This window comes from Neochlamydia sp. AcF84, from assembly GCF_011087585.1.
In the GTDB taxonomy this organism is placed as follows: Bacteria; Chlamydiota; Chlamydiia; order Chlamydiales; family Parachlamydiaceae; genus Neochlamydia.
Window position 1 is genome coordinate 1 of record NZ_VJOT01000075.1, and the last position, 52,377, is coordinate 52,377.

Annotated in this window: 33 protein-coding genes and 1 pseudogene; 19 read left to right on the forward strand and 15 right to left on the reverse strand. The window is 38.9% G+C overall.

Translation table 11 applies throughout. The annotated features are described in order from the left end of the window. Window positions 1-97 (forward strand): annotated as a pseudogene (locus NEOC84_RS09980) (transposase); the annotation flags it as partial. 309 nt (window positions 98-406) lie between these two features. Here NEOC84_RS09980 and queA read toward each other — a convergent pair. From queA to NEOC84_RS08795, 4 genes are all read right to left on the reverse strand, one after another. Further along, entirely contained in the window at window positions 407-1,444 is a 1,038-nt protein-coding gene (gene queA, locus NEOC84_RS08780; protein ID WP_166158238.1) for a tRNA preQ1(34) S-adenosylmethionine ribosyltransferase-isomerase QueA, read from the reverse strand. 252 nt (window positions 1,445-1,696) lie between these two features. Next, window positions 1,697-2,539 (reverse strand): SpoIID/LytB domain-containing protein, encoded by an 843-nt coding sequence (locus NEOC84_RS08785; protein ID WP_166158241.1) that lies wholly within the window; start codon window positions 2,537-2,539, stop codon window positions 1,697-1,699. Between the two features lie 10 nt (window positions 2,540-2,549). Then, complete coding sequence (gene ruvB, locus NEOC84_RS08790; RefSeq protein ID WP_166158244.1) at window positions 2,550-3,551, reverse strand: Holliday junction branch migration DNA helicase RuvB; 1,002 nt, start codon at window positions 3,549-3,551, stop codon at window positions 2,550-2,552. 9 nt (window positions 3,552-3,560) lie between these two features. After that, window positions 3,561-4,919, reverse strand: coding sequence for a sodium-dependent transporter (locus NEOC84_RS08795; protein WP_166158247.1), 1,359 nt, complete (start codon window positions 4,917-4,919; stop codon window positions 3,561-3,563). A 483-nt stretch (window positions 4,920-5,402) separates the two neighbouring features. Between NEOC84_RS08795 and NEOC84_RS08800 the strand changes: the two genes are divergently transcribed. The 8 genes from NEOC84_RS08800 to truA all read left to right on the forward strand — a co-directional run bounded on the left by NEOC84_RS08800 (window position 5,403) and on the right by truA (window position 13,870). Then, complete coding sequence (locus NEOC84_RS08800; protein WP_166158250.1) at window positions 5,403-5,954, forward strand: hypothetical protein; 552 nt, start codon at window positions 5,403-5,405, stop codon at window positions 5,952-5,954. A 14-nt stretch (window positions 5,955-5,968) separates the two neighbouring features. After that, a complete protein-coding gene (locus tag NEOC84_RS08805) occupies window positions 5,969-7,129 on the forward strand; it encodes a hypothetical protein (RefSeq protein ID WP_166158253.1) in 1,161 nt (386 codons plus the stop codon). Between the two features lie 26 nt (window positions 7,130-7,155). Continuing rightward, window positions 7,156-8,184, forward strand: coding sequence for a hypothetical protein (locus tag NEOC84_RS08810; RefSeq protein ID WP_166158256.1), 1,029 nt, complete (start codon window positions 7,156-7,158; stop codon window positions 8,182-8,184). 274 nt (window positions 8,185-8,458) lie between these two features. Continuing rightward, entirely contained in the window at window positions 8,459-9,463 is a 1,005-nt protein-coding gene (locus NEOC84_RS08815) for a hypothetical protein (RefSeq protein WP_166158259.1), read from the forward strand. Between the two features lie 373 nt (window positions 9,464-9,836). After that, a complete protein-coding gene (locus tag NEOC84_RS08820) occupies window positions 9,837-11,258 on the forward strand; it encodes a DUF4116 domain-containing protein (RefSeq protein ID WP_166158262.1) in 1,422 nt (473 codons plus the stop codon). A gap of 619 nt (window positions 11,259-11,877) precedes the next feature. Then, on the forward strand, window positions 11,878-12,477 hold the full coding sequence (locus NEOC84_RS08825; protein WP_166158265.1) for a MarC family protein: 600 nt from the start codon (window positions 11,878-11,880) through the stop codon (window positions 12,475-12,477). Between the two features lie 10 nt (window positions 12,478-12,487). Then, window positions 12,488-13,087 (forward strand): MarC family protein, encoded by a 600-nt coding sequence (locus NEOC84_RS08830; RefSeq protein ID WP_166158267.1) that lies wholly within the window; start codon window positions 12,488-12,490, stop codon window positions 13,085-13,087. Between the two features lie 27 nt (window positions 13,088-13,114). Then, window positions 13,115-13,870 carry a tRNA pseudouridine(38-40) synthase TruA gene (gene truA, locus NEOC84_RS08835; RefSeq protein ID WP_166158270.1) on the forward strand — a complete coding sequence of 252 codons (756 nt, stop codon included), beginning with the start codon at window positions 13,115-13,117 and terminating at the stop codon, window positions 13,868-13,870. 313 nt (window positions 13,871-14,183) lie between these two features. Here the strand turns inward: truA and NEOC84_RS08840 are convergent, their stop codons facing one another. Together NEOC84_RS08840 and NEOC84_RS08845 are read right to left on the reverse strand one after the other, a co-directional pair. After that, window positions 14,184-15,449 (reverse strand): DUF368 domain-containing protein, encoded by a 1,266-nt coding sequence (locus NEOC84_RS08840; protein ID WP_166158272.1) that lies wholly within the window; start codon window positions 15,447-15,449, stop codon window positions 14,184-14,186. Between the two features lie 2 nt (window positions 15,450-15,451). After that, complete coding sequence (locus NEOC84_RS08845) at window positions 15,452-15,862, reverse strand: helix-turn-helix domain-containing protein (RefSeq protein WP_207391848.1); 411 nt, start codon at window positions 15,860-15,862, stop codon at window positions 15,452-15,454. A 101-nt stretch (window positions 15,863-15,963) separates the two neighbouring features. Here NEOC84_RS08845 and rnhC point away from each other — a divergent pair, with 101 nt between their 5' ends. From rnhC to NEOC84_RS08865, 4 genes are all read left to right on the forward strand, one after another. After that, a complete protein-coding gene (rnhC, locus tag NEOC84_RS08850; protein WP_166158275.1) occupies window positions 15,964-16,878 on the forward strand; it encodes a ribonuclease HIII in 915 nt (304 codons plus the stop codon). Window positions 16,879-17,326: 448 nt separating this feature from the next. After that, window positions 17,327-18,940 (forward strand): DNA repair protein RecN, encoded by a 1,614-nt coding sequence (gene recN / locus NEOC84_RS08855; protein ID WP_166158278.1) that lies wholly within the window; start codon window positions 17,327-17,329, stop codon window positions 18,938-18,940. 439 nt (window positions 18,941-19,379) lie between these two features. Next, window positions 19,380-19,652, forward strand: a complete 273-nt coding sequence (locus NEOC84_RS08860) for a transposase (RefSeq protein ID WP_347566667.1) — start codon at window positions 19,380-19,382, stop codon at window positions 19,650-19,652. Window positions 19,653-19,677: 25 nt separating this feature from the next. Then, complete coding sequence (locus NEOC84_RS08865) at window positions 19,678-19,824, forward strand: hypothetical protein (protein ID WP_166158281.1); 147 nt, start codon at window positions 19,678-19,680, stop codon at window positions 19,822-19,824. Window positions 19,825-19,901: 77 nt separating this feature from the next. On the opposite strand, the gene NEOC84_RS08870 is transcribed toward NEOC84_RS08865, so the two are convergent. After that, a complete protein-coding gene (locus NEOC84_RS08870; protein WP_166158284.1) occupies window positions 19,902-20,975 on the reverse strand; it encodes a transposase in 1,074 nt (357 codons plus the stop codon). Window positions 20,976-21,188: 213 nt separating this feature from the next. Between NEOC84_RS08870 and NEOC84_RS08875 the strand changes: the two genes are divergently transcribed. Together NEOC84_RS08875 and NEOC84_RS08880 are read left to right on the forward strand one after the other, a co-directional pair. Further along, on the forward strand, window positions 21,189-22,538 hold the full coding sequence (locus tag NEOC84_RS08875) for an ankyrin repeat domain-containing protein (protein ID WP_166158287.1): 1,350 nt from the start codon (window positions 21,189-21,191) through the stop codon (window positions 22,536-22,538). Between the two features lie 47 nt (window positions 22,539-22,585). Then, a complete protein-coding gene (locus NEOC84_RS08880) occupies window positions 22,586-29,005 on the forward strand; it encodes a hypothetical protein (protein ID WP_166158290.1) in 6,420 nt (2,139 codons plus the stop codon). 617 nt (window positions 29,006-29,622) lie between these two features. Here the strand turns inward: NEOC84_RS08880 and NEOC84_RS08885 are convergent. Then, window positions 29,623-30,060 carry a transposase gene (locus NEOC84_RS08885; RefSeq protein ID WP_166158293.1) on the reverse strand — a complete coding sequence of 146 codons (438 nt, stop codon included), beginning with the start codon at window positions 30,058-30,060 and terminating at the stop codon, window positions 29,623-29,625. 138 nt (window positions 30,061-30,198) lie between these two features. Continuing rightward, window positions 30,199-30,444, reverse strand: coding sequence for a transposase (locus NEOC84_RS08890; RefSeq protein WP_166158296.1), 246 nt, complete (start codon window positions 30,442-30,444; stop codon window positions 30,199-30,201). Between the two features lie 194 nt (window positions 30,445-30,638). Here NEOC84_RS08890 and NEOC84_RS08895 point away from each other — a divergent pair, with 194 nt between their 5' ends. Both NEOC84_RS08895 and NEOC84_RS08900 read left to right on the forward strand, forming a co-directional pair. Then, window positions 30,639-31,988, forward strand: coding sequence for an ankyrin repeat domain-containing protein (locus NEOC84_RS08895; protein ID WP_166158299.1), 1,350 nt, complete (start codon window positions 30,639-30,641; stop codon window positions 31,986-31,988). A 45-nt stretch (window positions 31,989-32,033) separates the two neighbouring features. Continuing rightward, on the forward strand, window positions 32,034-38,171 hold the full coding sequence (locus NEOC84_RS08900; protein WP_166158302.1) for a hypothetical protein: 6,138 nt from the start codon (window positions 32,034-32,036) through the stop codon (window positions 38,169-38,171). Between the two features lie 1,307 nt (window positions 38,172-39,478). On the opposite strand, the gene rpsI is transcribed toward NEOC84_RS08900, so the two are convergent. After that, entirely contained in the window at window positions 39,479-39,865 is a 387-nt protein-coding gene (gene rpsI / locus NEOC84_RS08905; RefSeq protein WP_166158305.1) for a 30S ribosomal protein S9, read from the reverse strand. 14 nt (window positions 39,866-39,879) lie between these two features. Beyond that, entirely contained in the window at window positions 39,880-40,326 is a 447-nt protein-coding gene (gene rplM, locus NEOC84_RS08910) for a 50S ribosomal protein L13 (protein ID WP_042238997.1), read from the reverse strand. Window positions 40,327-40,545: 219 nt separating this feature from the next. On the opposite strand from rplM, the gene miaB reads away from it, so the two are divergent. Beyond that, window positions 40,546-41,928 carry a tRNA (N6-isopentenyl adenosine(37)-C2)-methylthiotransferase MiaB gene (gene miaB / locus NEOC84_RS08915; RefSeq protein ID WP_166158308.1) on the forward strand — a complete coding sequence of 461 codons (1,383 nt, stop codon included), beginning with the start codon at window positions 40,546-40,548 and terminating at the stop codon, window positions 41,926-41,928. 199 nt (window positions 41,929-42,127) lie between these two features. Here miaB and ligA read toward each other — a convergent pair whose 3' ends face one another. The 3 genes from ligA to NEOC84_RS08930 form a co-directional block, all read right to left on the reverse strand. Next, window positions 42,128-44,119, reverse strand: a complete 1,992-nt coding sequence (gene ligA, locus NEOC84_RS08920) for an NAD-dependent DNA ligase LigA (protein ID WP_166158311.1) — start codon at window positions 44,117-44,119, stop codon at window positions 42,128-42,130. 7 nt (window positions 44,120-44,126) lie between these two features. Next, on the reverse strand, window positions 44,127-46,253 hold the full coding sequence (gene glgB, locus NEOC84_RS08925; protein WP_242678246.1) for a 1,4-alpha-glucan branching protein GlgB: 2,127 nt from the start codon (window positions 46,251-46,253) through the stop codon (window positions 44,127-44,129). 438 nt (window positions 46,254-46,691) lie between these two features. Beyond that, entirely contained in the window at window positions 46,692-46,877 is a 186-nt protein-coding gene (locus tag NEOC84_RS08930; protein WP_166158317.1) for a hypothetical protein, read from the reverse strand. Between the two features lie 379 nt (window positions 46,878-47,256). Between NEOC84_RS08930 and NEOC84_RS08935 the strand changes: the two genes are divergently transcribed. Beyond that, window positions 47,257-51,756 (forward strand): tetratricopeptide repeat protein, encoded by a 4,500-nt coding sequence (locus NEOC84_RS08935; protein WP_166158320.1) that lies wholly within the window; start codon window positions 47,257-47,259, stop codon window positions 51,754-51,756. 73 nt (window positions 51,757-51,829) lie between these two features. On the opposite strand, the gene NEOC84_RS08940 is transcribed toward NEOC84_RS08935, so the two are convergent. Then, the gene (locus tag NEOC84_RS08940) at window positions 51,830-52,318 is read right to left on the reverse strand and encodes a transposase (protein ID WP_166158323.1); all 489 of its coding nucleotides are present in this window, start codon (window positions 52,316-52,318) and stop codon (window positions 51,830-51,832) included. Window positions 52,319-52,377 lie beyond the last annotated feature (59 nt).

Sequence of the window (52,377 nt, forward strand, 5' to 3'; positions counted from 1 at the left end):
TCACCTGCTCTTTCTACCTCCTTATAGTCCTGAACTTAATCCTGTTGAAAACTTATGGCATTACTTGCGTAGCCATTTTTGGTCTAATCGTATTTATCGGGGTTATAAAGAACTAGAAAAGATGGCAATAGCTTCTTGGAGAAAAGTATGTCTGCAAGAAAAAAGAATGAAAAGTTTATGTGCTGTATCGTATGCCTAATTGTGTAAGGAGTAATTTAAAAGCGTATAAATATTTACCGATATAGGCTATAGCGAAATAGGCAAAGTTAAAAGCTGCCTTACATTCTCTTAATACGCTTTAGAAAAACTTCGCCCGTATACCCCCCTCTGAAAGATGTCTCTCTGTTTAACAAAAGGGATTTTATAAAGTACGTGACTGCATAAAGAGTAGATTAAAAGCGTATTATTATAAAATTAACATGGCATCGCCATATGAAAGAAAACGGTAACGCTCTTTAATAGCCTTATTATAAGCTTCTTTGATTAACTCCGGTGAAGCAAAAGCACTGACTAGCATAAGTAGACTTGAACCTGGCTGATGAAAGTTGGTTAAGAGATGTTGTACATATTTAAATTGATAGCCCGGATGAATAAAGATGTTGGTGTTATATTTCCCTCCCCTTATCATGCCAGAAGGGGAGGATGCTGCCTCTAGAGCACGGCAAGAAGTGGTACCTACGCAGATTTGTCGCTTGTTGATAGGTCTTTTATTAAGGCGCTCGGCTGTCTCTTGACTAATTTCAAAGGATTCATCATGCATTTGATGTTCACGTATATCCTCTACCTTAACGGGCAGAAAAGTCCCTAAACCAATATGCAATGTAAGCTTATCTACCTGAACGCTTTTTTTTTCGAGTTTTTGTAGCAACTTATCCGTAAAGTGCAAGCCTGCGGTAGGTGTAGCTACAGAGCCAGGATGTTGCGCATAGACAGTTTGATAGCGCTCCTTATCTAGTTCAGGAATAGCTGCGCGACGCATATAAGGAGGGAGAGGGATATGACCAAATTTTTCTAAAGCTTGTGTAATATCTCCTTCATAATCGAAATTGACCACACGCTTGCCATCGGCTAAAACGTCTATAATTTTGCAGGAAAAACCTTCTTTAAAGGTCACATAGCTTCCCTTGCCTAGTTTTTTACCCGGTTTTACTAAAGCTTCCCAATCGCCTGTTGGAAGCCTTTTGATCAAAAATATCTCTGCTTTACCTCCCGTAGAACGTGAACCGATAAGGCGAGAGGGAAGAACTTTGGTATTATTGAATACTAGGCTATCTCCTTTGCCTAAAAAGTCAGCCAATTCATGAAAAACCATTTCATACATATTTCCTGAAGAGCGGTCGACTACAAGTAGTCGTGTAGTATCACGAGGCTCGCACGGGTATTGAGCGATCAACTCTTCAGGTAAATCATATAGATAATTATTTAGTGAATGCCAATCTTTCATAAAAGGTTAGAGATATAAAGTTCTTAAAGGTGACAGGGAATCGAGCAAGAAACCATTATAGGGGGCCAGAAAATTTAAAGGTGGTGTTAGGAATGAAAATCTGTTGAGAAAGATCCATCTCATTTAACTCAGCCTTAAAGTGCCTCTTAAGCGCAGGCTTTCTTTATCTTTACTTTTTTTAGTTTGGCTTTCTATCTCTATCTCTGTCTAGCTTCTATAGGCAAGGTTATTGAATTAGCTTTACTATGTTAATTAATTCGCGATTAAATCTACTTGTGCACCAGGGAAAGCTTTCCTAAGAATTTGAGCGGCATGTTCACCTTGATGGGCAAGCATGGCAGCTTGATCTAAAGAAATTTTAGAATGGATAACTTGTGCATCTGCTCCATCTATTGCTTCTATACTATCCCACTTAGCCATCAACGGATTTGAAGAAAAAGTCATCACCATATGGTGAGTGGCTTTAACCGCTTGCTCGATAAGCTTAGAAGGGGGAGAAAGGGCATATCCCTGATAGCCTATTTGTCTGGCTTCAACGTCCCAGTAATGACTAGGAGCTTTTTGCTTTAGATAATAGGCATTTGTGCGTGCCGCAATGGCCACTGCAGCTAAAGCTTCTCCTGGCAGCGGTGCTTGCAGCCTTGCTGCTAGGACTGTTTTGACATATTCATCAAAAGGAATTTCATTAACAATACTAATTGTACCTCCGATGTCATAGATGTAAATACGTCCTTTATATTCAATGCCGTCGACTATTATAGTAGTAGCTTTATCATCAGGCAGAATCATGAGCTGGTAAAGGCCTGGAAACTCTTCCTGCCATTTTAAGCCTTCGCTTAAAGGTTGAATATATTTTTTTTTACCGATAAAGCGTGTGCTTATATGCTTATTGGCATGAGGATCATAAATTTTGTATTTACCTTTGACCTCCAACATAGCCCCTGGTTTATTATGCATAATTAAAATTTTTAAAGTATCATTGGCTGCCGGCAAGGGTTTGTTAAAAAAGGTAGATAAAGAATCTGCTATGCCTGCATACGCTGCATTGGACAGTAGAATGAGACTCAAGAAAGCGATGAACATTTTTTTGATCATAGTCGTTCTCCTAATTATTGATCGTTAATTTTAAATGCTGATAGGCAAGAGGTGTGACTTCACGACCGCGCGGAGTTCTTTTAATAAAACCTTGCATGATAAGGTAGGGCTCGTACACTTCTTCAATCGTATGGGCTTCTTCTCCAATAGCAACAGCAATAGTATTGAGTCCCACCGGGCCACCCTTATAATGGTGAATCATCGTTTCTAAAATCTTAATATCCATTTCATCTAAACCTTTATGATCGATGGAAAGCATTTCTAAAGCTTTTGAAACAACTTCTGGGTTAATTTTATTACCTGCACGGATCTGGGCATAATCACGCACCCAGCGCAAAAGATTATTGGCAATTCGTGGAGTCCCGCGTGCACGGCGGGCAATTTCTAAAGCCGCTTCAGGGGCGATATTTAAATTTAAAATGCGCCCTGTACGCATGATGATTTGCACCAGAATCTCGGGAGGATAAAGTTCCAAGCGACAATTAAGCGCAAAACGAGATCTTAGAGGGCTAGAAAGCAGTCCTGAACGGGTCGTTGCACCTGCTAAGGTGAATTTGCTTAATTTAACTTGAACGCTACGCGCATTGGGGCCACTGTCGATCATAAGATCGAGCACAAAATCCTCCATAGCAGGATAAAGATATTCTTCGATGGTACGGTTGAGGCGATGAATTTCATCGATAAAGAGAATGTCGCCATCTTTGAGGTTAGTGAGCAAGCCAGCAAGATCGCCAGGCTTCTCAATGACTGGGCCTGAGGTTATCACTATATTAGTGCCCATGACCTTAGCAAGAATATTAGCAAGTGTTGTTTTTCCTAAACCTGGGGGGCCAGAAAAGAGGCAATGCCCTAATGCTTCTTTACGTTGCTTGGCAGCTTCTATAAGAACTGTTAGTCGTTCACGTAACTGATCTTGGCCGATAAAATCAGCCAAGGATTGAGGGCGTAAGGGGACTTCAAAAGTAACATCTTCTTGACCTAGAGTAGATTCAATGTAATTTTTTGATTCCATAATTAATCTTTAGGAAAAGAACCCTAAGGCGTTTAGGAAAACAAATATTATTAAGATAGGAGACATTATTTTAAAGCAAAACCTAAAATAATGCAATAGCCAAGGATGATTGTCAAAAAAATGAGAAGAGCCTAGTTTTAAACTATTTAAGCTATGAGTAGTGCCCCATACCCATCCTACGAGGATGATGGCTAAAAAGCCTCCTACCGGAATAAGGATAGCGTTAGCAACAAAATCAGTAAGAGCAAGAAAAGTCATTCCCTGCCAGCGTACATCAGCCAGGATGCTGCTTGAAAGAGCACTCGGAATACCTACAAGGAAAGCACCCAAGCCACAAATTAATACGGCTTGACGACGTTTCCACCCCCATTCGTCCATTAAATATGCGATTGTAGGCTCCATTGCAGATATTTCTGAAGTCGTTGCTGCTAAAACTACGAGTAAAAAGAACATGCTTGCTAGGAAATGCCCACCAGGAAGATGGCTGAATACCCACGGGAGGGTATGGAAAATAAGCCCCGAGCCTTGATCAGGTTTTAAATCTACGGAAAAAACAATCGTGAAGACAGCTACTGCAGAAAGCAAAGAGACGAGTGTATCCATAATCACTACAGGATAGCTGCTTTTTACTAAATTTTCATCAGGCTTTAAATAACTACCGTAGGTTACTATAGTGCCTTGTCCTATGCTAAGGGTAAAAAATGACTGACCTAGCGCGGCTAAGATTGCAGTGGGAGTGAGAAGACTCCAATCGGGTTTAAGTAAAAATTCTAGCCCTAGCTGAGCATTTGGCATCTTTAAACCTGTGCCTACTAAATAGAGTAGAACTAAAAATAGTAAAGGCATCATAATCTTGTTGCCTCGTTCAATGCCGTTACGCACTCCAAGATATAAAATTCCAATACAGATAAGAAGAAAACAAAAATGAAAGCTTAGCCCCCATAGTGGGTTATTCATAAGGCTACGATGATGATCAGCCACTTGAGTAGCCGAGGTAAAATTCGAAAGATTTCCTTGGACTGCCTCAACTAGGTATCCCAGCACCCATCCAGCGATTGCACTATAAAAAGAACTAACAATAAATCCTGTAAGAATGGTTAGCTTTCCTGCCCAAGACCATGCTAATTTGCCTCCTAAAAGGCGGAAAGCTCCGCTAGGACTTGTTTGCGCTGTTCGACCGATTAACATCTCTGCCATAAAGACGGGAAATCCAATCAGAAATAAGCACAATAAGTAAACGATAATAAAAGCAGAGCCTCCATATTGGCCTACAATGTAAGGAAAGCGCCAAATGTTAGCGAGTCCAACCGCTGATCCTGCCACGGCAAAGATAAAGCCTAAGCGCGAACCCCATAAAGGTCTTGTCATTCAGTATTCCTGTTTGTTAACCGGCATTGATCATCTATTCAGCCTGGCAATTTGGCCGCTTATAATCTAAAAGGCGCGGTATATTATTTTAGGGTTGCCAAAAGTGTAGCGAAGTCTTTAAATATTTGCATTATAAAATCTATTCGCTAGCTGATAAGCTCAAAATAGAGGGGATATAATAAACTATTCTAAGAGATTGGCAAGCTAAGGTTAACTTTAGATATTAAAAATTTTTTTCCTTTATAGACACTTTAAGCTTTTTATTGTTTTGTTTGCCATTTTCTAATGATAGAAGGGGTAGTTCTAAAAGCTGCAGTAAAAAGAATCACTGAATAAGTTAAAAAAAATTGCTTTAATTGGACGTTGGATGATACAATCGGAATTTATGACGTTTTTGTTTTTAATTAAAATGTAATACCAAACATCAAACCGGTTAATTTAGGGCAGGTTTTTGTTTTGGCATATTTTTCAAGGAGAAAACTGATGACAAGTTTTAATAGTGAAGTATCGAGGACGAAGGCTTTAAATGCAGTTAAAAGCGAAGATTCCAAAGAGACGACAGAAATGGAACTAGAACAGCTCGTGTTTCTTCTACTCACCGAGCGGCTTAATCAACTCCAGCAAAAAAGCAATGATGAATTCCAAGAATTGAAAAAACGTCAGGAAGAAGTAGTGCAGATGCATAAGGTGTTAAAGCTGATTAACAGCCATACCACTGATCGCAGTGAATTATCTTTTGATACCTCGCATGATTTAACTCAGCATTTGAAAGACGCTAAAGAAAAATTAGGGATTGATATTCAGGAAGGCTCTATTAAAAACGGTAAAATGATCTATACGAAAGATCAACGCGATAGGTTAATTGATAATATTCGTATGACCATTGACGATTATAATACTAAAAATGATATGCAAATGCAGACTGTCAATCGACTAATTAATGAGCGTTATGAGTCTTATCAAATGGCTCGCGCTATTTTAAAACCTATCCATGATGATAAAATGAGCAAAGCTCGTGCTATCTTAGGCCGTTAATTGAGGAGGATCATATGCTGTTAGATAAACTTAACTCAAGTTCAGAAAGGAGTTGGGAATTAAATACAAATGCCGAAACGCATGGCAACAGCTATTGGAAAAAGCAAGGTTCTGCACATGCTGATGTCCAGCCTTCTCTGTATGCAAGTTCGATTACTTCTTTAAAACCTATTGAAGCTACTACTCAAGCTGGGCAAAACGAGCAACTTCAAGGGAAAAAAAATAAAAAAGCCCTCTCCTGGATGGAGAATTTGCGAAATACTTTAATGGGTTATCTAGGAGCTCAGCAAAAAAAGGCTTTTGTGCCTGCCTTAGAAGCCCAACAAAAAATGAAGATTTCACTTGAATCGACTACCCAAGCTTGTGCACTTGAGGAATTTAAAAATAGATCATCTGCTATTCATAAGCAACCTGAAACGATTAAAATAGAAGCTTTAGGAAAACAAAAGAAAGGCTTTTTATACCAGCTAAGTGATTGGATTAAAGAAAAATGGAGCTTTTTTAGCGGAAGCTCAAAAAGCAGTAAGCCTGCTGAAAAAATAATGGAGCGAGAGTATTCTTCACCAGCTAAGCCGCTGGCACGTCCTTCTTCTAAAGAGATCGATGAAGATTTTAAATATGTAGATATCACCGTTATGGATCCTTTAAAAGCTATGCTAGCCATATTAGTTAAGCAAGGGGAGTTACGCCAAGAGCAGGCTACGCTAATCAATCAGCAAATTCTTCACAGGCAGCAAGACTTAAAAGCGCTGCACGCCGAGCGTATGCAAATTCAAGCTGAACTTGCTCTGATAGGTAAACGCTCTGGTGTTTTAGAAAAAGTCAGCGTAGGATTAACGGTCACGCAAGCCCTAGGGGGAATAGCCTCTGCTGCTATGGTAGTGGCAACTGCAGCTACAATAGCTACAGGTGGTGCTGCCGCGCCCCTTATGTTTGTAACGGGAGTTTTCAATGGCATGGCAGGAGCAGGCCAAGCATTTAATACTTGGTTAAAAGGTGACACTAAAGATAAACTAAATAAACTGCAAGGTGAGTTGTTAGCAAGGACATCCCAACGCGATGAATACCAATTTCAACTTAAAGTGGATGTTCAAGAGATTAAAAAAGCGCTAGTTTCTTTGATAAGCCATGCGGAAATGGGAAGTGGACTTCTTTCTGCCCAGTATGGTAAATAAATAATAATTTTTGAGGAGAATTGATTATGCGTGAAGATGCAATAAAAGAAAGCTATTCCTCTTGTGCGCCCCGTGGCCCATTAGGTGGAGAGTATCCGCTAGATTTTAAAGCTAGCGATGCCATTCAGACTACCGAGCGTTATTCTAGCTCAGTCGCATCTTGTAAAGATTTCCCCCTTCCTATTTACGCTGCTAAAGATCTTTTTATTGAATCGGAACAAGAAGCTAATCTAAAAATAGCTGAAATGCAAAAAGCCAAGCAAAAGGAAGCAATTTTAAAAAGAAATAAAAAAAGTTTTTGGCAACTTTTTAATAAAGAAACCTTAGTTAGCTGGAAAGACAAAGCCTTTAACCTTTTTGGAAAAAATAAACTAGCTAGCATTAAAAACGCGTCGATAACTGCCCCCTTGGCAATCGAGCCGACTAGTGAGCTAGCCCCAGTTAAAATTAACAAGAAAGAGGATATCGAAGCTCAACGTATTAAAGAAATTGAGGATACGCTTGTCGCTTATGAACTAGAGCTACAAAATGCTAATGGCGGCAATATGAAAGCCATGATGGAAATGATGTGCAAAATTTCCATTTTGTTAGGATCGCTTGGTCATCGTTATAACAAGAAAGAGATCGATGATTTATTTAAGCATCTAGAAGTAAATGTGAAAAAAAGAGTGAAAACATTTGAAGGCGGGCGTGCTTGGACCTATGTTTCAGTCTTTCTACAAGGAACAGGAGCAGCTCTTTCCTTTGCTCCTTTAGGTGGCCAGATGCTAGGTGACACTTCCATGCTCGGCAAAACTTTAACAAATTTAGGCCAAACTTCGCACGGAATAAGTGGATTTGGACATGCTATTAGCAAAATTGGGGACATTGAATCTGAGAAAAAAATGGCTGCTCGTACCGAGCATGATCATGAAGGGGAGAAGTTAAAACAAACTCGCCATGACCGTGATCGAAGCATAGAAAAAATCCATCAATCTAGTCAGCAATTATTTGCGATTATGAATGAGCTAGCGCGCACTCATACTGAATCAGTTAAGAGAGCTGCAGCTGTTTAATCTTGCTAACGGTGCTGGAAAGGCACCGTTTCTTGCTAATTTCTTTTTTATTCGTTTATCTTTTATTTACATGATGCTTGCACAGGTTAAATTAAGGAAACTCATAAAAAAACCTTTCCCTATTCAAGATAAAACTTAATCTAAGAAAATAAAACTTTTTCCAGCTCGTCAATTTTCTTTTATAGTTTTATTTAGCTACTACTTAAAAAATGTTTGATATAAATCGAGTTTTTTCGTAAAGAAAATTATTTATACCAACTTTTAAGGAGTAGCTATGTCAGTAGGTAACAATATTACATGTTTAGAAAAACGGATAGATTACGAAAGAATATATATTCCTCGCATTTGCGGTGCTGTCGGTAGTGAATTTATAAGGGTTATTCCTCTAGTGGGGGGAGTGTTGCATTACCTTAAATCTAGGCAGCTTCTTAGTAAGATTAAACGCTTAGATAAAAATGAGTTAACCGAAAAGAAAAAAATGAAATCTGCTATTCGGTTTCATAATTTAATGGCAGCCGCCCAGTTTGTGCCAGCCTTAGGTAGTGCTGTAGGTTTTGTAGAAGCAGCAATTTTTGCAGCTAGGGGTAAACCACGCAAAAATAAAAAGAAGCAGCTAGTTATAAATAACTTAGGTCTTAAAATCTCTGGCTCAGAGAATGGCGATTTGCTTGCTCTTGAACAAAAAGAGCTTGTAAGCACTAAACAAGCGAAAAAAAAGAAAAAGATTGATCTTAACAATGGCTCCTCATCTGCCGAGTCCCAAACCTCCTCTATTGAATCTGCAGAGCCATCTAAAGAGGCTAAAATAGAAGAAAAAAATAGCGTAGAGTATACGATCGTTATTATTCGTGAAAAAGCTCTTCACGAAAGGGTAAGAAAAATTGAAAAGGAGATGAAAAAGCAATTAGGCCGGGTAATGATCCATAAAATTACTCCAGATCAGTTAAATACAGATATTCCTGACCATATGCTAGCCTTTCATATTTACTTTAATGCGGGGCAGCCTGATTTTCCTAAGTTAAATAGACGCCAATCAGAGATAGCTGCAAAATGTAAAAATAATTGCGTCTTAGTCTCCTTAAATCGTCGAGATATTGCACAATATGCAAGTAAAATCATTCACTCAGGTTATATCAAAAAGGGAAAATTAAAAAAGAAATCGATTACTCAACTCTGCTTACAAAATCCTCTTCAAGAGAAATTGAAAAAATCTACCGTCAAAGCCCTTGGTAAAGAAATGTCAAAAGTTTTCAAAAAATATGTCAAAGTAAGAAAATAGCTGGCTCTAATGCCTTTAAGTTTTTTCCAAGTCCTTTATCATGCTTACATGGCATGATAAAGGACTTTTTTGTCTGTAAAGAACAACCTTGCTTTGGCTTACGAATGCTTGCTAGGCCTGATTCATCAATCTTCCTCACTTAATTTATTAAATTTTTAGCTAGAGCTAGAAAAAAAATCTTGTTTAGTGAAACTCATTTAAGGAAAGAGTGATTTTGAACTTGCTTTCTCTTTCTCTCATACAGGAGGAAAAAACTTTTCATGCAATTGTACCTTCTATTGAGCAGAATGCTTTTTGCTCAATTAGCTTTTTTTAAAGATTAAAAAATGCATTTATTCTATCGTCTTAAGATAGATTAAACTCTAAGGTTACTATGAAAATAGCTACATGGCCAAACACAGGTGTTTTCATAGATAAGGCAGCAGACTATATACCTTTAATGAGTACTTTAACTAATTTATGGGATATTTTTCAGAAGTGTGTCTGTTTACCTTTTAAAAACAAGGAAAACATATCAAAAAGTCGCTATTATGCCCATCTTAACAAGAAAAGCTTTAGACGTTGCCTTATTTTATTGATCCCTATTTTAGGAAATATTTTCATTGGAATGGAAGACCTTACGCCTCGACCTTTCCATGATAAAAAGTTTATCCTTGCCTCGGTGCGCAAAAAAGGCCGTAAACTTTATTTTGCTAGCGAAGAGCTTAAAAATGATAAAGAGGTGGTCTTTGAAGCTGTTAGGCAGGATGGCTTAGCCCTTAAATATGCCTCTCAAGAGCTTAGAAACAATAGGGAAATCGTCCTTGCTGCTGTCCAACGCAATGGCCTTGCTCTTAAGTATGCTAGCCAGCAGCTAAAAAATGATCAGGAAATCGTTCTTGCTGCTGTTAAGAAAGATGGTTTAGCATTCGCAAGCGCTAGCAAAGAACTAAAGAAAGATCATGAAATTATGGTAGCTGCTGTAGAGCAAAATGGCTGGGCGCTTAAATATGCTAGCAAAGAGCTTAAAAGTAATAAGAGCCTCATACAGGCATTTGTTCGGAAAAATGGCTGGGTGCTAAAGTTTGCAAGCAGAAAACTCCAAAACGACAAGGCAGTGGTAAAGGCGGCAGTTTTGCAAGATGGCTGGGCGCTTGAGCATGCTAGCCATGAGCTTAAGAACGATAAAGAAATAGTTCTTCTTGCTGTTGAGCAAAATGGCTTGGCTCTTGAGTATGCTAGTCAAAAGCTTAAGACCGATAAAGAAGTGGTATTTGTGGCTGCGAAGAATAAGGGCATAGCGCTAAAATTTGCTAGCCAAAAGCTACAAAAAGATAAAGATTTTCTTCTTGCTACTCTTCAACAAAATGGCTTGATGCTAGAGTATCTCAATGAAGATTTTCAGAATGATAAGTGCCTAGTATTGGCAGCTGCTTTGCAGAATGGTATGGCGCTTAAGTATGCAAGCCAAGAACTCCAACACGATAAAGAGCTAGTCCATGCTGTTGTACAAAAAAATGGATTAGCACTTGAGTTTGCCAGCGAAGAGCTGAAAAGCAATAGAGACATTATCTTGGCTGCCGCCATGCAAAATGGATTAGCACTTAAGTATGCTAGTCCAGATCTTCAAAATAATAAAGAATTAGTACTTGCCATCGTTCAAAAATTTGGCTGGGCTCTTCAATATGCTAGCTCAACTCTTAAGAATGATAAGGAAGTTGCCCTTGCTGCCGTTAAGCATTCTAGCCTATCTATTAAGTATGCTAGCCATAGGCTTCAAAAGGATATGGAACTTATCGAATTGTCTAGAAGCTAAATGATCATGAGCAATTAAATTTAAAAAATTTAACTTTTCTCTATTAATAAATGATGAGCCTAGTCAAGCCTAGGATAAGAGGAGCTTTCATTTTGTCGACTAATTTTGCTTGTTTTGAAGCTGTTATGGAGCAGACCTTGAGCTAATAGAGCCGATAGACTATAAAGTGTCCTTTTAAAGCAAGCCTCTATGAACATTTTCAATTTTTTATACCTTTTTTTCCTAGTCGTTATTTATTCTTTATTGGTAAGCATAGCAAGACTATCTCGCTTGAGTAGAGAGGCAGGTATTGGAGATTTAAGCCTTATTAAAAAAATATGGAGAGATAAGAAGGTTTTTGCTTTACTTGCAGTCTTTCAGCAGATTATAAAGCGGGGAAACAATAGGCTATAAATTTCTGGGTAAAGTAGAGCTGAAGAAAGGAAATTTAAAGATTAACCTAACATAACATTGAAATTTAGTTTAAAAAGAAAGTAATTAACTTGCACGTAGGCCTCTCTGGATCTAATTATTTAAACTCACTTAGATAAGAACTAAAAAGCTGAACGAAAATGAGCAAGTTGTATTTAATTTCCTAAAACACTATGATAGTACGTCTGTTAAATGATAGGTTCATTCTGTGTCTTTATTTCAAATAGCTTTAACTTTTTTTTTAGTTACTAATCCTATTGGAAATTCGCCAACTATTCTAGCGCTAGTTAAGGATTTTGAATTCGAGCATCAAAAAAAAATATTAATGCGTGAAGGCCTCATAGCTTTTTTTATTGCTCTATTCTTTCAGTATTTGGGTGAAATTTTTTTAGGTGTCCTTTTTGTACATGATTTTGCAGTTAGCATAACAGGAGGCATTTTGCTATTTTTGGTTGCATTACGGATGATCTTTTCCCCAGCGCCTTCCACTCAATCTGCAAATCAACAAAAGCAAGAGCCTTTTATTGTGCCTATCGCTACCCCTATATTGTCGGGACCTGGATTGATGGCGATCATCATGCTATTTTCCCGGCAAGAAGGGAATAATATAAAGATTACCCTAGCGCTTCTTTTAGCTTGGATCTTTGTAATCCTTATTATTGCAGTAGCTCCTTATTTACACAAGCTTTTAGGTAAAAGAGGATTGGTGGCTTTAGAGCAGCTAATGGGTATGCTCTTAGCTATGATGTCGGCAGGTATGGTACTTACGGGACTTAAATTATTTATAGAACACTATAAACATTCATAAGAAGTGAAAGATGATAGAAATTCCTTTGTTCACTATGACAATGATTCTTTTTTTGATCATGGATCCTATCGGCAATATTTCCACATTTTTACAGATGGTAGATGAGCTGCCATCTAAAAGAGTAAGATGGCTAGTGGCTAGAGAAATGCTGATTGCTCTCGCATTTATGCTCGTGTTTAATTTTTTAGGAGAATTTATACTTCACATTCTACAGTTGGATAATCCCACTGTTCAAATGGCCTCATCCATCATTTTATTTTTAACAGCGATTAAAATTTTATTTCCTGCTTCCAATAGTTTGCGGGCAAATTGGCCCAGAGGTGAACCCTTTGTCATACCTTTAGCTGTTCCTCTAATTGCTGGACCTTCATTGCTAGCTACAATCCTTATGCTAGCTCATCTAGAGTCTAGTCAGCTCAAGATGCTAATTGCAATATTAATAGCCTGGATAATTTCCACTTTTGTTCTGCTATTCGCTCGTCAATTGCAGCGCGCTTTAGGATATAATGGATTAATGGCAGCAGAAAGGTTGACTGGAATGCTGCTCGTTATGTTAGCAGTGCAAAGATGCTTAGAAGGAATCCAAGAATTTATAGCTCTTTTTTCTTAGAAGCACCGCGATAAGCCGAGAGGTTTAATGAAAAATATTAAGCTACAAATTGCTTATGATGGCACAAGCTATTTAGGATGGCAAAAGACCTCTTTAGGTCCCACTATTGAAGCTTCTTTAGAAAAAGTACTAGAAAGAATTCTTCAGCACCCAGTCACTTTACAAGCTGCTAGCCGTACGGATGCAGGCGTCCATGCTCATGGGCAAGTCATCAATTTTTTTACCACCCGAGAGCTTTTAAATTACGAAAGCTTTAAGATTAGCTTAAACCAGCTCTTACCCCCCTCGATTGCGGTCCTAGAGGCCCAAGAAGCGTCTCAAAATTTTCATCCTACTTTAGATTGTATTCAGAAAGAATACCATTATTTTATCTGCAAGGGGGCAGTGCAAATGCCTCATAATAGGCTTTACTCCTGGCACTGTCCTCGTTTGTCTAAGCTTGCTGAAATGAAAGCAGCTGCAAAATTATTGGTAGGAAAAAAAGATTTTTCCGCGTTTTGTAACTTTAAAAAGCATGTGCATTATGCTAGCTTTGTGCGCCAAGTGGATGGGATAGAGATCCAGGAAGTATTTCCAGATCGACTGCTATTTAAGGTAGTAGGCCAAAGCTTCTTGTATAAGATGGTCCGCAACATAGTAGGCACCCTTGCCTATATAGGCATGGGCAAAATGCTAGGATCACAGATACCTGCTATATTAGCAAATCATGATCGAAGGCTAGCTGGTATTACTGCCCCTGCCCATGGTCTTTGCCTCTACCAAGTTAAATATTTGCCTGCATAGATACAAAGATAATCCTATACTTTTCAAGCCGTGTCTCATGTTATACGCTTTCAAACTACTTCTTATGTGGCCCTATACTTTGTAAAATTGCTCCTATTCAACAGAGAGGCAATTTTTAAAAGGTTAGGTATGCAGACCTAATTTTTTCAAAGCGTGTTATTATATTTAAAAAAATGAGTTTTTAGAGAGGGCTAAGTTGCTGAAGAGATAATCTCCTTTTGGAGTACAGTCTTATACTTGCATAAGTGCTGAATAAAAAAGGGGAAGGCTATTTATCTACTTAGAACTGCTTATCTATTTAAAATTATCTATTCTACTCTGTGCAAGCTTTATAGCTCAGCTTACCTAAGCAGGCTTTTTCTTGCAGACGTTTGGCTGCAATATGCAGGCTAAAAACTAAGAGGGCTCCACAGGCAGCAAGCCCTACGGCGAGCCACGTTTCATAAGCAATCCATGAAGGTAGGATTGGCTCAAGGGTCTCTAATTGAGCACCTTTTTCAAGATGGAGAGGTAAAAGAGCATAGCGATAGCTCCAAAAAGGCCAGACTGCTTTTATGGCGCCAATCATAGAGCCTGTTAAGGAAGCGATAGCTAAATCATGGTGCTTATCTAAAATCCAGCTAATAAAGCGTGAGAAAAAAAGAGCACCTAAAAAAATACCTAATAATAAATTGGCTAAAATAAGAAAGGAGGGATAATCAAAATGCCCATTTTTTAAGCTACTAGAAAAATCTGCTAAAGCTCCTACCGCGCGGGTATACATGCCTAGAATAGATAAAAGATAGCTTCCTGATATTCCTGGGAGAAGCATCGCACACACAGCAAGGGCCCCGCAGAAGATAATCCAGGGGTCTAGGCTTTTACTCTTACTGTTGAAGAGAAAAGCTTCTAAGGGGCCCCAAGTGGCAAGCTTATAATTGTAGGCAAGCGTTGTAGGTGGAATCGCCCCTTTAGCTAGCATAGCGGAGAGCATTGAGGCAGGAACTGCTTTTAATGTGTGGGTAGAAAAATCATAATTGCGTAAAGGTTTATCAGAAACGATATTATCAATCTTGATATCATAAAGATTATCAGCAGTGGGTGAGGATGCCATGGAAGATGATTGAGTTAAACAAAAGGCTAAGCTAGCAGCGCTTGTAAATAAGAAGATTGATAACAGGGTCCAACGCTTGATTTGACTCATACATAGTAGGGTGGCAGCGATAATTAATCCAAAAAAAGTGGCATAGAGTAAGGAACGATAGGTTTCATGATTTAAAAGGTAGGAGACTAGGTGGGCTAAGCAAAGCATAGCTACGATAATGCCTATCAACAGCCCTGATAAAAATTTCCAAGCAATAAGTTTAAAAAATTCTCGAAAATGACCTTTTAGTAAAGTTTTAAATGCTAAGCGATTAAAAGTTTTTAAACTAGAAAGGAAATCTTCGTAGAAACCCATGATGAAAGCTATGGTACCTCCTGAAATGCCAGGAATAATGTCTGCTGTTCCCATGCATAGACCTAAGCAAATTAAACATAGCCAACCTCTTGTTGCTGCTAAAGGCAGCTTATGAGAAGGCTTAGGCAGCAATAAGGACATGATTAGATGACTCCGAAGTACCGTGCCGTAAACCAAGCCGTAATGATGAGCAAAATAAAAGCACTTATCCAGATGGCATTAGGAAACCATTTGACTCCCGCTCCAGGATTGCCACGGACTTCAAGCGTTCCTATTCCATAAGCAAATTCTTGTGCTTCTGGACGTGAAAAGATGGCTGGATTCTCTCGAACAATTTTTTCCCCATCGATGCCTAGAAAAGTTGCATACTGACGAATGAATCCTTGAGCATAAACAGGAGAGTTAAGTTTATCAATTTCTCCCTCTTCAATAGCTTGAAGATGGGAGATGCGAATAGAGGTCGCATTCTCAATTTCTTTGAGAGATAGGTTAAGCTCCTTGCGGCGCTGCTTAAAAATTTCTCCCATTTGGATAGATTCTTCTCGGATTTTCATAAGTTAGGTAACGATCTCTACAAGATCAACCTTCTCCTTGTGTTGACAGTTATCAAAACTACCTCTTATACTATAAAATTAATAATAACTCAAGTTAATGCATGATCGATTCATCTCCCGCTGGTAAACCCACTAACTTTGTCACCACCTTAGACATAAAGATAGCTGATAAGCTAATGCAAGATCTCATCAATCAAGGGTTCGAGATAACGAAACCTCTTTATACTCTATTTTCTGCCAAAAAGAAAGGGATCAGCTGCACCCTTTACCAATCAGGCAAATTGATGGTTCAAGGGAAAGAAATGGCTTCCTTTATGGAATTTTATTTAGAACCCCATATTCTAGGAAATTTTAAGTTTAGTTATGCGCATCTAGAGATCGATATAACGGCTCGCATAGGAATTGATGAATCAGGTAAGGGAGATTTTTTTGGGCCTTTATGTATTGCTGGAGTACAAGCGGAAGGCCAGGCTATCCATCATTTAAAAACATTAGGGGTTAAAGATTCTAAGTCTTTAAGCGATCAGTCCATTATAAAAATTGGCAATAAGATTCGCACCGAATATGCGCACCACATAGTGAAGATAAACCCGGCTAAATATAATGAACTAATGATCCAGTTTAAAAATCTCAATCATCTCTTAGCTTGGGGGCACGCTACCTCTATTGAGCAGCTTGCAAATAGAACGGGTTGCCAAAATGTAATTATCGATCAGTTTGCAGATGAACGAGTGGTAATTAGGGCCCTCCAGCGAAAAAAAATGGAGATTAACCTCACCCAAAGGTACCGAGGAGAAGAAGATTTAGTCGTGGCTGCTGCTTCCATACTTGCCCGCCAAACATTTGTGGAAGCTCTTGATCAATTATCCGAAAAATATAAGATAGAATTTCCTAAGGGAGCTTCTATGAAAACAATTCAGATAGGAAAAAAGCTTGTACAAACTTACGGTAGCGAAGTGTTAGAGCATGTGGCTAAATTACACTTTAAAACGCTAGATGCTATTATGAAAAATTAAGTAAGCCATAGAGAGGCTAAAAAAAATAAAAGTTAGGAAAGAGGGGCTGTAGCTTTCTTTACCACAAGAATAAATATATTTATTAATCTTCTAACTTTTATTTGCAAATTTTTTTGCTCAAAAAATTAAAGGGCAAAAAGGGACAGCTTCTAAGCTTTAAAGAATATATAAAAGGTTTTGAATCTAAAGATTAGATAATTCTTTATAGAAAACGGCTCTAAATAAAGAGAATAAGCCCTGCTTTTTTTATTATGAGTATCTCTTCCTCTAAATGAGGAAAGTAAGCTTTTTTCGAGATGAAAAAATAAGCTCGCATAAAAAGGGCGATGTTGAGAGCTAATTTTAATTAAGTCTAATGAAAATTAAAAAATTGGGGAGCGTTTAAAAAAGAAATGATATGCAGTTTAGACGTATGTAGATTTACTTTTTTATCCGCAGGATATCACCTATGCTAAAGCAATTGCGTATTAAAAATATCATACTTATTGAATCTGCAGAAATAGATTTTGCAGAAGGTTTTAATGTTTTATCGGGTGAAACGGGGTCAGGAAAGTCTGCGATCATGAACGCTATTCGCTTAACTGCGGGAGAGCGAGCAGAAACAGGGATAATTCGTAAAGGCGCTGAAAAGGGCATTGTGGAGGCTGTTTTTGATATAAAAGGCTTGGTGGAAGTAGAGAGCTTACTAGAATTAAGCGGGATTGATAGAGAAGAGGGTACCGAGCTGTATGTGCGTCGCGAGATTTTTGCTACCGGTAAAAGTCGTGCTTTCATTAACCACCAGCTAGCGCAGTTAAGCTTGCTACGTGCTCTATCTGCCCATTTGATTCATCTAGTTGGACAACATGCTAATCAAGATTTACTTTCTTTAGATCGTCATCGGGAATTACTCGACCTTTTCGGCAATATTAAAGAGGAAGTGGCAGCCTTTTCAACTAGCTGGGAAGAAGAAAATGCCTTGCAAAATGAATTGGAGCAATTAATAAATAACGAAGCTCAAAGATTGCGCGAAATGGAAGTTTGCCACCGGGTACTTGAAGAATTAGAAGAAGCTCATTTGAAAGTAGGAGAAGAGGAGGAACTTTTTAACGAATATACCCTTTTAACGCATACAGAAGAATTGGGTACAAAAGTGCAGGATGTCTGCCAAATATTGGATGGTGAGGAAGTTGCTTTATTACCTCATTTGAATCGCCAACATCATGTTCTAGGTTATTTAGCAAGCCTTGATCCTGCCCTAAAAGAACTTTCGGAAACTTTCCGTAATGCCGTTTTAGAGCTGCAAGAAGTAGCAAGCGCATTAACTCTTTACCAATCGCGCTTAGAATATAACCCTGTGCGTACCTCCGAGATAAATGAACGCTTAAAATTGATTACTCGTTTAAAGAAGAAATACGGGCCTACAATAGAAGACATACAAGGCTTTGCGGAGGAAAGTAAGAAAAAATTGCAAGTTTTAGAAAATGCCGATAATAGAATTGAAGAGCTAAAAGATAATCTTGAACGTGTTAAAATGAAAAATAATCAGAGAGCTTCACAATTATCGGATAGCCGTCGAAAAGCTGCATTAAGGTTGGCGGCTGCTTTGAAAAAGGAGTTATGTTCTTTGAACATGCCTAAAGTAGATTTTCAAATAGATATTAATCTTTCTAGGAGGAATCGTTATGGAGATGATAAAGTAGAATTTTTCCTGCTACCGAATGTTGGAGAACGTCGTATTTCTATCAAAGACTGTGCAAGCGGCGGAGAGCTATCGCGGGTCGTGCTTTCTTTGCAAACTGTTCTAAGTGACAAACAACGTATACCTACGCTGATATTTGATGAAGTGGACTCAAACATTGGAGGCGAGACAGCAGCAATCGTGGGAGAAAAGCTTAAAGCCATTGGCAAAGATCTGCAGGTATTGTGTATTACTCATTTTCCACAGGTCGCTCACCATGCTGATTATCATCTACAAATTTCTAAAAAGGTGGTAGGAGATCGGACAGTAACCTTCGTTAATCTATTAGATGCTTCCACCCGCAAACAAGAGCTTGCGCGAATGACAGGTAAAACCAGCTAAAGCTGTCAAGGGATTAGACTCTAAAGTTAACGACAGCGAGCTGCAAGCCCTGCAGAATAAAGTTTTTTTAAGCTTCGTTAAGATAAGTTTCTAAAAAGAAGGAATTTAATCTCCTTGAATATACTCTGCAAGAAGCTAGGCGCCTACTAAGCTAATGTAGTTCGATATGATTTAAAGGATTTTTTATGCTTAAACAATATTTTGAGAGAGTTTTTTCTCCCCAATTGCTATGATTTCTTTACGCATAAAACATTATAAAGCTCTTAATTTCTTGCAAAGTTGACTCTGAAACCAATCAAGCTAGATAACAAGCAAGGCCGCCTTTTTAAACCCCGCTTTAGCGATGAACTTAATCTAGATCCATCCTCTCATCTAGCTATCTAAGCTGATTGAGTGGAAGCAGCTGGAAGAAGAGTTTGATAGGCTGTTTGTAGAAAAGATAGGTCAGCCAGCTAAGCCTTTAAAGCTAGTTGTACGGCTCTTTATCTTGCAGCATATGTATGGGCTTTCGGATGCAAAGGGGGTGCATCGATGGGTAGAAAATCCTTATTGGCAATACTTTTGTGGGTATGAGTTTTGGCATCATGCGCTGCCTATCTATCCTACTTCTTTAATTAGATGGGGATCTAGATTAAGCGAAGCTGGATTCAGCGAGATTTTACGAGGGACAATTGTAGCAGCTGTTTTGACAGGCGCAGTAAAAAAGTCTTAAAAAAGTCATTGCTGATACAACCGTAATGCCTAAAGCTATCGCTTTTCCTACCGATGTCAAGCTCTACTTTAAGTCTATTCAAGTGATTGCAAAAATGGCTGATAGTAGCCAAATCACTTTGCGCCAAATCTACAAAAAGCTAGCTAAAACAGCATTGTGCCTGCGTGCTTAGCTTAAAAGCCTATGCCCGTTAGCTGAAAAGAGCTAAACGGCAAGAAAAAAGGCTGCATAATTATTTAGGAACTCACCTTACGCAGGCATAGAACTCCTTTGTAAATTTTGCAGTTCTTGATAGGCCATCTGATTGGCTTTAAGGATTAACTTATATTTTAAAGCAAAGTGATTAAGTAAGGTTTTAATTTTAAGAAATTCAAGCTTGCAATAAGCGATAAGGGATGAAAAAATATGATTTTTTTGAGAGCGAGCAATTTTGGTGGGTGACTTCTCAAGGCTAGCATTTTGCTTTATTGATTTGTGATATTCCTCTATGCGCCATCGTTTGTGATAGATTTCATAGATTCGGCCAGCCTCATGATTTAGATCGTTAGTCACGATGTAGAGAATGCCTGTAGAGCCGTCTTCGTTCTTGAAGATCTTTGTAATCAAAGCTACAGGGAAAGCTAGCTCTTTAAGCCAAACTATCCTTTTATCTCCGTCTTTGAAATTAAACGTATTTAAATTCTGATACTGGCCTTTTTTTCTTCCTTCCTCGGAAAAAGCAATTAATCGATTAGACTTTATGCCAAATATAAACATTTTTTTGAGTTTATAGTGGATAAATTCCATATTATCTTTAGCACCAAACCAATTATCCGCTAGCACATACTCAAACTTTACTTGATTGACAACTGCCTGTTGGATAAGCGCTCTGAAATGTTGGTTTTTAGTGATGGATGACTGCTTTTTTTCTTTCTTTGTTTTCACATCACAAAAATGCATGTCTTTTTTGATTACTTCAAAGCCGATGGGAAAAGTGTAATCTCCATAGCTAATAAGACAGGAAAGTAGATTAATCCCTTTTACACACCTTCCTTGAGTATGAGAAAAGTGCCAACAGACGATTTCGTTTTCATCTGTATAGGGCTTTTCCTCTATCGTATCGTCAATAATCAATACACCTCCTTTATCTTGTTCTAAATGGCGCACTTGCTTTTTAACATACTGCCATAGTTCTTTCGATCCCCCTGGATTGCTGTTAAGAAAACGGGTGATTTTATCATGGCTAACCTGACCATCTAAAAGATTAGATAGCCCTGTGGCTGTGGCTTGTTGGTTTTGGCTGATAAGATAATCTGTATAAATATCAAGAAGATCAAGTTTCATTTTTTTCTCCTCTTTTCAAAGAAAAAAATATACCTCTAGAATAATTTTTTCAACTCATCTGTGCGTAAGGTGAGTTAGGTATATTTAAAGCCAAAAAACATTTTTGCAACAAATATTTCCTTGACCAAATAAAGAAGCCTCATTTAAAAGCTTAGATTGCTTTTTAAATAAAACTATAGATATTTAACCCTTCCCCCTTAAGGAATAAAAATTATGCAGTTTTCTTCTTCCCTAGACTACGATCCTTCCCGTCCAATCATCCACTGTGATGCTTCTTTAAATCAAATCAGTAGTGAGATGGCCAGAATTGAAAAAGAAGTTTATCGTTTAAGAGGAATTATAGGAGCTTTTGATGAAACTATGCAGGAAAATGCTGCTTTGACAACAGACATCATGGATGCTTATTTAAAAGAGCTTATGCCACCTCTTGATCGAAGAGAAATCTCAGTCATTCAACAGCAAATCGATACAAGGATAGAAAGCATTAAAGAAAGCTGCTTAGAAAACTACCGAGGACTGTTAGATGCAAGAGAGCTAATTGTGATAGAAGGCCAAACAATCCAGCTTAATGCTCAAACCAAAGCTACCTTAGAGCAAGCCTACCAGCAAAGGCTAGAGGAAAATATCTATCAGCTTAAAGAAGAATTTCCTCTAGGAGAAACAACCGATTTAGACCAAATGCAAGCTCAGCTTAAAGAGAAATTTGAAAGGTATCAAGATCTCTTTGAAAAACTTTTTGAGCGCAAGCAACAACTGACAGATCAAGGCTATGAGCTGCAAGAAGCCATGGAGCCAGAGCTAGCGAAACTAAGAGCCCAAAAGCAAGAGCTACAAAAGGATCTAAAAGTCACCGATCTTTTTATAGCCAGCCAGTTAGGAGCTGTCGAGTATCTTAAGCAAGAAATTAGCAAAAAATGGAGATGGGGTCGTAAAGATTTCGTTAATACACCTTCTCAGGCAGGCTTTGCTCCTTTACATTACGCCGCTTATCATAATCAAAGAGAAGCGCTGCAGCTTCTAATTGATAAGGGTGCTGACCTAACTTTAAAGGATAGTGAAGGCTATTTACCTCTTCATTGGGCGTCTGAAAAAGGTCATGCTGAGATCGTTCAGTTACTTATTCGACACAAGCCCTCTACCATTAATGCCAAAGGCCGATTGGATCGCACGCCCTTACATCGTGCTGTTTTTTGTGGCAAAGTAGAAAACGCCCATCTTTTGCTTAAAAATGGTGCTCATATCAATGCACGAACACATGAGAAAAATCATTGCCAAACACCCCTTCATTTTGCTGTCTTACAAGGAAATATGAGTATGGTATTAGCATTAACTCGCTATCCAGAACTGGATATTCTTCAACAGGATAGCCAAGGCCAGGCACCTTTGCATTATGCTATTGAAGAGGGATTAGTCGATATCCTCAATATCTTGCTTAAGCATCCTAGCTGGCAAAAAGCAACTGTTTCTACCCATGCTAAGCTCTTAGAGAGCCTTTTAACTATAGTCCCTAAGCGGCAGGCTAAAGAAATTAAAGCTCAACTGCTTTTGAATTTTCCTAAGTAAACATTGATAGCTTCGAAAAAATGATCAAAAAAAATTAACGAGCTTACATGCAAATTTTTCCCGACTTAGGTCATTCATCGCGTATCTTTTATCAATCATTACATACAGAAGCAGAAGGCAGCTTTAACGTTGTTTCTGCTAGTTCAGATATTGAAGATAATATAGCAGCTCCTTCTTTAAATCCTTTCCCATCCCCTCTTTCATCTATAAAAAAAACCGCACAAGAAGAAAAGCTTTTAACCCAGCGCCTAATAGGGTATTTAGGTCGCGAAAAGGACCTATTAGGAGAAACCATTGCTCATCTTTATGCTGAAGTCTCTCTTTATACGTCTGAAGAAAAAGATAAACTAGCTAAGCTTTTGCCTACTCTTAAGCTACCTTGTTTGATGCTTAAAGAAGAGATAAGAGAAGAGATAATCAAGCAGGTAATAAGAGAGGCTTCCGATTCGCGCTTACAGCCTTTTCATACAGCTTTAGCTAGTATTAAGAACGCTTTAGATTCTTCTACAACTATTTCATATAAAGAAAAACTAGAAGCTTTGAGGGATTACTATGCCACTTTCCTTAAACAGCTCTTAGAAACTTCTAGTGCAAATGAAAGAGAAGCTTTGCTAGCTTTAAAAGCCCAAGTCTGTGGAGATTCCATAGGTTTTCTTCTTCTTGATATAGACAAAGCACGTGCTATGCTTTCTATCGATGAGTTAGGACTCCCTTGCCGTACCAACACACATGGCAGGCATGCCGTTGCCTCTTTGCAAGGTCTACATTGCAAAGCCAATCCCACCGCTGCTGTAGTCTCGGATTATCTACAGCCTGCCTGGGAATATGCAGCTACCTCTTTAACCCAAGCTTTTTCTACAGAGTCTTTGATTGCTGCCCCCACATCTTTCTTAAAAATTTCCAACATCTTAACCTACAACTGGCAAGCTTCTTTAGATCAAGAAGCTAGAAAAGCTTTTAATCAGCAACTGCAGCAAGGTAAAACTTCTCAGCAAATCTTTAAAGATACCCCAGAGCTTAAAGAAAAGCTATGTGCAGTCACATACTTGGAAGCTCGTACAGTCCAGATAGGCTATACTATCGGCCATTCTCCTAAAGCTACACGCCCTCAAGCTATGCTACTGGCAGATCTTATTAACGTCTTAGAAATGTTTGATCTATTATGCGATGAACATTTATTAACTGCGCAGGATGTTATCGAAAGCTGGCCTTCCCTTTTAGAAGAAGCACATAAGTCCTATCCTTCTAATCCTTCCCAGCTTTTCCACGAATATAAGAGTTGGATGGCACAACTAACTGAAAATCAATGTTTAAGCGAATTTTCTTCTACAGGAGATTTTAATCTAAAATCTGAAGAACAAGGCTTGCGAGCTTTTTGTGAAGATTATTTAAAAATTAAAAATGAAAATAATTTTTGGCAGCTTTTAGCTATATTAAAGGCACATCCTAAGCTAGCTGCAAAATCTTCTTTAGCCTCTCTAATTGATCTGCCTTTAGCTTTACGCTGGATCGCTAAACTTTTTCCAAAAAAATCTATAGGAGAGCTTTTTCGTCTTATTCCTCCTTTACTAAAGAAAATGGATAAAGAGAATTTTAGCAGTTTAGTCATTGCCAGCCTCCTCATCTTACCTAATGATGGCAAAGCTGATAATTACATCGTTGAACTCGAGTGGGAAGATCAAGAATTGAAACGCTTAAAGCTAGCCTGTATTGATAATGATCGGGCGTTTGAACCTGCTATTATTCGGGCAGAAAAAGGACATGGCATCCATTTAAAATGCTTACCATTGTTGCTTAAAGGATGCATGAACCAGTCGATCGCTCCTTCAGTCAAAAACCATATTTCGAATTTAAACCCTCGTGATTTTTTGCTGGAATGGATTAGGCAATTAGACCAAAGAAACCAGCAGTATCAAAGGCTTATTCAGCAACATCAGCTGACTAAAGAAGATTTTATAGATGGAGCAGGGGATAAAAAGCTAGATATGCCCCTCTTGCTGCCTAAAGGTTTATTGGCTGCCCTTCTAAATAAATTACAATCCCTTCAAAAAGAGCTTAAACCAGATCTTGTAAACCACTATGACCTTTTTAAAGCTTTAGAGCCCACTGCTTTTGCCTGCTATCAAGCCCTGATGCAAAAGCATGCCAATCCTTTAGATGCGCTACTAACTCTGCATCGCCAACGCACCAACGTCGAAGCTCTTATAGGATCTTTTAACTTAAAAGCTGCAAGCCTTCAGGTACATTTGGTACCTTTAGAAGAAGAAGTCAGCGATTTTGTAACAAGCCTTAATTGGTCAGCCCCTTTACCTACCTTACTTAAGACCCTAAAAGCAATCAGTAATCTTTCTTTCTGTCTCCCGGTTCCTCTTTCCATAGTACAAAAGCAAAATTTTCTGTTGATGGCTATCCAACTAGGTAAAGCCTCCCTAGTCAAATTGGCACTGGAGTTAGGAGCTAAAGTCAACCAAACGGATGAAGCTGGGCAAACGGCCTTGCATAAGCTGATGCGAACCTATGATTTACCGCACCTAGCAGAAGAGCAAATAATTATGATAGCAGATCTTTTGCTAACTCAAAAAGATATCGATCCTAATGCCGTTGATGAGCAATACTCTCCTCCTCTTTTCTCTCTCATTAATCGAGCTAGCCATGCGCCTAACCTTTTTTCTCTTTTATTAGCTAAGTTGGTCAGCAGAGGAGTAGATTTAGACTACCCTGATAATCATCCTAATTCTTTGCATAAAGGAATGACACCGTTAGAAAAAGCTATGGTGGAAGACAACATCTTCGTGTTTATCGAGCTTGCTAAGAAAGGAGCAGGGGCTAAAACACATCCAGCTAAAATTTTGGAATTTGCCACAAAACATGCGCAAAACCTTGAGCTAGGAAAAACTCTGCAACTGCTAGAAGCTCAATGGCCAGCTTTTGCTTACCTACGCTCTCTTGCGCTCTTTACGTTACCAGCTACTGGCCAAGGCTTTGAATGGGAAGGTGTAGACTCAGGCGTGGTTAAGTTACATCCGTTAGTCATGCAGCAGCTTCCTTTAAATGCAGCCTTAGAATTTATTAAGCTACCTAAGACTTCAGGACGCAGCGCCGCTACCCCAGTAAGCTATTTACATCGCAAACTGCATTTTAAGCCTTATCCTGAGATGGCAGGCAGGGAATATGCGGTAGGAAGCCTACATCGCCTGATTATTGGACATGGTACACCAGAAACCGAGCTATTCAAATGCTACAATGCCCGCCTTAACCCTTATCCTCTATTAGTCTCAGAAACAAGCGAAGGGCAAACTTTAGACAAAGCTTTAAAAACAGGTAATACGCTCACTAAGTTAGATTTACACCGTCTGCATAATATGATGCTTCTATCCATGCTAGTTAATCCTGAGGATGGTAAGCCTGATAACTACATCCTACAATCTTTTATCAACCATCTAGGCGAAGTAAAAGAGCAGCTAGTTTGTGTTGATAACGATCATGCTTTTATTCCTTCTTTTTCAGAAGAAGGAAAGCTGCAAGTTAAATGCATCCTATTTTGCTTAAACCAAATGCACGAGCCCCTTCATCATAAGACAAAAGAACGCTTCTTACAGATCAACCCTTTAGAATTGTTACAAACTTGGCTAAGAAATTTAGATAAGCAACAGCAACGTTATACTAAACTCTTTACCGAAAAAGATCGTGAATTTGTCTACGCTTATAATAAGCAAAATCCTGTCATCTCTATCCTTTTACCCCCTAGAACAGTAGCTAAAATTTATCAAAAGCTTAGTCGTTTGCAACGAGCTTTAAAAAAATTAGAAAACAATGCCAATTTAACTCCTTTAGAGCTTTTAATCCGCTTAGACCCTCCTCTTGGAAGATATTATGAGCATCTATTGCAAAATAAGCAAACCTCAATTTATGAGCGCTTTTTAAAAGGACCTGGCCAATATTATGAAAAAAGTCTTAATGGTCTAGAGACTAGCAGCACTAGCCGCTCGCTTTTAAAATCGAGCAACATGCCGACTCAAGATTTAGTTAAGCATGAACAGCGCTATGTCCCTAAAGAAGCTTTAAAAGAGCTTGAAGTTTTAGTCAGCCAAAGTTATCCTAGGAATCTTCACGCCGTTGCCGCTGCCATGCAAAAAGGAAATATTATTCCTTTTCGTGAGCTTTTGACGGATGACTTAAGAGAAGCTGCTTTAGCATTTATAGATATATCTCAACAAAAGCAAGAACTTGCTTTGCTTAAAGCCATGGCTTCCTCGTCTTTTGAGACTTTAACGTTGAAGAATTGCCAAGCTTTAAATGATACTCTCTTAAAAAGCCTGCTAATAGCTTCTGCAGCCATTACTAAGTTAGATGCCAGCAATTGTTCTTCTTTAACATCATTTTCTTTTCCCGAATTGTCTTGCTTAAACTCTATTGACCTCTCTAATTGTATGCGTCTTTTTAAGCTTAGCTTAAAAGCTCCTAAGCTGCGTTTCCTGGCTTTGAAAGGTAATCGAGCACTAACTTTTCTAGAAGTAGACGCTCCTTTTTTAGAGAAACTTGAGCTTGAAGGCTGCTCACGGCTTTCTGTCCACCAAATTAAAGCTTTAGTTCAAAAATGCCCTCAGCTTAAAAGTTTGACCTTGGCTGGGTGTAATCTCTCTTTTTTGCCTCATGTTGACATTATCCATGAACAACCTTTGCTTATTCGCTATGATTTAGAAACTTTCTCTAAAGAGGTCATACAGTTTCTTAAAGGTTTGCTTGATAATTCTTCTGTTGAATGGATTCCTCCAAGAGGACTATCCAGGATAGAATTCAGAGCTCTAACGGATGGGCTTAAAGCCAATACTTCTTTTTCCTACTTAGATCTTAATAAAGGCAACCTACGTGATCAAGGTGCTAGTGCTTTAGCTAACGCCCTAGAATGCAATACTTCGCTCACTAAGATCAACCTTGAAGATAATAAAATAAGCAATCTTGGTGCTAACGCTTTAGCCCATGCCCTAGAATGTAATTCCTCGCTCAATACTCTGATGCTTTCGCAGAATGAGATAAGCCATGAAGGCGCTAGTGCTTTAGCTAGAAGCCTTAAAAACAATTCCTCGCTTACCAAGCTTAATCTTTTCTACAATCAGATAGGCAATAAAGGCACTAAAGCTTTAGCTCAAGCCCTACAAAGCAATTCCTCGCTTACTACGCTATACCTTAGCAGCAACAAGATAAGCAATGAAGGGGCTAGCGCTTTAGCTCAAGCCCTACAAAGAAACTCCTCGCTTACTACGCTGTACCTTAACAGCAACAAGATAAGCAATGAAGGGACTGGCGATTTAGCTCAAGCCCTACAAAGCAATTCCTCGCTCACTAAATTATATCTTGGAGCCAATCAGGTTGGCCCTGAAGGCGCTGCCGCTTTAGCTCAGGCCTTGAAACGCAATTCCTCGCTAACTGAGCTAGAACTGGAAGGAGCCCGGATAGGTAATAAAGGCGTTACCGCTTTAGCTCAAGCATTAGAGGGGAATTCCTTCCTTACTGCACTAAAAGTTTCTAGCAATCAAATAAGCCAGGAAGGTGTTAGCGCCTTAGCTATAGCTCTCAAAACGAATACCTCGCTATCTTTACTAGACCTTAGCTGGAATGAAGTAGACTCTCAAGGCGCTATCAATCTAAGCGAAAGCCTAAAAACTAATAACTCGTTAGCTGCAATTAATCTTAACGTAAATAAAATAGGCTTTGAAGGCGTTACCGCTGTAGCTCAAGCTTTAGAAGTCAATAACTCTCTCACTCGACTGGTGCTTGGAAATAATCAGATAGGTCCTCAAGGCGCTAACGCTTTAGCTAAGGCTCTAAAATGCAACTCCTCGCTTACTGAATTAAAGCTCCAGAATAATAAGATAGGCAATGAAAGCGCTAGCACTTTGGCTCAAGCCCTACAAAGTAATTTCTCGCTTACTAATCTAGGCCTTTACGAAAATCAGATAGACGATAAGGAAATTATACGATCTATTAATAACCTGTTATTAAGAAATCAAGATGAGCAAAAACAAGGAGAGGGACAAATATCTCTAGCCACTCCTATGATAATAAAAGCAAACTCTTATCGATGTAAGAGAGAACCAAATCGTAAAGCAGCTCACCTAGCTCAAGCTCCGAGCTCTTCTCTCTCTGTTGAGACCTTTCTTCCAAGTGAAAAAATCCCTCATGCTCCTCTGCCTGCCGATCCTATTCGTCGGCTTGCTCTGCAGCTAGGGAATATCCTTAACGACTATTTCCCATCATCCGCTTTTCAACAAGCAGATGAAGAAACTAAGCGTACAACAGCCCATTTTCAAATTCAGCTATTAGATCTGCAGCATTGTGATTATTCGCTGTTTAGCCAACAAAAACTTCAGCAAGCCCAAAATTATTTAACTACTATTTCGGCTTATTTGGCTGATAAAAGAATTATCTCGAAGGCACCCCTTTTTACATTAATGAATGAGGAATGACAATAAAAAGCTTTCTGAGTACAGATGGGGAGCTATAAAATTTAGCCAGCTAACATAAAAACTTTAGACAAGCTACGGACAGGCCTTGAATAAAAAAAAGATGCTTTAAAAAAGTCATTTACATCTTGGGAGGAGATGGTAATGCCAAGCAACTTAAAAAAAAGCTTCGCGGCTATATTATAGAAGATCGCTTACCAAAACGGCGATTTGCCGCTTTAAAAGAAGCTTTGGAAAAAATATTCGCTCTGGAAAAATAGCCTATTGGCAAGCAGAACTACTGGCAAAACCATTGGATGCGAATAGTTTGGCAAAGCTTGGAATACCCAAATCGCAGTGGGTGCTACCTTAGGTGATAAATCTAGTATAACGTTGCTCCTTAAATAAAGAAGCTATTATTCGCTTTTAATTTACTCTGTATGCAGTCACGTACTTTATAAAATCCCTTTTGCTAAGCAGAAAGGCGTCTTTCAGAGGGTTGGGTATGCAGACGAAGTTTTTCTAAAGCGTATTAGATTATTTACGCAACAGGTACCTAGTGCCCGTTAGCCTTTCCATTTCCATCTATGAGTATCGTGTAAAAATTTTTACATCCAAATAAAAGTAAAAATTTAGTGAGCCTATCCCGATAATTTGCCTATCCAAAACAGTATAAGGCTAAAATTTAACAGCCCTTTCCAATACTTCACTTGTCTTTCCCATCGCACAACAATCCTTCTAAACTTTCGTTGTAGCCAAGATATGGCTCTTTCAACTTGCCACCTCCATTTCTTGAGCTGGCAGACAACTACCTCAGCTTTCTTGATAGCCCCTATTCTTCGCCTAGGTATAAATGGATATATTTTCCTTTTTAGCAACTTCTCCCTAAGTTCCTCTGAGTCATATCCTTTATCAGCTTCTAAAACAGGTATGACTTGGCTGAGTTCATAAAGCCTTTGCAGCTTATCCATATGCGGATCAATCAACTTTTCCAACTGTTTCCTTTCATCTCCTTTAGCGCTGGTTACTTCAAAGCTTAATGGACTGCCATTGCCGTCTACCAGAAGATGGGCAGTCATGCCTTTACCCTTGTAACCATAGTCTATTAACTTACCGCCTCACTTTCCCCCTGAAAAAAAAACCATCAATGGCTAGTCTTTCCCAATTAATCATTCCCGCCACATCTGCGCATTCTTTTAATGCCGATAGCAAGCTATCTAAAGTTCCATCTTCTTGCCATTTTTACCTAGCCACCGATGAGCAGCAGATCTTGATCCCCAATTGGGTCCTTTAGGCAGATCACACCAACGCGAGCCGGTAATCAAAATCCAAAATAAACTATTATAAATCTTTCTCCAGGGAGTATGCGGCTTTCCCTTTAAATTTTTTGGAGGATTCTGCGACAAAAGCGGTTGTAAGATTCTCCATTGAGTATCTGTAAATCCTTCAAATCTTCCTGGCATGCCTCTTTCCCTTATTAAAAAAGAAGAGTATACGCCACAAATTTAAATTTTTCAATATTATCTGGATAAGTTCGCAAGCTTAGCAAATATTTGCTTGACTAAATAAAGAAATTCCATTTAAACCTTTAAATTTGAATTTTTAATAAAAACACATCTAGTTTAAATTTATTTTTTTATTTAAAGGATAAAAATTTATGCAGCTTTCTTCTTCACTAAACTACGATCCTTCTCGTCCAGTCATTCACTGTGATGCTTCCTTAAATCAAATCAGTAGTGAGATGACAAGAATTGAAAGAGAAGTTTATCGCTTAAGAGGGCTTATAGGAGCCTTTGATGAAACTATGCAGGAAAATGCTGCTTTGACAACAGACATCATGGATGCTTATTTAAAAGAGCTTAAGCCACCTCTTGAGCAAAGAGAAATATCAGTGATTCGACAGCAAATCGATACAAATATAGAAAGCATTAAAGAAAACTGCTTAGAAAACTACCGAGGACTGTTAGATGCAAGAGAGCTAATTGTAATCGAAGGCCACACAATCCAGCTGAATGCTCAAACAAAAGAGAGCTTAGAGCATGCCTACCAGCAAAGGTTAGAGGAAAATATCCATCAGCTTAAAGAAGAGTTTCCTCTAGGAGAAACAACCGATTTAGAGCAGATGCGGGCTCAGCTTAATGAGAAGTTTGAAAGGTATCAAGATATTTTTGAGAAGCTTTTTGAGCGCAAGCAACAGCTGACAGACCAAGGCTATGAGCTGCAAGAAGCCATGGAGCCAGAGCTAGCCAAACTAAGAGCCAAAAAGCAAGAGCTACAAAAGGATCTAAAAGTCACCAACCTTTTTATAGCCAGCCAGCTAGGAGCGGTCGATTATCTTAAGCAAGAAATTAGCAAAAAATGGAGATGGGGTCGTAAAGATTTTGTTAATACACCTTCTCAGGTAGGCTTTGCTCCTCTGCATTACGCCGCTTATCATAACCGACGAGAAGCCCTGCAGCTTTTAATTGATAAGGGTGCTGACCTAACTTTAAAGGATATTGAAGGCTATTTACCTCTCCATTGGGCGGCTGAAAAAGGCCATCATGAGATCGTTCAATTACTTATTCAATACAAGCCCTCTACCATTAATACCAAAGGCCGATTGGATCGCACTCCTTTGCATCGTTCAGTTTTTTGTGGCAAAGTGGAAACTGCCCATCTTCTTATTAAAAACGGCGCCCATATCAATGCACAAACTCATGAAAAAAATCATTGCCAAACGCCCCTCCATTTTTCTGTCTTACAAGGAAATATTAGCATGGTGCTAGCATTAACACGTTATCCTGAAATGGATATCCTTCAGCAGGATATCCAAGGAAGAACACCTTTGCATTATGCTATTGAAGAGGGATTAATCGATATCCTCAATATCTTGCTTAAACACTCAAACTGGCAAAAAGCAACTGTTTCTACTCATGCTAAGCTCTTAGAGAGCCTTTTAAGTGTAGTCCCTAAGCGGCAGGCTAAGGAAATTAAAGCTCAGCTGCTTTTGAATTTTCCTAAGTAAACACTGATAGCTTCGAAAAGTAATCAAAAAAATTAACGAGCTTACATGCAAATTCCTCCCGACTTAGGTCGTTCATCACGCATCTTTTATCAAGAAAATGAATTAGAAGTAGAAGGCAGTGCCAGCGTTATCTCTAATTCTCCCACTATCGAAGAAAAAAAAATTCAACCTCCTTTCTCTCCTCTTCAGCTCGCTCTATTATCAAATGATAAAATCACAAGAGAGGAAAATTTTCTAATTCAGCGCTTAAAAGCTTACCTAGGTAGAGAAAAGGATTTATTAGGAGAAACCATCGCTCATCTTCGCGCTGAGGTTTCTCTTTACACCTTAGAAGAAAAAAGCAAACTGGCCACGCTTTTGCCTAATCTCAAGCTGCCATGGTTAATGCTTAAAGAAGAAGAAAGGAAGGATTTGATTGAGCAGGGAGCGAATGAGTACTCAGATCTACGCCTACAGCCTTTTCATATAGCTTTGGCCAATATTAAGGAAGCTTTAGATTCAGCTATAACTATTTCATATAAAGAAAAGCTAGGAGTCTTGAGAGATTACTATACCACTTTCCTTAAACAGCTTTTAAAAAGTTCCAAAGTAAATGAAAGAGAAGCTTTGCTAGCATTAAAAGCCCAAGTTTGCGGGGATTCCATAAATTTTCTGCTTATCGACATACCCAAAGCGCGTGCTATGCTCTCTATCGATGAGCTAGGACTACCTTACCGCACGAATACACATGGCAGGCATGCCGTCGCTTCTTTAGAAGGTCTACATTGTAAAGCTAACCCTACCGCTGCGGTGATCTCCGACTATCTAAAGCCCGCATGGGAATATGCCGCTACTTCTTTAACACAAGCCTTTTCTCCCACATCTTTAATTGCTGCTCCTACATCTTTCCTCAAAATTTCCAATGTCTTAACCTTCAGCTGGCAGGCCTCCTCAGACGAGGAAGCAAAAAAGGTTTTTAAGCAGCAATTGTGGCAGGGCAAAACTTCTCAGCAAACCTTTAAGAAATACCCAGACTTTAAAGAAAAATTATGTAAGGCTGCTTGCTTAGAAGCGCGTACTGTGCAAGTAGGCTATACCATCGGTCATTTTCCTAAAGCTACACGCCCTCAAGCTATGCTACTAGCCGATCTTATCAGCATGTTAGAAATGTTTGATTTCTTATGTGATGAAAGTTTACTAAGTGCGCAAGAGGTTATTAAAAGCTGGCCCTTTCTTTTAGAAGAAGCACGTAAGCCTTATTCTTCTGATCCTGCCAAGCTTTTCTACGAATTTAAGAACTGGATGGAGCGGCTACCTGAAGAGCAACGTCTAAGCGAATTTTCCTCTACGGGAGAATTTAGCCTAAGGTCTGAAGAACAAGGCTTACAGGCATTTCGTGCAGATTATTTGGCCACTAAGGAAGAAAATAATTTCTGGCAGCTCTTAGCTATATTAAAGGCACATCCTAAGCTAGCTGCAAAAGCTTCTTTAGGCTCGCTAATTGATCTGCCTTTAGCTTTACGCTGGATTGCTAAGATTTTTCCAGAACAGCCTATAGAAAACCTTTTTCGTCTTATTCCACCTTTACTAAAAAAAATTGATAAAGAAGCCTTTAGTAATTTAATCATCGCCAGCCTCCTTATCCTGCCTAATGATGGTAAGGCCGATAACTACATCGTTGAACTCGAGTGGGAGGATCAAGAACTAAAAAGCTTAAAGTTGGTTTGCATCGATAATGACAAGGCTTTTGAGCCTGCTATTATTCGGGCAGAAAAAGGACATGCCATCCATTTAAAATGCTTACCTTTATTGCTTAAAGGATGCATGAACCAGCCGATCGCTCCTTCAGCCAAAGAATTTATTTTGAATTTAAACCCACGTGATTTTTTGCTGCAATGGATTAGGCAATTAGACCAGAGAAACCAGCAGTATCGAAGACTTATTCATCAACATCAGCTGACTAAAGAAGATCTTGTTGACGAAGCAGCCGATCAAAAGCTAGATATTCCGCTTTTATTACCTAAAGGGTTACTGTCTGCGTTTTTTAGGAAATTGCAACTCATTCAAGACAAGCTGAAGCAAGATCATGTGACCCATTATGATCTTTTTCAAGCTTTAGAACCCACTGCTTTTGCCTGCTACCAAGTTTTAATGCAAAGGCATGTTAATCCTTTAGATGCACTCCTAAGCTTACATCGCCAGCGCACAAACGTTGAATCTCTCCTAGAGCCTACTACTTTATTTGCAACAGATATTCCTCCTTGTTTAGTGCCTTTCGAGAAGGAAGCTAGCAACTTTTTAATGGCCCTTAACTGGTCAGCCCCTATATCTGCCTTGCTTAAGCCCCTAAAAACAATCAGTAATCTTTCTTTCTGTCCCCCGCTGCCTCTTTCCCTAGTACTAAAGCAAAATTTTTTGCTGATGGCTATCCAACTAGGCAGGGGCCCCCTAGTTAACTTAGCGCTTCAGTTAGGAGCTAAAGTCAGCCAAGCGGATGAAGCTGGGCAGACAGCCTTGCATAAACTCATGCGAACTTATGATTTACCGCACCTAGCAGAAGAGCAAATACTTATGATAGCAGATCTTTTGCTAGCCCAAAAGGATATCAATCCTAATGCCGTTGATGAGCAACACTCTCCTCCTCTTTTCTCTCTCATTAATCGCGCTTCGCTCGCACCTACTCGTTTTTCCCTCTTATTGGATAAGATGGTTAGCAAAGGAGTCGATTTAGATTATCCTGATTATCATCCCCATTCTTCGCATAAAGGAAGAACGTCCTTAGAAAAAGCCATGGTTGAAAACAACCTATTTGTATTTATTGAGTTAGCTAAAAAAGGAGCGGGCGCTAACGCACATCCCGCTAAGATTTTAGAGTTTGCCACAAAGCATGCTAGAAACTTTAAGTTAGAAGAGGCTTTGCATCTTTTAGAAGCTCAATTGCCCGCCTTTGCTTACTTACGATCTCTTATGCTATTTACTCTACCAGCGACTGGCCAAGGTTTTGAATGGGAAGGAGTAGACTCAGGCCTAGCTAAATTACATCCTCTCGTCCTGCAACAGCTTCCTTTAAATGCAGCCTTAGATTTTATTAAACCTCCTCGCACTCCTGGACGTAGTGCCGTCGTAGCGGTTAGCTATCTGCAGCGCAAGCTGCACTTAAAGCCTAATCCTGAAATGGCAGGTAGGGAATATGCAGTAGGACGCTTACATCGCTTAATCATTGGACATGGTACACCCGAAACAGAGCTATTTAAATGCTACAATGCTCGCCGCAACCCTTACCCTCTATTAGTCACGGAGACAATTGAAGGACAAAACTTAGATGACGCTTTAAAAGCAGGTGATACGCTGGCTGATCTGGATCTACATCGATTACATAATATGTTGCTCTTAGCCATGTTAGTCAACCCTGAGGATGGTAAGCCTGATAACTATATCCTCCAATCTTTTATCAATCATCAAGGAGAGATAAGAAAGCAGCTGGTTAGCGTCGATAACGATCATGCCTTAGTTCCTTCTTTTTCAGAAGAAGGCAAGCTGCAAGTCAAATCTATTCTCTTTTGCTTAAACCAGATGCAGCTACCCCTTCACTCCAAAACAAGAGAACGCTTTTTACAAGTTAAGCCTTTTGAACTCCTGCAAACTTGGCTACAGGACTTAAACACTCAGCAACAGCGTTATACCAAACTCTTTACCGAGAAAGACCGTGAATTCGTCTATGTTTATAATAAGCAAACCCCTGTTATTTCGATTCTACTGCCTCCTAAGACAGTAGCTAAAACTTATCAGAAGCTTACCCGCTTACAAAGGAGTTTAAAAAATTTAGAAAACAACGCCACTTTAACTCCTTTAGAGCTTTTAATCCGCTTAGATCCTCCTTTAGGAAAATATTACGAGCATCTTCTACAAGACGCCCACCTCTTGCCCTATGAGCGCTTCTTAAAAGGGCCTGGGCAATCTTATGAAAAAAGTCCGTATGGCTTAGTGACCAGTAGCACTAGCCACTCTCTTTTAAAATCGAGCAACATACCTATCAAAGATTTAGTTAAGCATGAAGAGCGTTATCTTCCTAAAGAAGCATTAAAAGAGCTAGAAACTTTGATAAATCAAAGTCATCCTAAACATCTTCAAGCCGTTGCCGCTGCTATAATATTAGGAAACATTCAGCCTTTCCATGAACTTTTGACTGATGACTTAAGAGAAGCTGCTTTAGCTTTCGTAGATATTTCTAAGCAAAAGCAAGAGCTTGCTTTGCTAAAAGCCATGACGCCTTCCTCTTTTGAGACTTTATGTTTAAAACATTGCCAGACATTAAATGATGCTCTTCTAAGAAATCTACTAGCAGCTTCAGCTGCTCTTAATACGTTAGATGCTAATCACTGTGTTTCTTTAAAATCCCTATCTCTCCCCGAATTATCTTGCTTAAGCTATCTTAACCTCTCTAATTGCACGCGTCTTTCCAAGCTTAGTTTAAGAGCGCCTAAGCTGCGCTTTCTTACCTTGAAAGGCAATCAAGCCTTGGCCTCTTTACAGTTAGAAGCTCCCCTTTTAGAAGAGCTAGAGCTAGAGGGCTGCATACGCCTTGCTGCTCACCAGATTCAAGCTTTAGTTAAAAAATATCCTCATCTTAAACGTCTGACCTTGGCTGGCTGTAATCTTTCTTCTTTACCTTATCATGAACTTATTTATCAGCAGCCCATGCTCATTCGTTATGACTTAGTAAACTTCTCTAAGGAGGCAATACGGCAGCTGAAAGGTTTAATTGATAATTCTCTTACCAAATGGATCGTTCCAAAAGAGCTACCAGTGGAAGAGCTTAGCGCTTTAATGGATACGCTTAGAATAAACACTGCGCTCACTGAGCTAAATCTTCACAGGAACGAGCTAAGCGAGAAAGGCACTAGGGCTTTAGCTCAAGCCCTAGAACGCAATTCCTCGCTTGCTAAATTAGACCTTAGCCTTAATCAGATAGGCAGCAAAGACGCTATTGCTTTAGCCAAAGCCTTAGCAAAGAATTACTCCCTTACTAAGCTAGACCTTAGTCTCAATGAGATAAGCAATAAAGGCGCTAGTGCTTTAGCTCAAGCCCTAGAATGCAATTCCTCGCTTACTGAGTTCGACCTTAGGCAAAATGATATAAGCAATCAGGGCGTTAGCGCTTTAGCTCAAGCCTTAGAGCATAATTCCTCGCTTGCTGAACTAAACCTCGGGGACAATAAAATAAGCAAGGAAGGCGCTAGTGCTTTAGCTCAAGCCCTAGAACGTAATTCCTCGCTTACTAAGCTGGAACTTTGGAACAATATGATTGGCAAGGAAGGCACTACTGCTTTAGCTCAAGTCCTCGCAAGCAATACTTCACTTATTGCGCTAAACCTTAGGAGCAATCATATAGGCAATGAAGGCGCTAATGCTTTAGCCAAAGCCTTAGCAAAGAATTCCTCGCTTGCTAAGCTGGATCTTAGCCTTAATCAGATAAACAGTAAAGGGGCTAGTGCTTTAGCTCAAGCCCTAGAACCCAATTCATCGCTGGCTGAGTTGAACCTTGGGGTTAATGAAATAAACGCAGAGGGTGCTAGCTCTTTAGCTCAAGCCTTAGAACGCAATTCCTCGCTTATTGAGCTAAATCTTTATTGGAATCAGCTAGGCAAGGAAGGTGCTATCCCTTTAGCTCAAGCTCTACAGCGCAATTCCTCGCTTGCTAAACTAGACCTTAGCCTCAATCAGATAGGCAATAAAGACGCTAGCGCTTTAGCTCAAGCTCTACAATGCAATTCCTCACTTACTGCGTTGGGCCTTTCAAAAAACAAGATAAGCAATGAAGGCGCTAGCACTTTAGCTCAAGCCTTAGAATGTAATTCCTCACTTGCCGAATTGAACCTTTCAGCCAACCAGATAAGTAAAGAAGGTGCTAGCTCTTTTGCTAAAGTCCTACAATGCAATTCCTCACTTGCTAAGCTGGACTTAAGTTACAATGAGATAGGCAATGAAGGGGCTAATGCTTTAGCTCAAGCTTTAGAAAGCAATTCCTCCCTTACTGCGCTGTACCTCTCGGTCAATAAGATAAGCAATGAAAGCGCTAGTGCTTTAGCTCAAGCACTAGAACGTAATTCCTCGCTCACTGAATTGAACCTTTCAGGCAATCAGATAAGCAGAAAAATTTTAATATATATTAATACTTTGCTACAAAGGAACCAAAATCAGTAACACAAAGAGAAAAGACAAAAAATCTCTCATCACTTTCGCGGAAAAAAGTAATTTTTCACCAAGCTAAGAGGGAGCCAGAGCGCAAGGCAATGTACATAGCTCAGAATAAGAACCCTTTCTCAACTGAAGATTCTCTTCTCATTAAAAGAACGGCTCCCCGTCTTCTTTCCGGCAACTCTATTCACCACCTTGCCTTGCAGCATTAAAACATACTTTAACGACTATTTTGCTTCACCTGCTTTTCAGCAGGCAGATGAAGAAGCCAAATGTACGATAGCTCTTTTTCAAATTCAGTTATTGGATTTACAAAATTGCGATCATTTCTTATTGGGCTCAAAGAAGCTTCAGCAAGCCCAAAATTATTTGGGCACTATTTTGCCATATGGAGTTAATAAAAAATTATTTCCCGGAATTATGTTTCTAATCACAGGAAAGAAGACAATGAATGAAAATAAAAATCTCCTTCCAACTTTGATAGGTTCTCTCCCTTCATTGGCTTAAATAAAGTACTTAGAACTCACAATTCCGCAGGTTAATTTCCATTGGCCTATAATTTCTGAAAAGAGGGTTGAGTCAACACATAAGCTCCTACTCATTAAATAGTTAATCAGTCCTCCTGTGGTCATAATAGCTTTCGGATTATGATGGATTAATTCATTTATTATCTCCCCTTATCTCAATCTCATTGCATAGTGTAGAAACAATCTTAAGAGAATTAAAGCCCTTGCTACAATACTTTTTCATCTTTCATGTTTTCGATTTCTTTGCTTATGGAGGAACAAGAATGTAAGCGGTCACGAGGGTTAGCAGTGATTAAGTTTTTGATGATAAAACAATAACGTAGATTAATAAGTGCAGTAGATAGAAAAAACAGCTATTTGCAGGCAATTTTGACTTTACAGATGCCCGCAGGCTCACATCTAAAGCTAGGTATGCCCCTTGACCGCTTATACAAGAATAGTTTTTTCTAAAAAAAGTTGTAGGCCCACGCTCCTCTCTTTAATTTTAATCCCTTGATTGTTAATTCATTAAAAAAAGTTAATTCTTTAATTTAAATTCTACTCCTTTCTTGTTTTCAGAAAGCCATAAAAAACAGGAGCAAGGTGGGCTAAAATCAATCTATCAAAATTACTAAATAATAATATCTTGAAATCGTTACAACTTGCGGAATGTGAGTTAGAACATCTAAACGGCTTATACAATGGATAAATTTGTAAAGAGATACTCAAAATAACAAATATCGAAGAAAATAAAAAAGGAGCCTGTTGGCTCCTTTGGGAAATAGTAAAATCGGTAGAAAGATAAGATTAACGTTTAGAGAATTGGAATCTCTTACGGGCTTTTGCATGGCCATATTTTTTACGTTCTTTCTTACGCGCATCCCGTGTTAAGAATCCTTGCGATTTAAACTCTTGGTGGAGGCCTTCTTCAATGAGCAATAGAGCACGAGCAACGCCTAGACGAGAAGCAATTACTTGACCTTCCACCCCCCCGCCTTTTACACGGATAATCATATCATGGCGACCATTACCATTTAGCTTTTCAAAGGGCGCCAAAATCGTACGTCGTTGGATTTCTAAAGGAAAATATTCCTCAAAAGTACGGCCATTAATGTCGATATTGCCGGAACCTGGCCTAATCCTGACTGAAGATACGGCTGCTTTACGACGACCGGTTGCTACAAATTCTTCCATAGTGTCTACTTATCTTAAATGTTTGCTTTGATTGGTTTTTGAGCTTCTAGATTATGTTCTTTTCCTGTCGCATAGACGCGTAAACGCTTAAGCTGCGCGTTAGCTAGACGGGAATGCGGCATCATGCCTTTCACAGCATGCTCAATGATATATTCAGGCTTACGAGCTTTCATAACACGATAGGGTGTCCGACGAAGACCACTCATATAGCCTGTATAGGAAATATACTCCTTTTGAGCTTCTTTGTTACCAGTCACCCGAATCTTATCAGCATTCAGAACGATAACACCGTCCCCTGCATCAGAATAAGTAGTAAAGGAGGGTTTATGCTTACCTCTAAGTATTTTAGCAATCTCGGCAGCAAAGCGTCCCAGAGTTTTACCTGTTGCATCTAGAATAAACCATGTAGGCCGGCTATCTTCTTTACGATGCATGATTGTCTTATTTGTATATTGAGTCATGTTTAGAACCTAAAAATTCTATGTTTGTTCAGAATGAAGGTACATGTTACCTATTATCTGCCATTTTTGCCAATGTTTTTATTCATTTTTGTAAGTTTATTCTTCGAAGCTTCTATACTTTTTAAGCTGTATCCTCACTTCAGCAGGATGAAAACTTGAAAAAAGATGACGTTTGCCCTACAATAATCCCTTTCTTAAAAACAGGTAAGTGGATTTATTATGCGTAAACTTCAAAGCTTTTTCGTGAGAACCTATGGATGTCAAATGAATGAACTTGACTCAGAAATTATGGTAGGCCTCCTTGAAGGGCGTGGCCTTGTGCGCACGGAAGATGAAAACCAGGCAGATCTATTACTCTTTAATACCTGCTCGATTAGAGATTTAGCAGAAAGGAAGGTCATGGGGAAGCTAGGAAAATTAGGACACTCCTTGCAAAACAATCCTATCATTGGTGTCACCGGCTGCATGGCCAATGCCAAAAAAGAGTCTCTTTTTCAAAAACTTCCCCATATTGACTTTGTGCTCGGCACGAATAACATCCATGAACTCAATCATGTGCTCGATGAAGTCTTAGCTAGTGATAAGCAAATCGTGCGCACAGACGAGCAATTTCAATTTGAGCTAGATTATCTAAGCGCCAAACGGGACGATAAAGTTAAAGCTTATATTTCCATTATCCGCGGTTGTGATAAATTTTGCACCTATTGTGTGGTCCCTTATACACGCGGCCCTGAAGTTTCACGCTCACCGGAAAACATTTTAGAGGAATGCCGCCAATTAGTGAGTAAAGGATATAAAGAACTCATCCTTTTAGGCCAAAATGTTAATAGCTATGGAAAAGACCAGCCAGAATGGCAGTGTCGCTTTCATGATTTACTTTATCAAATAGATAAAATCCCAGGTCTGCAACGTGTACGTTTCATGACAAGCCATCCTGTGGATATCACTAAAGAGTTGATGGAAGCTATTCGGGATCTGAAAACACTTTGCGAGTTTGTACATTTCCCTATGCAAGCAGGTTCTAACCGCATCCTAAAAAAAATGCATCGTATTTATACGATTGAGCAATATCTTGAGAAAGTCCACATGCTGCGAGAAATTGTGCCTAATGTCACTTTAGGCACAGATATTATTGTAGGCTTTCCTACTGAAACAGCAGAAGATTTTCAGCAAACCTATGATTTAATGAAGCAAATTGAGTTTTCGGTGGCTTTTCTTTTTTCCTATAGCCCACGAAAAGGAACGCCGGCGATGCGTTGGAAAGATGATATTAGCGAGGAGGTCAAGCAAGAACGCTTACAGCAACTTCTCAGCTTGCATGATGAGATAGCAGCTAAACAAAGACAACTCCTGCTAAATACAGAAGTCGAGGTATTGGTGGAAAAGCATAGTTCTAAAGATAAGACTTTACTGAAAGGGCGTACACGTTGTTGGAAAAACGTAGTTTTTGCTGGTAGCGAAGCTCTAATTGGCAGCCTACAAAAAGTACGCGTTCATGGATTTAATCACCAGACTCTAATGGGTACATTAATTGCTAGCCCAGAAGAAAATTCTCCAATTTTTTCTAAAGCGACGGAGCGTAACAAGTTGCAAATAGTCTAATTTTAACCCTTTTCCTTTTCACCTGAATTTAAAAGGTTTATCTAGTAAGCCTTATAAAATTTAGAAGCGATTTCTTTAGCCTAGTTTTTAAACTGCTTTTGCTATAGCCAAGCACTTAATAGGGTTACCCCTTAAGCTTAAGGAGGCAGCTGATCAAGAATTTATTCCTTATCCTAAATTCTAAAGGCCAAACGTCCTGTCATAAAAGGCTCTCAAATTGATCTTCATTAAGGATAGTGATGTTAAGCTTTTGAGCCTTTTCTAACTTAGAGCCAGCACTCTCTCCGGCTAAAACATAATTAGTTTTTTTGCTGACGCTATCTGTCACTTTTCCCCCTCTTTCTTTAATGATGTAGGCAGCTTCATGGCGTGAATATTTTTTTAATGTGCCTGTTAAGACAAATGTTTTACCATTAAACGCATGCCCCTTGAAAGCAGCAGCTTGCATCGGTTGCAGCTCTAGGCCATTGGCTAGAAGCTTCTCTATCTCTAAGCGATTTTTAGGATCATTAAAATAATCCACCACAGCAGAAGCCACTTTATCTCCCACCCCTTCTATTTTTAATAGATCCTCAAAAGACATATGCATAAGATGGTAGATGTCCCCTGCTTTAATAGCTAAAGCTTCAGCAGTACCGCTCCCCACATACTTGATGCCTAAAGACATGATAAAGCGCGCCAAGCTTACCTTGCGGGCTTTATCAATACTTGTTAAAAGATTGTGGATAGATTTGGCTTTAAAATTATCCAGCTGGGCAAGCTGCTCGGCGGTTAAACAAAAAATATCGGAAGGATTGCGGACAAATCCTTTATTAAACAACTGCTCAACTACCTTTTCTCCCAGATTTTCAATATCTAAAGCCTCTTTGCCAGCAAAGTAAATGAGCTTTTTTAATTGTTGTTCCAAACATTGAGAGACGTTAGGACATCGTACAGCTACCTCTCCATCTACATAAACAACTTTACTTCCACAACTAGGACAAGAAGAAGGCATTGACCAGGGGAGGGTTCCTTCTACACGCTTGGATAAATCGATCTTTACTACCTTAGGGATAACATCGCCTCCCTTTTCAATAATAGCAAGATCTCCAACACGGATGTCTTTACGTTTGACTTCTTCTTGGTTATGCAACGTAGCGCGGGCAATCGTACTTCCAGCTAGAAAAACAGGCTCTAATTCTGCTACAGGCGTTAAGACTCCTGTGCGGCCGACTTGCACAGTAATAGCATGGATACGCGTGGCTACTTGTTCGGCTGCAAATTTATAGGCAATGGCCCATCGTGGATTTTTATCAGTACTTCCTAAAAACTCCCATTCGCGAAGAGCATCTAATTTAATGACTACCCCATCAATATCAAAGGGAAGCTGTTTACGCAAAACCTGGACTTTTTCTGTATAATCCCAGATTTCCTCAATATTATGGCATTTAGCATAGGTGTATAAGGCAGGCAGGCCCAATTCTTTTATATAATGATGAAGCTCATATTGGCTAGTTAAGCCATGGAGATGGGCGTTAGCAATGCCATAAAATACAATATCTAGTTTTCTTCTAGAAGACTCACGTGGATCCAACAATTTTAAGGAACCGGCAGCTGCATTACGGGGATTAGCCCATATAGGCTCCTCCGCTTTTACACGTTCTTCATTTAAACGCCTAAAAGCTTCATGCGGCATAAATACTTCACCTCGCACTTCCAACACCTCGGGGATGTTTTTCCCATACAAACGCAAAGGCAAACGGGCAATCGTTCTAATATTGTTAGTAATCACCTCTCCTTTACGTCCATCCCCCCGCGTCAAACCACGCACAAAAATACCTTTTTCATAGCGCACCGATACAGCAATGCCATCCATTTTTAGCTCGGTGCAAAAAGCGGGTTCCTGCTCGCCTAGCAGCTTTTGAATGCGTTTAATAAAATCCACAATCTCATCTTTGCTATAGGTATTAGCTAAAGAAAGCATAGGAATTTCATGGGTAGCCGTCTCAAATCCTCCGCTAAGCATTTCTCCCACACGCTGCGTAGGAGAGCTAGAGGTCACCCATTCAGGATGAAGGCGCTCAGCTTCTTCCAATTCTTTTAACAATAAATCAAATTCTTGATCGGAAATGACAGGATTATGCTCAATGTAGTAATGTCTATTGTGCTGCCAAATCTCTTTGCACAGCTCTTCGTATTCGTGCTTATTCATATAAAAACTACCAAAAATTAACTCTTAAGATCATCGTAGATAAAGGAGCAAGATGGATTTTTAAGGCGGCAGCCTTTCCATGAGAATCAATCAAGATTTCTGGATTAATATTAAGCTTTCCGGAGCCGCCATACTTTACATCATCCGTATTAAAAACTTCTTCCACTGCCGCTAAATTTTTTAAATTTACTCGGTAGTCAGAGTAATAATTAGGTGTGAAATTATGTACGCAAAGTAGAATATCATGCAAGCTTTTACGAAGATAGCAGATCACACTATTATGGCGATCTTCAAAATCTACCCATTCAAATCCTGCCGGATCATTATCTCTTTCCCATAGACTGCGATTTTGCAAGTAGAAGTGATTGAGATCTTTGTTCATCTCTTTTAAGCCTTGATGAAGAGGAAATTGCAGCAGTGGCCATTCAATTTGCCCTGTACTAGACCATTCATTCCACTGGCCAATCTCACCTCCCATGAAAAGCAATTTTTTGCCTGGCTGACACATCATGTAACTCAGTAATAAGCGTAAATTAGCAAACTGTTGCCACATGTCCCCTGGCATTTTACTTAGCAGACTTCTCTTTCCGTGGACTACCTCATCATGAGATAAAACTAAAATAAATTTTTCGCTGAAGGCATAGAGTAGTCCAAAAGTCAGATTATGATGGTGATGGCGACGATAAATAGAATCTTTAGCCATATAATCTAAGGTATCATTCATCCATCCCATATTCCATTTCATATCGAAGCCTAAGCCTCCCTCTTCCACAGGATGAGTAACTTTTGGAAAAGAGGTAGATTCCTCAGCAATCATTAGCACACCTGGATGGTTTTTATGCACGATGGAATTAAGATGTTTCATAAATTCAATCGCTTCTAAATTTTCATTTCCGCCAAACTGATTGGCAATCCACTGTCCCTCCTCACGACCATAATCAAGGTAGAGCATCGAAGCTACGGCGTCTACTCTTAAGCCATCCACGTGCATCTTATCAAACCAGAAAAGAGCGTTAGCGATCAGAAAGTTCACAACTTCCTTGCGTCCAAAGTTAAAGATGTAGGTATTCCAATGGGGATGATAGCCTTGTTTGTAATCTTCATGCTCGTAAAGAGCTGTACCATCGAACCGTCCTAAAGAAAAATTATCTGTGGGAAAATGCCCGGGCACCCAATCCAAGATAACGCCAATATTATTTTCGTGCATATAGTTGACAAACCATTGGAAATCTTCAGGGCTTCCAAAGCGACTAGTGACTGCATAATATCCTGATACTTGATATCCCCACGATTCATCTAATGGATGCTCTTGGATAGGGAGAAGCTCCACATGCGTATAGCCCATCTCCTGGCAATAGGATGCAAGCTCTGGGGCTATCTCCCGATAATTCATAAAACGCCAGCCCTCTTTTTTCTTCCAAGAACCAAGATGGACTTCGTAGATATGAATAGGTTTAGGCTGAGCGGCCTCTGCCTGACGTTTTTCCATCCATTTAGCATCTTCCCATATAAATTTATCCACATGGGCTATAATAGAAGCATTAGCGGGCCGCATTTCACCACAGAGAGCCATGGGATCAGCTTTGAGATGTAAATCCTCTCCTTGAGATCGGATTTCAAACTTGTACTTTAAACCTTCTTTTAATCCAGGCACAAATAATTCCCATATACCCGAGCTACCTAAAGAACGCATAAGGTTGCAGCGGCCATCCCAATGGTTAAAATCGCCCACCACCGCTACACTTTTGGCATTAGGAGCCCACACGCAAAAACGAACGCCTTCCATTCCCTGATGGTTAACAAGCCTCCCTCCCATCACATTGTAAAGCTGATAATGCACTCCCCTACTGAAAAGATAGAGATCTAAATCGCCAAGCGAGGGGGAAAAGGAATAAGGATCATAGTCTAATAGGCCATTATGATGGTAAACCTTGTAATCTTTAAAAGAAGTATGTGCAGGAACTCGATATTCAAAGAGCCCGGCTGGATGGACACATTTAGCTTTAACAATTTTATCAAATAATTGTAAGTAAGCTTCGCTGGCTCCCGGCCGCCATAAACGTACAACTTTTTGCCCTCGCTTATTTTTATGCAAACCTAAAAAATGGTGAGGATTGTATTCGTCAAAATGCATAAAAGCCTTTAAAAAATGGATCTGTTTATGTGCTGATATTGCCATAAGAAATGCTCAAATAAAAAATTGCATCATATAAATTTCTTATTTCGTTTGCAAACGAGAAAACAGAATAAATTTCTTACTTAAATTTTTTTATGCTGTCATTTGCATTCCCTTTGCATTTCTCTCTCTTTATTCCTTTGCAGGATCACGCCTGCCCATCCACCTTTAAAAGCTCTTTTTCAAAACCAATTTTTAAGCCAAAGAAATTTTTTAAGGGGTACAAAACATGTAGAAAGGAGGAGGGAAGATTAAGAATGAATTTTTTTAATCTTTGTTTGTTTTTTATATCTATAAGTTTAAAGGCTGCTTTACAAGCTCTTGGCATTTTTAAACCAATCAGGGCCGCAATTGCTCTTAGCTGTTTCCTTGGTATGTCCATTGCTGCTCTATTACCTAAAAAGATGGCCTTTTAGATGAATGCTTCTTATAGCTAAGGTACTTATCCACTTCCTTTCGGAACATTTGCTCCAACATTTTGCCAATGAGGCGCTGAACAAGGCCATTGTTCCCTGTCAGATCGTCAGCAGTTTTACATTTAGCAAGCTCATATTGTAGATCAAATTTTTCAGGAATTGGCATATTGTCTATCTCCATTTGTATAAATGATTAGCAGCTGCAAACTCCGCTTTGCTTCGTTCGCAGCTTGGTTTGCTTTTGAAAGTATAATAAAAACCTACTTTCCTTATTATTTATTTAAACAGATTTTTTGACAGACCTGAGCCTAAAGGAGGGAAGTTCCCTTGAACGACCCAATTACCCCTTATCCGATATCTTACTTTACGTTTAGAATTTTTTCCTCTTTCCTTACTTAGCTACAAATTCTCCCCTCAACCTCTGTAAAAAATGCTTTATATATTTTTATTGACAAGATATACCGCCTACTTAAAAGATCTAAAATAAAGTGTAGATAATCTAAATCGCAGGTGAAAATCAAATTAGACGAAATAAGGATATATTTATGAATTTAGAGTCTCTTCATATTTACCCCATTATATTTCCTGCTTTTGAGAAGCCACAAAAACAATCTAAACATTCTGCCAGGAATAGTAGTGTTTATGCAGAAATCGCTTTAAGAATATTTTATGAATTAGGTCTACCAGATTTATGTCAAGCCAAATTAGTGTGTAAAGAATGGAAGCAATTAATTGAACAAACTGATGGATGGAAAAGACTTTATTCCAAAGATTTTAAAGATAATTCACCGCAGCCCCTTTCGCTGACATTTGATAAAACAAATCATTTACCATCCTCTCTTTGCCGTTGGAACCAAGCTCCAATAGCTAATTTTTTATGGTATGATCCTTCAACTATCATTAGCGACTCTCAAGAAGCAAAAGTAAATGCTGCGACAGCTTATTTAAAAGAAGAGGGTTTTGAATTAAAAGGGGTGGCTAGTGATGGAGACTGCTTCTTTAGCGCTTTTTTAGGAAGCTATACTTGTCTTTCTAGAAAAATTCCTTTATTAGACGATTGTAAAGATAAAATTTCTTATTTAAGGCAAGTACTCGCTGATATTGTTAAACACACCGACAGCGAAAGAGCCGAAGAAATAAAAAGAAAATCTACTTGGGTAAGTGGCTTAGGGGAAGGCGATCTATTAGCCTCGGCCTTATCTATTCCTATTAGGCTAATAACAGTTAATGAAGATCATTTAATTTGCGATATACATGATAGGCTGATCTTTTCAGAACAAGGCCTATCTGAAGAGAATAGATCGCAGGAATGGAAAACTATCCCTCAAAAAGAAAGACCTAAAGAATACATTTTTATCGTGGACTTAGGGGGTCATTTTGGGTATGCGCAGCAGCATTTAAAGCAACCTCAATCTCTTCTTTCAAAATCAAAAGTTCCTCATAGCTTTTTCTCATACGAAGATAATTCTTCTTATCCTCCTAAAAAGGCTAAGCTAACAGTGAAGACACGTGGAATTAAAAGAGCCTTAACGCAAAATGCGCATGCTAATGAATCTAGTAAGAAACGAAGATTAGCGCCTTCTTCCTTAACTAGCCTACCCCTAAAAATCTTTAAACAGGTTTTTCTTTCGTTCAGCACCTTGAACGATAATGAATTAAAAAGCATCCTTGATGCTAGAAGATGTGCAAAAGTGTTTAGTAAATACATGCCAAGTAACAGTAAGTTTTTAACAAAGTATCAACCTCAGAAATTGCCACTTTATTTAGACAAACTTGCAGATTGGCTAGGAGAGACCATCTTTCCAATTGGTAAGGATAGCAATATATTAATAAATGCTAGGCTAGAGAATGCTGAAGAGGCTTATTCGCAAGCTTTAAAATTTGCTGTTCAAGAAAAAGATTTTATCCAAGAAAGCTTTTGCATAGAAAAATTAGGTGATATTTATTTAAGAAAAGGAACTTCGGAAACGCTTTTGCAAGCGGCGGGCCTTTACAATTATGCCTTACGCCTAGCTCCTCAAAAGCGGCAAAAAATTCTTAAGGATAGACTTTCCCAAGTTCAAAATCTTCTTGTTAAACAATATAAAGGCAGACCTTTTGATCCGATGGTAGGAGAGAAACAATTCGAAAACAATCGCTGCACCTTAAAAATTTTTAGAGAAGAAATAAAGGAGAAAATGCAACTTCTGCCAGAGAACCCTTCTCCTCAAGAAGTAAGAAAGCTTTATGCTGAGATGGCTCGCCAGATAAAAATTTTCTTTGGGCAGCTTGCAATACAAATTTTTGACAATTTAGGTCCTGCTCCATGTGAATACGCCATGATAGGTTTTGGCTCTCTAGCTAGAGAAGAAATGACTCCTTATTCAGACCTAGAATTTGGTATTCTTATAGAAGAAGATACTCCAGTAAATAGAGAATATTTCAAGGGTTTTACAATCCTCCTTCATTTGCATGTTATCAACTTAGGAGAAACCATTCTTCCTGCTTTAAACATTCCTTGCTTGAAATCCATCATTTTTTTTGATGGTTTAACACCTCGGGGTTTTGCCTTTGATGGGGCAGGAGTAGAAGGAAAAGGCTGTAAAACTCCTTTAGGCAATGTTAAGACATTTGAGCTTATTCAAACTCCTGAACAGATGGCCCAGTATATTGGTAAAGATGAAAAAGGCCAGTGGTGGCATGAAAAAGAGCCTCATCTTCCCATGGAGCTACTCAATTTTACTCATTTAAAGGGTGATACTGAATTGACTAAAGTATATGATAAAAAAATTCAAGAATTGCTCAATACTTCTTATCATGAAGGCCTTACTCTTCGCCAATATTTAGCAAAGTATCACTTGATTCAAGCAGATATGCTGGCTTTTAATCCAGGAATAAACGATTTTGAAAGGCAGGGAATGCTTTTCAAAGTTAAAAATGATTTGTATCGTTTTCCTCACCTGGCTTTAGATAGATTAGCCCTTCTCGAAGAACTAAAAACATCAAATACGTTTGAAAGAATTGATGAGTTAAAGGAGCAAAAAACTATAACTCATAAGGCAGCTGAAAAGTTAAAGGAATGGATGAGCATAGCGCTAATTATGCGCCTTAAAACCTATACTTATTATCAAGCGCAACAAGAGATGATGAATCCACTCATTAAGGCGTTTGGTTTTGATGATCCTATATTTATCAAAAAGCAATTTGCTTTAGATAAGAACTCTTTAAAAAAAATAATAAAAATCTATCGCATCTTTATTCCTTTCTACAAGGTTATTCAGCAGTTTTTAGCAGGAGATGAAGACAGCCTTAAACTTTCATGTTTAGATGATAACTCACTAGAGGATCGAGGAAATATAGCTCTCAGACTTTTTCAACATAAGGAAGCAAAAGGTTGGTTTAAACTAGCAATAAAAGAAAACTCTCAAAATACATTGGCCTTAAATGGTCTGGGAATAATTTACCAAGAACGAGGGAAATTAGGAAAAGCAGTTAAATATGCTAAGCAAGCATTATCTACTGACCGTCAACTTCTTGGTGAAAATCATTCTACGATAGCAAGAGATTACAACAATTTAGCTATTACCTACTTATTACAAAAGAAGCTAGAACAAGCAGCGAAGTATGTTGAGCAAGCTTTAGCTATCGACTGTAAGCCTTTTGGTGAAAATTATCTCACCATAGCAACAGGTTACCATAATCTAGGTACCATTTACCAAGCGCAAGGGAACCTAAAGCAAGCCGCTAAGTATGCTAAGCAAGCTTTAGCTATTGATCTTAGGCTATTAGGGAAAAACCACCCTAAAGTAGCAACAGACTACAATAATCTGGGAACCCTTTACCAAGAACAAGGAAATTTAGAGCTAGCCGCTAATTATGCCAGACAATCTTTGGCTATCAACCTTATGCTTTTTGGTAAAAATCATCCTACGGTAGCAAGAGATTACAATAATTTAGGGCAAATTTACGAAGAACAAGGAAATTTAGAGCGAGCCGCTGAATATACCAAGCAAGCACTCGATATTGATCTTAAGATTTTCGATGAAAATCATCCTACAGTGGCAATCGATTACAACAATCTGGCGCAAATCTACCAAGCACAAGGAAATTTAGGGCTGGCCATTGAGTATGCAAAGCGAGCACTCGATATTGATCATAAGCTTTTTGGTGAAAACCATTCGTCGGTGGCCATCCGTTATAACACCTTGGGATCAATTTATAAAAAGCAAGGTATTTTAGAGCTGGCTGCTAAATATACCAGGCAAGCTTTAGACATTAATCTCAAACTTTTGGGCGAAAATCATTTCACGGTGGCAACAAATTATAATAATTTGGGAACCATTTATCAAGAGCAAGGCGATTTAGAACAAGCCGCTGATTATACACAGAAAGCTCTAGTTATTGACCTAAAATGTTTTGGTAAAAATCATACCAGAGTGGCAAGAGATTATAACAACCTGGGAGCAATCTACCAAGAGCAAGGCGATTTAGAACAAGCCGCTGATTATACACAGAAAGCTCTAGTTATTGACCTAAAATGTTATGGTAAAAATCATCCTACGGTAGCACTTAGTTACAACAATCTGGCGCAAATTTACCAAGATCAAGATAAATTAGAGAATGCTGCTGAGTTTACAAAAAAAGCGCTAGAAATCACACTTAAGTGTTCTGGTAAAAATTACCCCCCACTAGCAAGCTTTTACAGCAATTTAGGTACTATTTATCAACAACAAGGGAATTTAGAACAGGCCGCTAAGTTTATCAAAAAAGGTCTGGTCATTGATCTTAAGCTTTTGGGAGAAAATCATTCCACAGTGGCTAATGATTACCACAATCTAGGGACAATCTATCAAGAACAAGGCGATTTAGGCAAAGCGAAAGGATATATTAAAAAAGCTCTCGCCATTGACCTTAAAAGTTTGGGTGAAAATCATCCTCAGGTGGCAAGTGATTACAACACTTTGGGGGCAATCTACCAAGAACAAGGAAATTTAGACAAGGCAAAAAAGTATAGAATTAAAGCATTAGCTATTGACAATAATCCACTTGGAGAAAATCATTCTTAGCTGGCTAGTTGTTATAATCCACATTTTTCACCTGAAGTTTAAATTATACGCTTTTAAATTACTCCTTACACAATTAGGCATACGATACAGCACATAAACTTTTCATTCTTTTTTCTTGCAGACATACCTTTCTCCAAGAAGCTATTGCCATCTTTTCTAGTTCTTTATAACCCCGATAAATACGATTAGACCAAAAATGGCTACGCAAGTAATGCCATAAGTTTTCAACAGGATTAAGTTCAGGACTATAAGGAGGTAGAAAGAGCAGGTGAATATTGGAAGGAACTTTCAGCGTTTTACTAGTATGATAGCTAGCTCGGTCTAAAATTAGCAAAGCATGGGAAGAAGCAGGTAGCGATTGACTAACTTGCTTAAGAAAAATTTCCACTCCTTGGCTATTTAAGAAAGGTAAAATCATCCCTTCTGCTTGCCCTGAACGTGGGCAAACAGCTGTAGCTACATACAGGTTTTTATATTCTGTCTGCCTTAAGAGCTTTTGGCCGCGTTCCTTTTTTTGCCCATACCTTAGTAGAGGTGCTTTGTTGTCCAAGCCGTGCTTCATCTTCAAACCAAATTTCGATGTTTTTCTTGGGAAATTGTTTGTTTAAGCTGGTGAGGACG

Bases quoted from the DNA above. Each gene is read 5' to 3' on its own strand.
- queA (WP_166158238.1), bottom strand. From the start codon at position 1,444: ATGAAAGATTGGCATTCACTAAATAATTATCTATATGATTTACCTGAA.
- NEOC84_RS08785 (WP_166158241.1), bottom strand. From the start codon at position 2,539: ATGATCAAAAAAATGTTCATCGCTTTCTTGAGTCTCATTCTACTGTCC.
- ruvB (WP_166158244.1), bottom strand. From the start codon at position 3,551: ATGGAATCAAAAAATTACATTGAATCTACTCTAGGTCAAGAAGATGTT.
- NEOC84_RS08795 (WP_166158247.1), bottom strand. From the start codon at position 4,919: ATGACAAGACCTTTATGGGGTTCGCGCTTAGGCTTTATCTTTGCCGTG.
- NEOC84_RS08800 (WP_166158250.1), top strand. From the start codon at position 5,403: ATGACAAGTTTTAATAGTGAAGTATCGAGGACGAAGGCTTTAAATGCA.
- NEOC84_RS08805 (WP_166158253.1), top strand. From the start codon at position 5,969: ATGCTGTTAGATAAACTTAACTCAAGTTCAGAAAGGAGTTGGGAATTA.
- NEOC84_RS08810 (WP_166158256.1), top strand. From the start codon at position 7,156: ATGCGTGAAGATGCAATAAAAGAAAGCTATTCCTCTTGTGCGCCCCGT.
- NEOC84_RS08815 (WP_166158259.1), top strand. From the start codon at position 8,459: ATGTCAGTAGGTAACAATATTACATGTTTAGAAAAACGGATAGATTAC.
- NEOC84_RS08820 (WP_166158262.1), top strand. From the start codon at position 9,837: ATGAAAATAGCTACATGGCCAAACACAGGTGTTTTCATAGATAAGGCA.
- NEOC84_RS08830 (WP_166158267.1), top strand. From the start codon at position 12,488: ATGATAGAAATTCCTTTGTTCACTATGACAATGATTCTTTTTTTGATC.
- truA (WP_166158270.1), top strand. From the start codon at position 13,115: ATGAAAAATATTAAGCTACAAATTGCTTATGATGGCACAAGCTATTTA.
- NEOC84_RS08840 (WP_166158272.1), bottom strand. From the start codon at position 15,449: ATGTCCTTATTGCTGCCTAAGCCTTCTCATAAGCTGCCTTTAGCAGCA.
- NEOC84_RS08845 (WP_207391848.1), bottom strand. From the start codon at position 15,862: ATGAAAATCCGAGAAGAATCTATCCAAATGGGAGAAATTTTTAAGCAG.
- rnhC (WP_166158275.1), top strand. From the start codon at position 15,964: ATGATCGATTCATCTCCCGCTGGTAAACCCACTAACTTTGTCACCACC.
- recN (WP_166158278.1), top strand. From the start codon at position 17,327: ATGCTAAAGCAATTGCGTATTAAAAATATCATACTTATTGAATCTGCA.
- NEOC84_RS08865 (WP_166158281.1), top strand. From the start codon at position 19,678: ATGCCTAAAGCTATCGCTTTTCCTACCGATGTCAAGCTCTACTTTAAG.
- NEOC84_RS08870 (WP_166158284.1), bottom strand. From the start codon at position 20,975: ATGAAACTTGATCTTCTTGATATTTATACAGATTATCTTATCAGCCAA.
- NEOC84_RS08875 (WP_166158287.1), top strand. From the start codon at position 21,189: ATGCAGTTTTCTTCTTCCCTAGACTACGATCCTTCCCGTCCAATCATC.
- NEOC84_RS08880 (WP_166158290.1), top strand. From the start codon at position 22,586: ATGCAAATTTTTCCCGACTTAGGTCATTCATCGCGTATCTTTTATCAA.
- NEOC84_RS08885 (WP_166158293.1), bottom strand. From the start codon at position 30,060: ATGACTGCCCATCTTCTGGTAGACGGCAATGGCAGTCCATTAAGCTTT.
- NEOC84_RS08890 (WP_166158296.1), bottom strand. From the start codon at position 30,444: ATGCCAGGAAGATTTGAAGGATTTACAGATACTCAATGGAGAATCTTA.
- NEOC84_RS08895 (WP_166158299.1), top strand. From the start codon at position 30,639: ATGCAGCTTTCTTCTTCACTAAACTACGATCCTTCTCGTCCAGTCATT.
- NEOC84_RS08900 (WP_166158302.1), top strand. From the start codon at position 32,034: ATGCAAATTCCTCCCGACTTAGGTCGTTCATCACGCATCTTTTATCAA.
- rpsI (WP_166158305.1), bottom strand. From the start codon at position 39,865: ATGGAAGAATTTGTAGCAACCGGTCGTCGTAAAGCAGCCGTATCTTCA.
- rplM (WP_042238997.1), bottom strand. From the start codon at position 40,326: ATGACTCAATATACAAATAAGACAATCATGCATCGTAAAGAAGATAGC.
- miaB (WP_166158308.1), top strand. From the start codon at position 40,546: ATGCGTAAACTTCAAAGCTTTTTCGTGAGAACCTATGGATGTCAAATG.
- ligA (WP_166158311.1), bottom strand. From the start codon at position 44,119: ATGAATAAGCACGAATACGAAGAGCTGTGCAAAGAGATTTGGCAGCAC.
- glgB (WP_242678246.1), bottom strand. From the start codon at position 46,253: ATGCATTTTGACGAATACAATCCTCACCATTTTTTAGGTTTGCATAAA.
- NEOC84_RS08930 (WP_166158317.1), bottom strand. From the start codon at position 46,877: ATGCCAATTCCTGAAAAATTTGATCTACAATATGAGCTTGCTAAATGT.
- NEOC84_RS08935 (WP_166158320.1), top strand. From the start codon at position 47,257: ATGAATTTAGAGTCTCTTCATATTTACCCCATTATATTTCCTGCTTTT.
- NEOC84_RS08940 (WP_166158323.1), bottom strand. From the start codon at position 52,318: ATGAAGCACGGCTTGGACAACAAAGCACCTCTACTAAGGTATGGGCAA.